Origin of the sequence: Rhodococcus sp. As11 (assembly GCF_048957735.1) — a bacterium.
Lineage (GTDB): Bacteria > Actinomycetota > Actinomycetes > Mycobacteriales > Mycobacteriaceae > Rhodococcus > Rhodococcus gordoniae.
Window position 1 is genome coordinate 1 of sequence record NZ_JARDJE010000002.1, and the last position, 57,671, is coordinate 57,671.

The 57,671-nt window shown below is 68.7% G+C and carries 54 protein-coding genes and 6 tRNA genes (1 of these 60 running past the window's edge); 20 read left to right on the plus strand and 40 right to left on the minus strand.

What is annotated here, in order from left to right:
• Positions 1-136: 136 nt before the first annotated feature.
• The 6 genes from PV766_RS02385 to PV766_RS02410 form a co-directional block, all read right to left on the minus strand.
• Positions 137-493: a YciI family protein gene (locus tag PV766_RS02385; RefSeq protein ID WP_064064939.1), complete on the minus strand. Its 357-nt coding sequence runs from the start codon at positions 491-493 to the stop codon at positions 137-139.
• A 200-nt stretch (positions 494-693) separates the two neighbouring features.
• Complete coding sequence (locus tag PV766_RS02390; RefSeq protein ID WP_421096329.1) at positions 694-1,548, minus strand: shikimate dehydrogenase; 855 nt, start codon at positions 1,546-1,548, stop codon at positions 694-696.
• Positions 1,538-3,367 carry an endolytic transglycosylase MltG gene (locus PV766_RS02395; protein WP_421096330.1) on the minus strand — a complete coding sequence of 610 codons (1,830 nt, stop codon included), beginning with the start codon at positions 3,365-3,367 and terminating at the stop codon, positions 1,538-1,540. The genes PV766_RS02390 and PV766_RS02395 overlap by 11 nt, the downstream gene beginning before the upstream one ends.
• Complete coding sequence (gene ruvX, locus PV766_RS02400; RefSeq protein WP_064064942.1) at positions 3,364-3,882, minus strand: Holliday junction resolvase RuvX; 519 nt, start codon at positions 3,880-3,882, stop codon at positions 3,364-3,366. The genes PV766_RS02395 and ruvX overlap by 4 nt, the downstream gene beginning before the upstream one ends.
• Positions 3,883-3,884: 2 nt before the next feature.
• Positions 3,885-6,551, minus strand: coding sequence for an alanine--tRNA ligase (alaS, locus tag PV766_RS02405; protein WP_064064943.1), 2,667 nt, complete (start codon positions 6,549-6,551; stop codon positions 3,885-3,887).
• A gap of 169 nt (positions 6,552-6,720) precedes the next feature.
• Positions 6,721-8,133, minus strand: a complete 1,413-nt coding sequence (locus PV766_RS02410; protein WP_064064944.1) for a replication-associated recombination protein A — start codon at positions 8,131-8,133, stop codon at positions 6,721-6,723.
• Positions 8,134-8,227: 94 nt separating this feature from the next.
• On the opposite strand from PV766_RS02410, the gene PV766_RS02415 reads away from it, so the two are divergent.
• On the plus strand, positions 8,228-9,865 hold the full coding sequence (locus PV766_RS02415; protein ID WP_421096331.1) for an alkaline phosphatase D family protein: 1,638 nt from the start codon (positions 8,228-8,230) through the stop codon (positions 9,863-9,865).
• Between the two features lie 31 nt (positions 9,866-9,896).
• On the opposite strand, the gene PV766_RS02420 is transcribed toward PV766_RS02415, so the two are convergent.
• The 3 genes from PV766_RS02420 to aspS all read right to left on the minus strand — a co-directional run bounded on the left by PV766_RS02420 (position 9,897) and on the right by aspS (position 13,503).
• Positions 9,897-11,060 (minus strand): kinase, encoded by a 1,164-nt coding sequence (locus tag PV766_RS02420; RefSeq protein ID WP_421096332.1) that lies wholly within the window; start codon positions 11,058-11,060, stop codon positions 9,897-9,899.
• Positions 11,061-11,262: 202 nt separating this feature from the next.
• Positions 11,263-11,532, minus strand: a complete 270-nt coding sequence (locus PV766_RS02425) for a DUF4235 domain-containing protein (protein ID WP_064064946.1) — start codon at positions 11,530-11,532, stop codon at positions 11,263-11,265.
• Between the two features lie 183 nt (positions 11,533-11,715).
• Positions 11,716-13,503, minus strand: a complete 1,788-nt coding sequence (gene aspS / locus PV766_RS02430) for an aspartate--tRNA ligase (RefSeq protein WP_064064947.1) — start codon at positions 13,501-13,503, stop codon at positions 11,716-11,718.
• A 139-nt stretch (positions 13,504-13,642) separates the two neighbouring features.
• Here aspS and PV766_RS02435 point away from each other — a divergent pair, with 139 nt between their 5' ends.
• Positions 13,643-14,560 (plus strand): neutral zinc metallopeptidase, encoded by a 918-nt coding sequence (locus tag PV766_RS02435; RefSeq protein WP_129976682.1) that lies wholly within the window; start codon positions 13,643-13,645, stop codon positions 14,558-14,560.
• Between the two features lie 70 nt (positions 14,561-14,630).
• Here PV766_RS02435 and PV766_RS02440 read toward each other — a convergent pair whose 3' ends face one another.
• Positions 14,631-14,930 carry a protease inhibitor I42 family protein gene (locus PV766_RS02440; RefSeq protein WP_064065002.1) on the minus strand — a complete coding sequence of 100 codons (300 nt, stop codon included), beginning with the start codon at positions 14,928-14,930 and terminating at the stop codon, positions 14,631-14,633.
• Positions 14,931-15,042: 112 nt separating this feature from the next.
• Here PV766_RS02440 and PV766_RS02445 point away from each other — a divergent pair, with 112 nt between their 5' ends.
• Positions 15,043-15,543 (plus strand): hypothetical protein, encoded by a 501-nt coding sequence (locus PV766_RS02445; protein WP_064065003.1) that lies wholly within the window; start codon positions 15,043-15,045, stop codon positions 15,541-15,543.
• Between the two features lie 33 nt (positions 15,544-15,576).
• Positions 15,577-16,185, plus strand: a complete 609-nt coding sequence (locus tag PV766_RS02450; protein ID WP_421096333.1) for a hypothetical protein — start codon at positions 15,577-15,579, stop codon at positions 16,183-16,185.
• A gap of 20 nt (positions 16,186-16,205) precedes the next feature.
• Here PV766_RS02450 and PV766_RS02455 read toward each other — a convergent pair whose 3' ends face one another.
• Complete coding sequence (locus PV766_RS02455; protein ID WP_421096334.1) at positions 16,206-16,997, minus strand: SDR family NAD(P)-dependent oxidoreductase; 792 nt, start codon at positions 16,995-16,997, stop codon at positions 16,206-16,208.
• A gap of 176 nt (positions 16,998-17,173) precedes the next feature.
• Between PV766_RS02455 and PV766_RS02460 the strand changes: the two genes are divergently transcribed.
• Entirely contained in the window at positions 17,174-18,895 is a 1,722-nt protein-coding gene (locus PV766_RS02460; protein WP_421096480.1) for a RecQ family ATP-dependent DNA helicase, read from the plus strand.
• 41 nt (positions 18,896-18,936) lie between these two features.
• Here PV766_RS02460 and PV766_RS02465 read toward each other — a convergent pair whose 3' ends face one another.
• Both PV766_RS02465 and PV766_RS02470 read right to left on the minus strand, forming a co-directional pair.
• A complete protein-coding gene (locus tag PV766_RS02465; protein WP_026003250.1) occupies positions 18,937-19,371 on the minus strand; it encodes a DUF4383 domain-containing protein in 435 nt (144 codons plus the stop codon).
• A 259-nt stretch (positions 19,372-19,630) separates the two neighbouring features.
• Positions 19,631-19,753 carry a hypothetical protein gene (locus PV766_RS02470; protein ID WP_255162744.1) on the minus strand — a complete coding sequence of 41 codons (123 nt, stop codon included), beginning with the start codon at positions 19,751-19,753 and terminating at the stop codon, positions 19,631-19,633.
• 425 nt (positions 19,754-20,178) lie between these two features.
• Between PV766_RS02470 and PV766_RS02475 the strand changes: the two genes are divergently transcribed.
• On the plus strand, positions 20,179-21,546 hold the full coding sequence (locus PV766_RS02475; protein WP_064064951.1) for a hemolysin family protein: 1,368 nt from the start codon (positions 20,179-20,181) through the stop codon (positions 21,544-21,546).
• Positions 21,539-22,552, plus strand: a complete 1,014-nt coding sequence (locus tag PV766_RS02480; protein ID WP_026003251.1) for a hemolysin family protein — start codon at positions 21,539-21,541, stop codon at positions 22,550-22,552. The genes PV766_RS02475 and PV766_RS02480 overlap by 8 nt, the downstream gene beginning before the upstream one ends.
• Positions 22,553-22,626: 74 nt before the next feature.
• Here the strand turns inward: PV766_RS02480 and PV766_RS02485 are convergent, their stop codons facing one another.
• Together PV766_RS02485 and PV766_RS02490 are read right to left on the minus strand one after the other, a co-directional pair.
• Positions 22,627-23,406, minus strand: a complete 780-nt coding sequence (locus PV766_RS02485; protein WP_129976679.1) for a pirin family protein — start codon at positions 23,404-23,406, stop codon at positions 22,627-22,629.
• A complete protein-coding gene (locus tag PV766_RS02490) occupies positions 23,403-24,428 on the minus strand; it encodes a pirin family protein (RefSeq protein WP_421096335.1) in 1,026 nt (341 codons plus the stop codon). The genes PV766_RS02485 and PV766_RS02490 overlap by 4 nt, the downstream gene beginning before the upstream one ends.
• A gap of 93 nt (positions 24,429-24,521) precedes the next feature.
• Here PV766_RS02490 and PV766_RS02495 point away from each other — a divergent pair, with 93 nt between their 5' ends.
• The 3 genes from PV766_RS02495 (at position 24,522) to PV766_RS02505 (ending at position 26,855) form a co-directional block, all read left to right on the plus strand.
• The gene (locus PV766_RS02495; protein WP_064064954.1) at positions 24,522-25,001 is read left to right on the plus strand and encodes a MarR family winged helix-turn-helix transcriptional regulator; all 480 of its coding nucleotides are present in this window, start codon (positions 24,522-24,524) and stop codon (positions 24,999-25,001) included.
• Between the two features lie 289 nt (positions 25,002-25,290).
• A complete protein-coding gene (locus PV766_RS02500) occupies positions 25,291-25,626 on the plus strand; it encodes a type VII secretion target (RefSeq protein WP_026003172.1) in 336 nt (111 codons plus the stop codon).
• Complete coding sequence (locus PV766_RS02505) at positions 25,626-26,855, plus strand: hypothetical protein (protein WP_421096336.1); 1,230 nt, start codon at positions 25,626-25,628, stop codon at positions 26,853-26,855. Before PV766_RS02500 ends, PV766_RS02505 begins: the two co-directional genes overlap by 1 nt.
• Positions 26,856-26,865: 10 nt before the next feature.
• On the opposite strand, the gene PV766_RS02510 is transcribed toward PV766_RS02505, so the two are convergent.
• The 3 genes from PV766_RS02510 to PV766_RS02520 all read right to left on the minus strand — a co-directional run bounded on the left by PV766_RS02510 (position 26,866) and on the right by PV766_RS02520 (position 29,516).
• Positions 26,866-27,510, minus strand: a complete 645-nt coding sequence (locus tag PV766_RS02510) for a hypothetical protein (protein ID WP_421096337.1) — start codon at positions 27,508-27,510, stop codon at positions 26,866-26,868.
• Positions 27,497-28,771, minus strand: coding sequence for a histidine--tRNA ligase (hisS, locus tag PV766_RS02515; protein WP_421096338.1), 1,275 nt, complete (start codon positions 28,769-28,771; stop codon positions 27,497-27,499). The genes PV766_RS02510 and hisS overlap by 14 nt, the downstream gene beginning before the upstream one ends.
• Before the next feature lie 61 nt (positions 28,772-28,832).
• Entirely contained in the window at positions 28,833-29,516 is a 684-nt protein-coding gene (locus tag PV766_RS02520) for an MBL fold metallo-hydrolase (protein WP_255162888.1), read from the minus strand.
• Positions 29,517-29,665: 149 nt separating this feature from the next.
• Between PV766_RS02520 and PV766_RS02525 the strand changes: the two genes are divergently transcribed.
• Both PV766_RS02525 and PV766_RS02530 read left to right on the plus strand, forming a co-directional pair.
• Positions 29,666-30,538, plus strand: coding sequence for a peptidylprolyl isomerase (locus tag PV766_RS02525; protein ID WP_421096339.1), 873 nt, complete (start codon positions 29,666-29,668; stop codon positions 30,536-30,538).
• The gene (locus PV766_RS02530) at positions 30,538-31,320 is read left to right on the plus strand and encodes a peptidylprolyl isomerase (protein ID WP_064064957.1); all 783 of its coding nucleotides are present in this window, start codon (positions 30,538-30,540) and stop codon (positions 31,318-31,320) included. Before PV766_RS02525 ends, PV766_RS02530 begins: the two co-directional genes overlap by 1 nt.
• A gap of 91 nt (positions 31,321-31,411) precedes the next feature.
• Here PV766_RS02530 and PV766_RS02535 read toward each other — a convergent pair whose 3' ends face one another.
• The 12 genes from PV766_RS02535 to tesB form a co-directional block, all read right to left on the minus strand.
• Positions 31,412-33,724: a RelA/SpoT family protein gene (locus PV766_RS02535; protein ID WP_064064958.1), complete on the minus strand. Its 2,313-nt coding sequence runs from the start codon at positions 33,722-33,724 to the stop codon at positions 31,412-31,414.
• Between the two features lie 104 nt (positions 33,725-33,828).
• Entirely contained in the window at positions 33,829-34,386 is a 558-nt protein-coding gene (locus tag PV766_RS02540; RefSeq protein ID WP_064064959.1) for an adenine phosphoribosyltransferase, read from the minus strand.
• On the minus strand, positions 34,383-36,134 hold the full coding sequence (locus PV766_RS02545) for an ABC transporter substrate-binding protein (RefSeq protein WP_421096340.1): 1,752 nt from the start codon (positions 36,132-36,134) through the stop codon (positions 34,383-34,385). The genes PV766_RS02540 and PV766_RS02545 overlap by 4 nt, the downstream gene beginning before the upstream one ends.
• Before the next feature lies 1 nt (position 36,135).
• The gene (secF, locus tag PV766_RS02550; RefSeq protein ID WP_242496707.1) at positions 36,136-37,338 is read right to left on the minus strand and encodes a protein translocase subunit SecF; all 1,203 of its coding nucleotides are present in this window, start codon (positions 37,336-37,338) and stop codon (positions 36,136-36,138) included.
• 2 nt (positions 37,339-37,340) lie between these two features.
• On the minus strand, positions 37,341-39,131 hold the full coding sequence (gene secD / locus PV766_RS02555; protein WP_421096341.1) for a protein translocase subunit SecD: 1,791 nt from the start codon (positions 39,129-39,131) through the stop codon (positions 37,341-37,343).
• Positions 39,132-39,240: 109 nt separating this feature from the next.
• Complete coding sequence (gene yajC, locus PV766_RS02560; RefSeq protein WP_064064963.1) at positions 39,241-39,570, minus strand: preprotein translocase subunit YajC; 330 nt, start codon at positions 39,568-39,570, stop codon at positions 39,241-39,243.
• A 147-nt stretch (positions 39,571-39,717) separates the two neighbouring features.
• Entirely contained in the window at positions 39,718-40,887 is a 1,170-nt protein-coding gene (ruvB, locus tag PV766_RS02565; RefSeq protein WP_064064964.1) for a Holliday junction branch migration DNA helicase RuvB, read from the minus strand.
• Positions 40,884-41,480, minus strand: a complete 597-nt coding sequence (gene ruvA, locus PV766_RS02570; RefSeq protein WP_016933011.1) for a Holliday junction branch migration protein RuvA — start codon at positions 41,478-41,480, stop codon at positions 40,884-40,886. Before ruvA ends, ruvB begins: the two co-directional genes overlap by 4 nt.
• Entirely contained in the window at positions 41,477-42,055 is a 579-nt protein-coding gene (ruvC, locus tag PV766_RS02575; protein ID WP_207213530.1) for a crossover junction endodeoxyribonuclease RuvC, read from the minus strand. Before ruvC ends, ruvA begins: the two co-directional genes overlap by 4 nt.
• A gap of 198 nt (positions 42,056-42,253) precedes the next feature.
• Positions 42,254-43,006, minus strand: a complete 753-nt coding sequence (locus PV766_RS02580; protein ID WP_016933013.1) for a YebC/PmpR family DNA-binding transcriptional regulator — start codon at positions 43,004-43,006, stop codon at positions 42,254-42,256.
• 36 nt (positions 43,007-43,042) lie between these two features.
• Entirely contained in the window at positions 43,043-43,714 is a 672-nt protein-coding gene (gene pdxT / locus PV766_RS02585) for a pyridoxal 5'-phosphate synthase glutaminase subunit PdxT (protein ID WP_129976672.1), read from the minus strand.
• Positions 43,715-43,808: 94 nt separating this feature from the next.
• Positions 43,809-44,633 carry an acyl-CoA thioesterase II gene (gene tesB / locus PV766_RS02590; RefSeq protein WP_064064968.1) on the minus strand — a complete coding sequence of 275 codons (825 nt, stop codon included), beginning with the start codon at positions 44,631-44,633 and terminating at the stop codon, positions 43,809-43,811.
• 142 nt (positions 44,634-44,775) lie between these two features.
• Between tesB and PV766_RS02595 the strand changes: the two genes are divergently transcribed.
• Positions 44,776-45,597 (plus strand): alpha/beta fold hydrolase, encoded by an 822-nt coding sequence (locus tag PV766_RS02595; RefSeq protein WP_064064969.1) that lies wholly within the window; start codon positions 44,776-44,778, stop codon positions 45,595-45,597.
• Complete coding sequence (locus tag PV766_RS02600; RefSeq protein ID WP_421096342.1) at positions 45,594-46,790, plus strand: SpoIIE family protein phosphatase; 1,197 nt, start codon at positions 45,594-45,596, stop codon at positions 46,788-46,790. Before PV766_RS02595 ends, PV766_RS02600 begins: the two co-directional genes overlap by 4 nt.
• Positions 46,791-46,795: 5 nt before the next feature.
• Here PV766_RS02600 and pdxS read toward each other — a convergent pair whose 3' ends face one another.
• The 9 genes from pdxS to PV766_RS02645 form a co-directional block, all read right to left on the minus strand.
• Complete coding sequence (gene pdxS, locus PV766_RS02605; protein WP_016933018.1) at positions 46,796-47,698, minus strand: pyridoxal 5'-phosphate synthase lyase subunit PdxS; 903 nt, start codon at positions 47,696-47,698, stop codon at positions 46,796-46,798.
• Between the two features lie 328 nt (positions 47,699-48,026).
• Positions 48,027-49,079, minus strand: a complete 1,053-nt coding sequence (locus tag PV766_RS02610; protein WP_255162731.1) for an NUDIX hydrolase — start codon at positions 49,077-49,079, stop codon at positions 48,027-48,029.
• Positions 49,076-50,203, minus strand: a complete 1,128-nt coding sequence (locus tag PV766_RS02615) for a glycosyltransferase family 4 protein (RefSeq protein ID WP_129976667.1) — start codon at positions 50,201-50,203, stop codon at positions 49,076-49,078. The genes PV766_RS02610 and PV766_RS02615 overlap by 4 nt, the downstream gene beginning before the upstream one ends.
• Positions 50,204-51,106 (minus strand): phosphatidylinositol mannoside acyltransferase, encoded by a 903-nt coding sequence (locus PV766_RS02620; RefSeq protein WP_064064973.1) that lies wholly within the window; start codon positions 51,104-51,106, stop codon positions 50,204-50,206.
• Positions 51,103-51,774, minus strand: coding sequence for a phosphatidylinositol phosphate synthase (gene pgsA, locus PV766_RS02625; protein ID WP_064064974.1), 672 nt, complete (start codon positions 51,772-51,774; stop codon positions 51,103-51,105). Before pgsA ends, PV766_RS02620 begins: the two co-directional genes overlap by 4 nt.
• 145 nt (positions 51,775-51,919) lie before the next feature.
• Positions 51,920-52,441, minus strand: a complete 522-nt coding sequence (locus PV766_RS02630; protein ID WP_051017579.1) for an HIT family protein — start codon at positions 52,439-52,441, stop codon at positions 51,920-51,922.
• Between the two features lie 59 nt (positions 52,442-52,500).
• Positions 52,501-54,567: a threonine--tRNA ligase gene (thrS, locus tag PV766_RS02635; protein ID WP_421096343.1), complete on the minus strand. Its 2,067-nt coding sequence runs from the start codon at positions 54,565-54,567 to the stop codon at positions 52,501-52,503.
• 142 nt (positions 54,568-54,709) lie between these two features.
• A complete protein-coding gene (locus PV766_RS02640; protein WP_421096344.1) occupies positions 54,710-55,324 on the minus strand; it encodes a DUF742 domain-containing protein in 615 nt (204 codons plus the stop codon).
• Between the two features lie 239 nt (positions 55,325-55,563).
• A tRNA-Val gene (locus tag PV766_RS02645) sits at positions 55,564-55,635 on the minus strand.
• A gap of 355 nt (positions 55,636-55,990) precedes the next feature.
• On the opposite strand from PV766_RS02645, the gene PV766_RS02650 reads away from it, so the two are divergent.
• The 5 genes from PV766_RS02650 (at position 55,991) to PV766_RS02670 (ending at position 56,453) form a co-directional block, all read left to right on the plus strand.
• A tRNA-Gly gene (locus PV766_RS02650) sits at positions 55,991-56,063 on the plus strand.
• 25 nt (positions 56,064-56,088) lie between these two features.
• Positions 56,089-56,159, plus strand: a tRNA-Cys gene (locus PV766_RS02655).
• A gap of 1 nt (position 56,160) precedes the next feature.
• Positions 56,161-56,235 (plus strand) — tRNA-Val (locus PV766_RS02660).
• A 50-nt stretch (positions 56,236-56,285) separates the two neighbouring features.
• Positions 56,286-56,361, plus strand: a tRNA-Gly gene (locus tag PV766_RS02665).
• 20 nt (positions 56,362-56,381) lie between these two features.
• Positions 56,382-56,453 (plus strand) — tRNA-Val (locus PV766_RS02670).
• A 128-nt stretch (positions 56,454-56,581) separates the two neighbouring features.
• On the opposite strand, the gene PV766_RS02675 is transcribed toward PV766_RS02670, so the two are convergent.
• The gene (locus PV766_RS02675; protein ID WP_421096345.1) at positions 56,582-57,079 is read right to left on the minus strand and encodes a 2-isopropylmalate synthase; all 498 of its coding nucleotides are present in this window, start codon (positions 57,077-57,079) and stop codon (positions 56,582-56,584) included.
• Positions 57,080-57,455: 376 nt separating this feature from the next.
• Here PV766_RS02675 and PV766_RS02680 point away from each other — a divergent pair, with 376 nt between their 5' ends.
• Positions 57,456-57,671: the beginning of a GNAT family N-acetyltransferase gene (locus tag PV766_RS02680; RefSeq protein WP_129976664.1), read on the plus strand. The gene runs 336 nt beyond the window's last position; the window shows 216 of its 552 coding nt (coding positions 1-216); its start codon is at positions 57,456-57,458; its stop codon lies beyond the right edge, outside the window.

Below are 57,671 nucleotides of genomic sequence, written 5' to 3' on the forward strand. Positions count from 1 at the left end.
CCCCGCCCCCCGCGGCGGGGCCCCCCCCGCGGGGCCCCCCACCCCGCGGTACAGGACGGCGACCGCCCGACCGTACTCGTCGCGGAAGACGCGTTCGATGTCCGCCGTGGACGGATCGGTCATCGTTGTATGCACGTCATCCGGCGCAGGAACCGAAGGCCAGCGGCCGTACCTCGACGGGCAGCGTGGTGGCCTCCGCGAGACCGCGTGCCCACCTCAGCGCCTCGTCGAGGTCGAACACGTCGAGGATGTCGAAGCCACCGAGGTGCTCCTTGCCCTCGATGTACGGACCGTCGGTCGTCACCACGCGCCCCTCGTCGGTACGCACGACCGTGGCGGTGTCCGGTGGGTGCAACCCACCGGAGAACACCCAGACGCCCGCCTCCCGGATCTCGTTCTGCCAGGCCTCGACCTTCTTCATGATCGGTTCGAGGAACTCCGGAGACGGCGGCTCACCGTCCGGTTGGTAGATGCTCAGCAGGTACTGCGCCATGTCGGGGTCCTTCCCTCCACGGCCGGCGGATCCGGCCTCTCATCCTCCATACGAACGGTAAGGCGCGGATTCGACACCTGGCACGGAAAAGACCGTCGGTCCGGCCCGCCGCCCTCGCACATGGTCGGTATCGGATCCCTCGTCCGCATCCATGGATGAAGACGGTGCGGATCGCCACGACCCCGGGGCCGCGCGGGTCCTCAGGCCGGATGCGGAGAATTCATGTCCAGCCCGACGGCGCGGGCCATCGCCGCGCGCGGGGCGGGTAGTCCGGTGAACTGTTCGACCTGCCCGAAGGCCTGGTTCAGGAGCATGTGCAGACCGCTGACGACGCGGCCCCCACGTGCCTCGGCTGCCTTCGCCAGGGGCGTGGGCCAGGGATCGTAGATCGCGTCGAGGATGCAGGGCGCGTGCGCGAGCGTCTCCGCGTACGGTGCCGCCGCGGGCGCGGGCACGGTGCTCACGAGCGCACCCGCCTCGGCGCAGACCCGGGCGAGTTCCGGCGCATCGAACGAGAGCCATCGGGCCTCGATGTCGTCCCCGAGGCAGTCGAACGTCGCGCGGGCCTTCTCCTCGGAACGCGCGACGACGATCACCGAACGCACACCGAGGTCGGTGAGCCCGACCAGCGCCGGTCGCGCGGTGCCACCCGATCCGACGACGACCGCCGCCGCATCGGACAGATCGCCGACCCCGGCCGACCGCAATGCCCCCGACACACCGTCGACGTCGGTGCAGTCGGCCCGCCACCCGTTCTCGATACGGACGAGGGTGTTCGCCGAACCGATCGTCACAGCCCGCTCGGTGCGTTCGGTGGCGAATTCGAGTGCCGCGAACTTGCCGGGCATCGTGACGGACAGGCCGACCCATTCCTCACCGAGTGAGGACACGAGTCCCGGCAGCTGCTCACCGGTGCATTCGACGCGTTCGTAGGTCCACTCGGCCAGCCCGAGTGCCCGGTACGCCGCGAGATGCAGCAGGGGCGACTTCGAGTGCGCGATGGGTTTCCCGAGGACCGCCGCCCTCCGGACACCCGACCTCGGATCAGCGGCCACTGTCGAGGATCCCGCTCGCGAGTGCCAACTCGGTGTTCTGCAGGTGCTCCTCGTAGGAGTTCGCGAAGAGCGTGGTGCCCTTGTCGTCGATCGTCACGAAGTAGATCCATTCCCCCGGTTCCGGGTTCTCCATCGCCTGCAACGCGCCGATACTCGGCGAGGAGATGGGCGTCGCCGGCAGACCGACCTTCGCGTAGGTGTTCCAGGGGGTCACCCGGCCGCGGTCGGCGTCGGTGGTCGCGAGTTCGGTCTCGTCGAGTTCGTAGTTGACCGTCGAGTCGAACTGGAGCATCTGATCGATCTCGAGCCTGTTGAGGATCACGCGGGCGACCTTCGCGAAATCCTGTGGCAGTGCCTCGCGTTCGACCAGCGACGCGGAGATGAGCATCTCGTAGGGGGTCAGGCCCACCCGCGCGGCCGCGTCGGTGATCCCGGTGGAGTCGTAGCTCGTAGCACTCTCCGAGACCAGGCGGGCAAGGATCTCGACGGGTTCGGCAGTGGGATCGAAATCCCAGCTGCCTGCGGCGATGAGACCCTCGAGCTGTCGTCGCCTGTCGGGCACGTTCGCCACCGCATCGCGCGCCCATTCGGGAACGCCGAGGGCCTGCAGATCCGGGGTGGATCCGGCCGCGTCGAGTTCCTCGTAGGTGATGCAGTTCTCGGCGGCGGCGTCACCGTGGCAGCTCGCCTCGGCGATGAGTGTGTAGATGCCCTTGCGAACGGCGCCCGTGTTGACGTCGCGGATGTCGTGCAGCTGACGTCCCTCGGAGATGACGAGCGCCCCCACCCGGCTGGCCGGGTCGACGAGCGCCGCGACGGCGTCGACGGCGGGAATGTTGGTGGGCACCTGATAGAAGCCGGGATGCAGGGAGTTCATTCCCGAGTTCTGCACGGCCGCTTCGTAGAAAGCGGCGGAACTCGCCACGACGCCCTTGTCGACGAATTCGCTGCCGATCTCTCCGGCGGTGTCGCCCGGGGCGACCTGGACGACGACGGCGGGACCGGCGGGTCCGGTGAAGTCGGGCGGGAGGTCGGGGCCGAGGAGCCGATCGTAGGCGAGATAACCGCCACCTGCTACGACGAGCAGGAGAATCGCGGCGGCGAGCGCCCCCACGACCCGTCCACGTCTCTTGCGCTTGCGCGCCTTCGGATCGCGGCGCGCGGGATGATCCGAACCGCCGACCGCGGCAGGCACCGCGCGCTGTTCGGCGGTGTCGTCGTCCGCATCGTCGTCGACGTAGTCGGCATAGTCGTCGCGCCGATCGGTGTCCCGGTAATCGTCGCGTGCGGCGTAGGAGTAGCCGCCCGGATACTCGTCGTCGAGGTGTCCGCCGTCGTCGTAACCCCGCTCGTCGTAACCCCGCTCGCCGTAACCCTGCTCGCCGTAGTCCTGGTCCGCATGGTCGTCGTCGACGTATCCCTGTTCGGGACGACCGGCCGTGGCATGCGGGTGGTACCCCGGGGCGCCTGACGGTGGACCGTCGACCGTGCCCGGTGGTGGGCCGTCGAACGCCCCCGGACCGAAGTTCAGGACCGTGGTCTCGTGGTCGTCCGGACCAGGACGACCGGCGCTCGGCGCCCCGCCGGAGTGACCTTCACCGTACGGATCACCGGCGTGGGGATCGTGCCCGTACGCATCGCGCGCGTAGGGGTCGGGTGCGTACGGGTCGTCGTACCGGTAACCCCGGTCGGACCGCTGCGGGTCAGCGGGTCCGGTGCGATCGACCGGAGGTTGCGTGTACCCACCGGCGTAGGGATCTGCGAACAGATCCTCCCGCCCGTTCTCCGAATGGTCGTCGTGTCGTCCGTGCCGGCTCACCGGCTGCCCCCCGCGTCACGCCCCGACTCGTTCACTACCGAACTCCGCTCGTCCAACCAACCCTGCAAGATGGCCACGGCGGCAGCCTGGTCGATGACCGGCCGCGCGCCTCGCGCACTCACCCCGCTCTCGCGGAGGGCGCGCGCCGCAGTGACCGTCGTGAAACGTTCGTCGGCCAGGCGCACGGGAACGTCGGGTAGGGCACGGCGAAGCCGACGCGCGAAGTCGCTCGCCAGTTTCGCAGCCTTGCCGGGCTCACCGCGCAGTGTCTGCGGCAGCCCGACGATAACCTCCACTGCCTCGTATTCCCTAACGATCCGGACGATGCGCCGGATATCGGGCGCTTCCGGGCTACGTTCCTTGGTACGCGGCACAGTCTCGACCGGAGTGGCGAGGATGCCGTCGGGGTCGCTCGATGCGACCCCGATCCGAACGCTGCCGACGTCGACAGCGATGCGGCGACCACGGCCGGGATCGTCCGCTCCGGGGCGATCGGGGCGCGGTAGTTCGGCCACGCTCAGCCGGCCGACTCGTTCAGGCGGGCACGGAAGGCGTCGAGTGCGGCGGGGATGCCCGCCGGATCCGACCCTGCGCCCTGGGCCATGTCGGGCTTGCCGCCACCGCGACCACCGATCGCGGGGCCGAAGCTCGAGACGAGTTCGCCGGCCTTGATGCCCTTCTCCTGGGCCGCCTTCGTGGTGGCGACGACGAACGGCACCTTGCCGCCGGCATTGCCGAGCAGCAACACGACGGCGGGCTCGGTGCCGAGGCGGCCGCGGACGTCCGCCGCGAGCGTGCGCAGATCGTTGCCGGCGACACCGTCCGGAGCGGCCTCGGCCACGACGAGTACGTCGCCGACGCGCTGCGCCTTGCCCGCATACGTGCCGGCTGCGGCGGCGACGTTCGCGGCACGGGTCTTCTCGAGTTCCTTCTCCGCGGCCTTGAGCCGGTCGAGCAGGGCCTCGACGCGCCCGGGCACCTCCTCGGAGGGGACCTTGAGGGTGGAGGACAGGCCCGCGAGCAGCGCGCGTTCCTTCGCCAGATGACGGTAGGAATCGAGACCGACGTATGCCTCCACTCGGCGGATACCGGAGCCGACGGACTGCTCGCCGAGGAGGGTCACGGTGCCGACGTGCGAGGAGTGCTGCACGTGTGTGCCACCGCACAGCTCCATCGAGAACGGACCGCCGATCTCGACGACGCGGACCTCGTCGCCGTAGTTCTCGCCGAACAGGGCCATCGCGCCCATCTTCTTGGCCTTGTCCAGGTCGGTGACGAACGTGTTGACCGGGTAGTTCGCCGCGACGGCCTCGTTGGTGACGCCTTCGATGTCCTGCTTCTGCTGCTCGGACAGCGCGCCGGGCCACGAGAAGTCGAACCGCAGGTAGCCGGGCTTGTTGAGCGAGCCGGCCTGCACGGCGTTGGGGCCGAGCACCTCGCGCAGCGCGGCGTGGACCAGGTGGGTGCCGGAGTGGCCCTGGGTGGCACCCTTGCGCCACTCGGGATCGACCTGCACGAGGACGGCGTCGCCTTCGACGACCTGGCCCTCGAGCACGGTGACCTTGTGTGTCCACAGCTGCTTGGCGATCTTCTGGACGTCGTCGACCTTGATCCTCAGACCCGGGCCGGTGATGCTGCCGATGTCGGCGATCTGACCGCCGGACTCCGCGTAGAGGGGGCTGCGGTCGAGGATCAGCTCGACCTGCTGGCCCGCGCTTGCGGCGTGCAGCCGCTCGCCGCCGGTGATGACGGCGAGCACGTGCGCCTCGCTCACCAGTTCGCTGAAGCCGGTGAACTCGGTGGGGCCGCGGTCGAGGAGTTCCTTGTAGACCGTCAGGTCGGCGTGGGCGTGCTTGCGAGCGCGGGCATCGTCCTTGGCGCGCTGCCGCTGCTCGGCCATGAGCGAGCGGAAGCCTTCCTCGTCGACGGTGAGGCCGGCCTCGGACGCCATCTCGAGGGTGAGGTCGATCGGGAAGCCGTAGGTGTCGTGGAGGGTGAACGCCTCGGTGCCGCCGAGCACGTTCTTGCCCTGCGACTTCACGGTCTCGACGGCGCCTTCGAAGAGCTTGCTGCCGGTGCCCAGGGTCTTGAGGAAGGCGGTCTCCTCGCCCACCGCGACGGTCTCGACGCGGGAGAAATCGGTGGCGAGCTCGGGATAGGACGGGGCCATGGTGTCGCGCACGACCGCCATGAACTCGCGCATCGTGGGCTTGTCGGCGCCGAGCAGGCGCGCCGAGCGCACGATGCGGCGGAGCAGGCGGCGCAGCACGTAGCCGCGGCCGTCGTTGCCGGGGTTGACGCCGTCGACGATGAGCATCGCGGCGGTGCGGGCGTGGTCGGCGATGACGCGGAAACGCACGTCGTCGTCGTGTGTCGCACCGTAGACGGCGCCGGTGAGTTCGGTGGCCTTTTCGATCACCGGACGCAGCAGGTCGGTCTCGTAGACGTTCTCGACGCCCTGGAGCAGGAAAGCGACGCGCTCGACCCCCATACCGGTGTCGATGTTCTTCTTCGGCAGCGGGCCGAGGATCGGGTAGTCGTCCTTGGCGCCGCCCTCACCGCGCTCGTTCTGCATGAACACGAGATTCCAGATCTCGATGTAGCGGTCCTCGTCGGCTTCGGGACCACCTTCGACGCCGTAGTCGGGTCCGCGGTCGTAGAAGATCTCGGAGCACGGACCGCACGGGCCGGGGATGCCCATCGACCAGTAGTTGTCCTTCATGCCGCGGCGCTGGATGCGCTCGTCGGGCACACCGACCTTGTCGCGCCAGATGGAGTACGCCTCGTCGTCGTCGAGATAGACCGTCGCCCACAACTTCTCGGGATCGATGCCGTAACCGCCGTGCTCGACGGAACCGGTGAGCAGCGACCACGCGAAGGTGATGGCCTCTTCCTTGAAGTAGTCGCCGAACGAGAAGTTGCCGGCCATCTGGAAGAAGGTGTTGTGGCGGGTGGTCTTGCCGACCTCCTCGATGTCGAGGGTGCGAACACACTTCTGCACGGATGTGGCGCGCGTGTACGGCGGGGTCTGCTGACCGAGGAAGTAGGGCACGAACGGGACCATGCCGGCGTTGACGAACAGCAGGTTGGGATCGGCGAGGATCAGCGACGCGCTCGGCACCTCGGTGTGTCCCGCCTTCACGAAGTGATCGAGAAAGCGCCTGCGGATCTCGTGGGTCTGCACGTCGATGGTCCTTTTGTGGTCTGGCGATGGTGTGAACTGCCCGGGGCGGGCTGCCGATCGTGCCGATCGGCCGCTCTTCAGCTTATCGCGCCGCCGAAAGTGGTTTCTGTACGGCAGCGCCGTGCATGGCTTCCGTACGGTGGCGCCGTCCGGGGTCCTCGGTACACGGTCACCGCTCACCGCGCACGATGCGGCGCAGCTTGGGCAGGCGGGCCGACAGCTCCCGTTCCACGCCGCGGCCGGTCGGCTCGTAGTAGTCGACGCCGACCAGCTCGTCCGGGGCGTACTGCTGCGCAAGCACGCCGTCCGGGTGCGCGTGCGGGAACTTGTAGCCGATCGCGTTGCCGAGCTTCTGCGCGCCCTGATAGTGACCGTCGCGCAGATGCGCCGGTACCGGCCCCGCCTTGCCCGCTTTGACGTCGGCGATGGCGGCACCGAGGGCGGCGGTGACCGAACCCGATTTGGGGGCAGTGGCGATGTGGATCGTCGCCTGGGCGAGCGCGAGCTGGGCTTCGGGCATCCCGACCTGCTGGACGACCTGCGCTGCGGCGACCGCCGTCTGGAGGGCGGTGGGGTCGGCCATGCCCACCTCCTCGCTGGCCTGGATCATCAGACGACGGGCGATGAAGCGCGGGTCCTCCCCCGCGACGATCATCCGTGCCAGATAGTGCAGGGCCGCATCGACGTCGGAGCCGCGCAGCGACTTGATGAAGGCACTCGCGACGTCGAAGTGCTGATCGCCGTCGCGGTCGTAGCGGACGGCGGCCTCGTCGATGCTCGACTCCACCGTCGCGAGGTCGATGACGGCCGCGTCGCCACCGGTGACGGCGAGCGCGGTGTCGGCGGAAGCTTCGAGCGCCGTCAGGGCACGGCGGGCGTCGCCCCCGGCGAGCCGGACGAGGTGGTCGAGGGCGTCGTCGTCGATCTCGACCGCACCCGCGAGTCCACGGGCGTCGGTGCGCGCACGTTCGAGCAGTGCCCGGATGTCGTCGGGCCCGAGCGGCTGCAGTTGCAGTACCAGCGACCGGGACAGCAACGGGGCGACCACCGAGAACGACGGGTTCTCGGTCGTCGCCGCGACCAGCAGCACGATGCGGTTCTCGACGGCGGCCAGCAGTGCGTCCTGCTGGGTCTTCGAGAAGCGGTGGACCTCGTCGATGAACAGCACCGTCTGCTCACCGTGGGTGAGCCGCCGGCGCGCCAGATCGATGACGGCGCGCACGTCCTTGACGCCCGCCGACAGTGCGGACAGCGCTTCGAACCGGCGTCCCGTGGCCCCCGAGATCAGCGACGCCAGGGTCGTCTTCCCGGTGCCGGGCGGACCGTAGAGCACCACCGAGGCGGCGCCCGATCCCTCGACGAGGCGCCGCAGCGGCGCCCCGGGTTCGAGCAGATGCTGTTGCCCGACCACCTCGTCGAGAGTCGCGGGCCGCATGCGCGCGGCGAGCGGTGCGTTCGCGCCACCGGGTGCGATCGAGGTCCGGCGGACCTGCGGTTCGATGTCGGGTTCCGGTTCGCGTGGCGCCTCGAACAGGGCGTCCGGTTCGGCAGACGGGTCGTTCGCCCCGAAAAGATCACTCACGCATCCGACGCTACAAGCTCGCGCCGACGCCCGGTCGACGACGGTCTGTGCCGTTCGCGTGACGGATGTCCGATTGTGTGGTCGGATCGTGGTCGTGGCCACGACACCGTTCGCCGATCATGTGTCCCGCCGCGCCGTGCTCCGGTCGTCGATCCTCGCCGCCGGTGTTGCGGCCTTCGCGACGACCTCGCAGCCGGCGCACGCCTCCCCGGCGGTCTTCGCGCACGGTGTGGCATCGGGAGATCCGCTGCCCGACGCGGTGATCCTGTGGACGCGGGTGACCCCGTCACCGGAGGCGACACCCGGTTCGGGTGCGGGGCCCGACGTCTCCGTGAGCTGGGAACTGGCCCGCAGCAGTACCTTCGATGCGGTCGTCTCGAGCGGCACGGTGACGGCGAGTGCGGTCTCCGACCACACCGTCAAGGTCGACGTCCGCGGACTCGCACCCGGTTCCACCTACTTCTATCGTTTCCGTGCCGCCGGAGCCGTCTCACCGACCGGCAGGACGCTCACGGCACCTGCTCACGACGCCGCGGTCGAACGTCTCCGGTTCGGGGTGGTGTCGTGCTCGGACTGGGAAGGCGGGTTCTTCTCCTCCTACCGCCATCTCGCCGCGCGCGACGATCTCGACGCCGTGGTGCACCTCGGCGACTATCTGTACGAGTACGCGGCCGGGAAATTTCCCGTCGCCGGCGGCCGGGCCGTCCGCGCTCACCTGCCGGCGCACGAGATCGTGAGCCTGGCCGACTACCGGATACGGCACGCGCAGTACAAGACCGATCCGGACCTGCAGGCACTGCACGCGAAGGTGCCGTGGATCGTGGTGTGGGACGACCACGAATCGGCCAACGACGCGTGGGCAGGCGGGGCGGAGAACCACGATCCGCTCGTCGAGGGCGACTGGGCGGCCCGCAGAGCGGCATCCGTGCAGGCCTACGACGAGTGGATGCCGGTCCGCACGAATGCCGGACGTCTCTACCGCCGTCTGCGCTTCGGGCGGCTCGCCGAACTGTCCATGCTGGACCTGCGGAGTTATCGATCCCAACAGGTTCGCGGCATCGGACGGCAGGTCGACGATCCGGCGCGCACGATGACCGGACGGGACCAGATGGAGTGGCTCACCGCGGGTCTGACCACCTCCCCTACTCGGTGGCAGCTGATCGGCAATTCGGTGATGCTCTCGCCGATCCTGCTGCCACCCCTCGATCCACGGACCACCGGGGCGCTGACCGCGCTCATCGGAGCGCCGGCCGGAGGCGTGCCCTTCAACACCGATCAGTGGGACGGTTACACGGCCGACCGCCGGCGGCTGCTCGACACGATCACGGCGGCGGGTCTGCGGAACGTCGTCTTCCTCACGGGCGACATCCACACCTCGTGGGCGATGGACGTCCCCGTCGACGCCGCCGACTATCCGGGGGCAGGCACCGTCGCCACGGAGTTCGTGGTTCCCTCGGTGACCTCGGCGAACATCGACGAGCTGCTCGGTGTGCCGCCGAGGAGCACGTCGCCTGCGCTGGAGGCGACGGCGACCGCGACCAATCGGCACGTGCGCTTCGTCGAACTCGATTCGCACGGCTACGGGGTACTCGACGTGGCCCCCGATGCGACACAGATGGAGTGGTTCTTCGTCGGCGACCGCACGGATCCGAACACCCCTGCACGCCGTGTCGCGGGATACCGGGTGGCCGACGGCGCGACGAGGATCGAACCCGCCGCTCCCCTCGTGTAGCCGGCGAGCGGCGCCTGCCGGATCGACCGCTCTAACCGGCGGCGCGGTCCTCGAGGTGGGCGAGCACGTCGCGGGCGTGTGCGGCGACATCGTCGTGGCCTGTCGCGGTGGCGAACTCGGCGAGCAGCGACCAGCGGGCGCGGAGCGCCGGGATGCGCGGCACCGACAGTCCGTGTTCGCGGACCGATGCGATGCGTGCGTGGTCCTCGGGCAGGAACAGGTGCGTGCTCAGCCAGATGCACGCGAGCAGGGCATCGAGCAACCGCTCCTCGAGCACCTCGTCGTAGGCCAGCTGCGGCCACATGGCGACGACCTCGGCGCGCCATGCGTCGGCCATCGCGCGGATGCGGTCGACGGAGAGCGGCACCGAGCACAGGCACAGTGGGAAGGAGCTGAGTGCGTACGCGATGTCGAGGGTCGCATCGCGGAAGCCGCCCCACTCGTAGTCGAGGAACTGCACGCCGTCGTCACCGACGACGATGTTGTCGGGGCACAGGTCCGACGGGCTGAAAGCCCGGAAACGTCCGCCGGTGAACAGCTTGGAGGCACGCTCGGCGCGCTCGCGCACCGACTCGGGCACGGCCAGCCCGAAATCCGCCTCGAGGAGTTCGGGGACGCCCCGTACCGCGTCGAGGGCCTGCTGGGACACCGCGTCGGCGACCCGCGCGACGTCGGCGCGACGAAGCAGGGCCGCGAAGTCCTCCTCGCGCCCGACGGTCGCGGCGTGCATGCGCCCGAGCGCCTGCGCCAGGGCCATCAAGGTGTTCCCGGCGGCCTCGGAGCTGTTGCGCAGCACCTCGGCGAGAGTGGTCGCGTCACCGAGGTCGCTGAGCACGAGCAGACGGGCGTCGAAATCGTAGGCGAGCAGTTCGGCGCCCGGACGGTGATCCTTCGCCAGGGCCGTCGTGAACTGGTAGGAGACCGCCTCCCGGAGGAAGGCGATCTGCTCGTCGGTCTCGGAACCGCGGAAGTCGACGTGGCCGGCGCCGCGGGAGGGCGGCACCTGCTTGAGGACCAGGGTGCGTGGAAGCGAGAACGGATTGGCGGCCACTCGTACCCGAACGACCACCGAGCGGCCGCTGCCCCCGAGATCCACGGGATCGGTGAGGGTCACCGTGGCGCCGGTACGGCGGGTGAGCAGCGCTTCGGCGGCGTGTACCACCTCGGACACGGGGTCTGCCAATGTTGCGGTCATCACGGCCCAATCTACAGGTTCTCGGTCACGACGAGGTCGTCCACAAGGCTCGGATCGAGCGGGACCTTCTTCACCCGCGACCGTTCCACCACGTCGCTTTCGTCTGCTTGCGAGGAAGAACTCGCTGTTCACCGATGTGTCCCGTTCCGCTCCCGTCCGCCGCGGCTCTCCACGCGTCCATCACGATAGGGACACGTCACCACTATTCCGGTGAAACGTGTGTCACCTTCTGAAATCCACGGGCGGTGCCGCGGTCCACCGCGGCCTTCACGACACCGAAGATCAGACCCTGGAGAGCGGCCGCGACGAGCACGTCCCTGGTGCGCTGCGACAGATCCTGAGGTTCGGGCCGTTCGTCACTGCCGCCGACCTTCTTCCACACCTGATTGAAGACTGCGCCGGCGAGAAGGCCGCCTCCCACACTGGCTGCGAGAGCGAGCGGCTTGTAGAAGATCACACGTGCGTCGGCCATCGATACCTCCTCGTACCGGCGCCCCCGTTGGCGCCGGACCGACGGAGTACCCCGACAGGATCCTCACAAACCCCATCGAACCCACGAACCTCACCACACGACCGCCGTCGGAGGCCTCGGACACGACGGCGCGGTGCCGCCGCCCGGAGGCGGACGGCACCGCGCCGAGGAAGATGCGAGTGATCAGGACCTGTCGGCGTCCTCGGTCTCAGGCTCCGGCACGAAGTCGATGCCCGACTCCTTGCGCTGCTCCGGCGTGATCGGCCCGGGAGCGTCGGTCAGCGGATCGACACCGCCTCCGGACTTGGGGAACGCGATGACCTCACGGATCGAGTCGACCCCGGCGAGCAGCGCGGTGATGCGGTCCCAGCCGAAGGCGATACCGCCGTGCGGCGGCGCACCGTACTTGAATGCCTCGAGCAGGAAGCCGAACTTCTCGTTCGCCTCCTCCTCCGGGATGCCCATGACCTTGAACACCCGCTCCTGGATGTCGGGGCGGTGGATACGGATCGAGCCGCCACCGATCTCGTTGCCGTTGCAGACGATGTCGTAGGCGTAGGCCAGCGCCGACCCCGGATCGGTGTCGAAGGTGTCGAGGTACTCGGGCTTGGGCGAGGTGAACGCGTGGTGCACCGCGGTCCACGCCGAGTGACCGAGGGCCACGTCCCCACTGGCGGTCGCGTCGGCCGCGGGCTCGAACAGCGGGGCGTCGACGACCCACACGAACGCCCACGCGTTCGGATCGATCAGATCGAGCTTGCGGGCGATCTCGCCGCGCGCGGCACCGAGCAGCGCCCGCATCGGCTTGGTGGGGCCGGCGGCGAAGAAGATGCAGTCGCCGGGGTCGGCGCCCACGTGCGCGGCGAGCCCGGCACGTTCGGCGTCGGTGAGGTTCTTGGCGACCGGGCCGCTCAGCGTGCCGTCCTCGCCGACGAGCACGTATGCGAGGCCCTTGGCGCCGCGCTGCTTGGCCCATTCCTGCCAGGCGTCGAGCTGACGACGCGGCTGGCTCGCGCCGCCGGGCATGACGACAGCACCGACGTACTCGGCCTGGAAGACACGGAAGGTGGTGTCCTTGAAGAATTCCTTGCACTCGACGAGTTCGATACCGAAACGCAGATCCGGCTTGTCGGTGCCGAAACGGCGCATGGCTTCGGCGTAGGTCATGCGCGGGATCGGGGTCTCGAGTTCGTAGCCCACCAGACGCCACAGTGCGTGCAGCACCTCCTCGGCGAGGAGGATCACGTCGTCCTGGCTCACGAACGCCATCTCGATGTCGAGCTGGGTGAACTCGGGCTGACGGTCGGCGCGGAAGTCTTCGTCGCGGTAGCAGCGCGCGATCTGGTAGTAGCGCTCGATGCCACCGACCATGAGCAACTGCTTGAACAGCTGCGGGGACTGCGGCAGGGCATAGAAGTTGCCGGGCTGCAGGCGTGCGGGCACCAGGAAGTCGCGGGCGCCTTCCGGTGTCGAGCGGGTGAGGGTCGGGGTTTCGACCTCGACGAACTCGTGGTGGGCGAGCACGGCGCGGGCCGCAGCGTTGACCTTGCTGCGCAACCGGATGGTCTTGCCGGGCTTCTCGCGGCGCAGATCCAGGTAGCGGTACTTCAGGCGGGCTTCCTCACCGGCCTGGTCGTCGAGCTGGAACGGCAGCGGGGCCGACTCGTTGAGGACGACGAGTTCGGAGGCGTCGACCTCGATCGCGCCGGTCGGGATCTCGAAGTTCTGGTTGCCCTCGGGGCGGACCTCCACCTTGCCGGTGATCCGGACGCAGTACTCCGCGCGGAGCCGGTGCGCCTGCTCGAGGACCCCGGCACTACGGAAGACCACCTGCGAGACACCCGACGCGTCGCGCAGGTCGATGAAGATGACCCCGCCGTGATCGCGTCGCCGGGCAACCCATCCGGTGAGGGTGACAGTCTGCTCGGCGTGCTCGGCTCGCAACGAGCCGGCGAGATGGGTGCGCAGCACGGAATTCCTTTCGAAACGATCAGCGACGGGTTCGTCGGCTGTAATCCTACGAAAGACACGATCGGCCTGAGCGCACCCGTACCGAATAGTTCGTGCCAAGCTTGTCCGGGTCCGACGAACACGGGAGAAAGCGGCGGCGATGACGTTCAGAGAAGGTGCACGCATGGATGCGGGCCGTGTCCGTACCGGCGGTGGTGGGCGCGGTGGGAAGCTCGCTCTCGGTGGCGGGGCCGGTGGCCTGATCGTCATCATCCTGGCATTGCTGTTCGGCGGAGATCCGTCCTCGCTGCTGGGATCGGGGGTGCCCGACACGTCCGGCGATCCGCAGGCGGAGAGCGCACTCGAGGAGTGCGAGGTCGGTGGTGCCACCGCCAACGAGAACGTCGACTGCCGGGTGCTCTACACCGTCGGGTCGCTGGACTCGGTGTGGGAGCAGCAGTTCGCGAGCCAGACCGGTGTGGCCTACGTGCAGCCGGAGGTCGAGATCTTCACGTCGGCCACGTCGACGGGCTGCGGTAACGCCACCAGCGACATCGGGCCGTTCTACTGCCCGGCGGATCGGACCGCCTACTTCGACACCAGCTTCTTCGACGAACTCGAGACCCGGTTCGGCGCCAGCGGCGGTCCGCTCGCGCAGGAATACGTCGTCGCGCACGAGTTCGGCCACCATCTGCAGAACCAGCTCGGCGATCTCGGACGTGCGCAGGCCGATCCGCGCGGTCCCGAATCCGGCGCCGTCCGTACCGAGCTGCAGGCCGACTGCTACGCCGGAGTATGGGCCTATCACGCCGACAAGCTGCCCGAGCCGACCACCGGCGAACCTTTCCTCGTGCCCCTGACCGACACCGATATCCGCGACGCACTCTCCGCCGCATCCGCCGTCGGCGACGACCGGATCCAGCGGGCCGCCACCGGTCGGGTGAACCCGGAGGGCTGGACGCACGGCTCGTCCGAGCAGCGCCAGGCCTGGTTCCTGGCGGGATACCGCACCGGCCGGGTCGACGCGTGCGACACCTACTCGGCGCGCGATCTCGACAACCCCCCGGCGCTGCGCTGACTCCGCGGATCGCGTGCGGCACCTCGTGTACCGACGAACCTCTACGTCACGCGTCCGCTGCGATACGCCCTCACGCGACCGTGACGGTCATGTTCGCGCTGTCGGCGATCAGGTCGGCGTGCTTGCGCATGCGCAGGGAGATGGGCCAGGTACCGGCGCGGCGTGCCGTGAAGCTGAAGACCCGTTCACCGGCCCCTCCCGGCAGCGGATTCTTCGACGGCAGGAATCGGATGTCGCGCAGGACGAGTCCTTCTCCGATCCTCGACGTCGACCAGCAGTAGTCCCGGGAGGTGTTCTCGGGAAGGTGCAGTTCGATCGTGTCCCCGACACCGACCGTGACGTCCTTCGGCCCAGTGGCGATGTGCTTCATGACCTCAGAATAGCGCCCGGATGTGATCCGCCTCACCCACTCGGCCGTGGTGACCGCACAGCCCGCGTGATGCCGATGTGTGATGGGACACAAAATGGGGCATTCGGTGCCCATGCACGAGGAACGAGCCGGAATCACACGCAGCGACGCGGTGATGGGAGGACGCCTTCTCGCTCTCGCCCACGAGAACGGTTACAGCGAACTGACCGAAGAGGTCGCGGCACTGGTGTCGAGCGCCGGTTCGGACTCACCGTCCCGGATCACTCCCCCGCTGTACGGCGGCGTACTGAGGTGGACGGTCTCGACGATCGCCGACGTCGTGGTCGACAAGATCGGCCCGCAGGTGCGCGGCGACGAGTCCTTCGAACTGACCATCCGGACCGAGAGCGGCCGTCACGTCCGGCCGGAGGAACTTCCGCAGCCGGAGAGCACCGTGATGAAGGCCGTCGTCGATGCACTCGCCGGCGACTCCGTCGCGGCCCGCAGCGACCTCGACGAGGTGGTCTTCGCGATGGACTGGGCATCGCAGATGGAAGCCTTGGTCGAAGCGGTGCTCTGGCTCGACCGGCTTCTCGACACACCGGTACCGGACGGGAACGACGCACCCTGGTGATCCTCACCCGCAGAAGGACATGAGCGACGACCGATGCCCTCGTTCACTCCCCTGACCCCCGAGGCCCTCACGATCTCCGTCGCCGACCGTGCCGAGTCGCTCACCGGAACCGTGTGCGTCGCCGTGAGTGCGCCCGACGCGGCAGACCCGGTGGAACTCGCGCGCCGAATCGGGACGGAACTGCGAACACGGGGCCGTGCCGCCGACGTCGTGGCACTCCACGACTTCGTCCGGCCCGCGTCCCTCCGGCTCGAGCACGGGCGGACCGATCCGTACAGCTACCGGCACGACTGGTTCGACTACGCAGCACTCGATCGGGAGGTGGTGCGAGCATTGCACGAACAGCACCGATGGCTTCCTCGTCTGTGGGACGAGGACACCGACCGCTCGGCACGCGAACTCCCGCGGCCGGCGGCGCACGACCAGATTCTCGTCGTCGCCGGTCCGATGCTCCTCGGCCGCGGGCTCGACTTCGATGTCACCGTTTCCCTGACGATGTCGCGTGGGGCGCTCGAAAGACGCACGCGCGCCGGGGATCACTGGACGATCACCGCGTTGCTCGAGCACGGCGAGACGGATGCGGACGTGCTGGTGCGCTACGACCATCCCACCCGCCCGGCCGCACGGACGAGATCCGCCTGACCGGTCCTCTCGTCGCGGGCTCATCTCTCCGATCGCGGCTTCGCCAGGACCCGGTGGACGGCCGAGGTCACGGCGTCGGGCGCCACCGTACCGAAGACCGCCATGGATTTGGCGAGGAGGGAACCGGGCACCACGTTCCGCTCGCCGCGCATCAGCGCGGCATAGCCGTCCCGGGCCACACGGGCAGGATCGTCCTTGGGGGACTTCCCCAGCAGGGTGTCGAGCATCCCGGCACGCGCGAAGAAACGGGTGTCGGTGGCCCCGGGCAGCATCGACGTGAGCGTGAGCCCGCTGCCGTCCAGCTCCTTCCGGACACCGTCGGCGAAGGACTGCACGAAGGCCTTGGACGCGTTGTACACGGCCTGGTAGGGGCCGGGCATCGTCGATACGACCGACGATGTGATCAGCATGCGGCCCGATCCCGCCCGCAGCATGTCGTTCAGCAGCAGGTGCGCCAGATGCACCGTCGAGCGCACGTTGACGTCGACGATCGAGAGCACGTCCTCGAGCTCTGCGTCGACGAATGCGCCACCGGCCCCGACACCGGCGTTGAGCGCGGCGGCGGCCGGGATGCGACCCTCGGCTGTCGCGGCCTCGTGGACCGCCCGGACGCCGTCCGGCGTCCGCAGGTCGGCGTGGACCGCAACCACGTCCACCCCGGTCTTCTCCAGGTCGGCGGCGACCGCGTCCAGCGCGTCCGATCTCGCTGCCAGGACGAGGTCGTAGCCGTCGGCCGCGAACAGGGCGGCCAACTCCCGGCCTATCCCTCGCGAGGCTCCGGTCACCAGAGCACGGGGTCGAGCATCGTTCATCTCTCCTCCTCGGCACGTATGGAGCGCGGGTACCCACACCCGGCCGGACCGACACGGCAGGCCCGGGATCCGCGAGCCGTTCGGGTCGGGCGCGTCCCCGGGTATGCGGCAGGCATCCTGCGCCCGCCCCAACCGGGGCGGTCCACACGGAATCTGGAGTTCACTTGCAGCACAAGATGTATCGGTTTTCGCCTGAACGAGCGTCGGACGAGGCACGCGAGGAACTCTGTGCCGCCGCGCAGAATGTCTTCGGCTGGAGCGCTCTGCGCCCCGAGCAACTGGATGCCATGGTGCCGCTGCTCGACGGACGCGACGTCCTCGCCGTCATGGCCACCGGCTCCGGGAAATCCGCGATCTATCAAGTGCCCTCGTTGCTGCTACCGGGGGTGACCGTGGTCGTCTCGCCTCTGATCGCGCTGCAGAACGATCAGATCGCCGGTCTCGACCACTCGGAGGCGCCCGACGCGGTCGCCATCAATTCGCGCCAGCCCGAGTCCGAGAACGAGGCGAACTGGCGTGCCGTGCTCGAACACGATGCCGACTACGTATTCCTCGCTCCGGAACAACTCGTCAAGGACGAGGTTCTGGACCGTCTGCGCGACGTGCAGGTCTCGCTCCTCGTCGTCGACGAGGCGCACTGCGTCTCGATGTGGGGTCACGACTTCAGACCGGAATACCTGCGCCTGGGAGACGTGGTCGAGACGCTCGGTCGCCCACCCCTCGTGGCCCTCACCGCCACGGCCTCGCCGCCGGTCCGCGACGACATCGTCGCGGCGCTGGGTATGCGGGATCCGCTCGTCGTCGCCGGCGGTTTCGACCGGCCGAATCTCGACATCGAGGTGCGCAGGTACACCGACGACGGAGAGAAGCGGCGCGCCGTCGTCGAGGCCGTGGTATCGATGCCCGGCCCGGGGATCGTCTACGCCGCGACCCGCAAGGACACCGAGCGGTACGCCGATGCCCTGCGTGAACGTGGGATCGAGGCGTGTCCCTATCACGCCGGAATGCGCGCCGGGGAGCGCGAGGACGTCCACCTCGGCTTTCTCGACGGTCGCTGCGAGGTCGTGGTGGCGACCTCCGCTTTCGGCATGGGCATCGACAAGCCCGACGTGCGTTTCGTCGTTCACGCCTCGATACCCGACTCGGTCGATTCCTACTACCAGCAGATCGGGCGCGCGGGGCGGGACGGGGAACCGGCCACCGTCCTGATGTTCTACCGGCCCGAGGATCTCTCGCTCGCGACCTTCTTCACCACCCATCATCCCGACGAGGAGTTGATCGCCCGGGTGTTCTCGGCGGTTCGCGCCGGATCCCCGATGCGGCTCGGACAGTTGCGTGCCGAGCTGGACGTGCGGGGGCGCAGGTTGTCGAACGCCGTGAACCTGCTCGAACGGTGCGGAGCTCTCGTGTCCGGCCGGCGAGGACTCTCCGTCGCCGACGTCTCGCGCCGGACGGCGGTCGAGCGCGCACGGGAGACGGCGGCGGCAGGTGAGCGCCTGGATCGCTCCCGCGTCGACATGATGCGTGGCTACGCCGAGACCCGCGGGTGCCGACGCCGATTCCTCCTCGGATACTTCGGCGAGTCACTCCCCGCGCCGTGCGGCCGGTGCGACACCTGCCGGGACGGCGCCGTCGACGAGGCCGGGACGGTCTCGGCGCTTCCGTCCCCCGGCGGATACTCCTCCGTGCTCGCCCCGAACACGCGCGTCGTACACGCCGAGTGGGGACCGGGAGTGGTCATGACGGGCGAGCACGATCGTGTCACCGTCCTGTTCGACGACGAGGGTTACCGGACGTTGTCGCTCGAGGCGGTCGCCGAATCGGGGGTGCTCACGGTCGACGGCGAGGACGCCCCCTCGGAACCCGCGCCTGTCCACACGGAAGAACCCGTGGCGTGAGCCACGGGTTCTTCGGATCCCGTCACCGGGCCGGGCACGGGTCAGGGGCGAACCGTGCCCGGAGTGGTCCGCGTCCGTGTCAGGAGCACACCGAGAGCGATCATGCCCACCCCCAGAACGAAGTGCAGCCAGTCGTCCGCCGAGTTCACGGGCACGAAGTTGGCGCTGCTGTCCTTGTCGATGATCAGGCCGTAGATCCAGAGCACCAGGTAGATCGCGCCACCGATGATCAGGAAACTGCGAGCGGTGGCCGCGGCGCGGGCCGCGGCGAGTCCCAGGACACCGAACAACAGGTGCACGATGTTGTGCAGGATGGACACCTGGAAGATCCCCAGGAGCAGAGCCTCGGAGTGGTGGCCTGCACCCGAGAGTTGGTCGTAGTCCGTCGTGACCCCCGGGATGAACCCGAGGATGCCGACCAGGAGGAACACCGCGCCCACTACGAGCGCGGCCGTCTGCACCGGGGTTGCCGTCATCGAGCCCCGAGTGGGTCGTGGGGATGGGGATGTCATGATTCGCGTCCTCTCACCGAACGTCCGTTTGCGCTGAGTGGTCCGAATTGCTCCCCCCGGGTAGCCCTGCCGGATCGAACCCAAACGTCGGTTTTCGCGCACCGCACCACGGGCGACAACCGGAATCCCGGGCGCCCCGCCTTTCGGCCCCTCCCGCCCTGTCACCACCCCGGCCACGACGAAGGCCCGCGGGCGTACCCGCGGGCCTTCGAATCGGCGAGGCTCAGGCCTGGCTGCTGCCGAACGCATCGCCGGCGGCGTCAGCGGAACCGGTGAAGAAGTTCAGCGCGTCGAACAGGTCGGACAGGTTACCGAAGAGGTCGACAAGGAACTCGAGTGCAGGCACGGGCTTCTCCCATCAATGGAACGACATCGAAGTTGTGACGACTCGCGTCGACACGCGATCCAATTGTTACCTGCATTCGACAGCTGCGCAGCGCGAAGAATTGTAATCCGGAACACAAATCGGCCCTAGCAGGGGAAATATCGAAAACTCGGTGAAAATCCGCCCGATATGTCGTATTCCTCGGGGAGTTTCCGGGCCGGACAATACGGTCTATTCGGGGGAAGATCCACATATTCCAAGATCGCCTTGTGACCATATCTCCACCCGGCGGGGGGGAACTTCCGCCGGTGCCCGTTCGTCCTATCCTGTGAGTACACCTGCCCGCCCGACCCCGAGGGAGTCATGAAACGCCCCAAGCGAAAACCTCGAAGACCCGTCCCGCCCAGACGTGACGATCTCTTCGTCACCCGAGCCCGGTCCCTTCAGTGCTGACCGCCCTCGGAATCGCGGCCGGCATTCTTGTCGTTCTCGCCATCACTGCTCTGACCGGCTACTTCGTCGCGCAGGAATTCGCGTACATGGCCGTCGACCGCTCCCGCCTGAAGGCCCGCGCCGAAGGCGGTGACACGGCTGCGGCCCGCGCACTGACGGTCACCCGCCGCACTTCCTTCATGCTCTCGGGCGCTCAGCTCGGCATCACCGTCACCGGTCTGCTCGTGGGCTATGTCGCGGAACCGTTGATCGGTAGCGGCCTCGGTGAGTTGCTCGGCGGTGTGGGCATCCCCACCGCCGTGGGTGTCGCGGTCGGCACCGTGCTGGCGGTGCTCTTCTCGACGGTGGTCCAGATGGTCTTCGGAGAGTTGGTGCCGAAGAACCTGGCCATCGCCCGCCCCGAGCCGGTCGCCCGCCGACTCGCCCTGTCGACGAGTGCGTATCTCGCCGTCTTCGGTTGGTTGATCAAACTGTTCGACGCGTCGTCGAACCTCCTGCTGCGAGCCCTGCGCATCGAACCGGTGCACGACGTCGAGCACTCCGCCACTCCGCGCGACCTCGAACACATCGTGGCCGCGTCCCGGGAGACCGGCGAGCTGCCTCCGGAATTGTCCACCCTGCTCGACCGGATCCTCGAGTTCCCCACGCGCACAGCCGAGCACGCAATGATCCCGCGTTCGCGGGTCGACGTCGTCGAGCTGGACGAGCCGGTTACCACGATCCTCGACAAGATGAGCGACGGTCACACCCGCTACCCCGTGGTGGGTACCTCGTCCGACGATCTGCGCGGTGTCGTGCACCTCCACGATCTTCTCGGACTCGACACTCCGACGGGCACGGCCGCGACGGTCTGCCGGCCGCCGGTGATCGTGCCGGCGACGCTGGCTCTTCCGGAAGTTCTCACCGAGCTGACCCGGGCCGAGGACGAGATGGCCCTGGTGATCGACGAGTACGGCGGTTTCGCCGGCGTCGTCACCCTGGAGGACATCGCGGAGGAATTGGTCGGCGAGATCGCCGACGAGCACGATCCCGCGGTCGCCGTCGAGGTCATCCGTCCCGAGGGCGACGGCTGGCTCGTCCGAGGCGACGCGCACATCGACGAGGTGGCCCGCACCCTCGACCACGATCTGCCCGAGGGTGACTACGAGACACTCGCGGGTCTGGTCATCACCGAGTTCGGCGGCCTTCCCGAGGTGGGTGACACCGTCCGGATCACGCTCGATCCCGATCCGGCCGAACTCGTGCACGAGGAGGGCCCGACCCACCGGACCCTCGTGGCCGAGGTACGCGACATCGACAAACACGTGCCGTCCTCGGTGCACGTGACCGTTCTGACGGACGAGGTGACCGGCGATGAGTAACCCTGTGGTCGTCGCGGCGGTGACGATCGGCCTGATCGCCGCCAGCGCGTTCTTCGTCGCGGTCGAGTTCGCGCTCATCGCGGCGCGGCGACACCGCCTGGAGGACGCGGCGGCGTCGAGCCGCTCGGCACGGGCCGCTCTGCGCAGTGCCTCCGAGTTGTCGGTGCTGCTCGCAGGATCCCAGCTCGGCATCACGGTATGCACGCTCGCGCTCGGCGCGACGACGAAACCTGCCGTGCACCACTGGCTCACCCCGTTGTTCGAGAACTGGGGCGCACCGCTGTGGCTCGCGGACGTGGCCGGTTTCGTCCTCGCCCTGATCATCGTGACGTTCCTCCACCTCGTCGTCGGTGAGATGGCGCCGAAGTCGTGGGCGATCGCCCATCCGGAGAAGTCCGCCACGATGCTGGCATTGCCGATGCGCGCGTTCATGTGGGTGACCCGGCCGTTGATCGTCCGGTTGAACCACATGGCGAACTGGTGTCTGCGGAAGATCGGCGTGGACCCGGTGGACCAGGTCGCCGAAGGGCAGGATCCCGATGCGCTGCGGCACCTGGTCGAGCACTCGGCCACGGTCGGCACGCTCGACGAGCGCTATCACGGACACCTCAGCAGCGCGCTGGAACTCGAGACGCTGACACTCGGCGACATCGTCACGCCGCAAGCACAGCCGAGCAGCGTGAAGCCCACCTCGACCGGCGCCGAGATCCGCGAGACGGCCCATCGCACAGGGCATCTTCGACTGCTCGTGCGGGCCAACGGCCACGTGGACGGCGTGGTGCACGTGCGCGACAGCCTCCAGGCCGCTCCCGGAACCACCGCGGCCGAACTGATGCGCCCGGCGCTGACGATCGACGCGGTGACGCCTGTCTACGAGGCGCTGACGACGATGCGGGAAACCAGGAACCATCTGGTCACCGTTACCGAGAACGGCCGGATCGTCGGATTGATCACCCTGTCGGACGTGCTGGCCCGGCTGCTGCCGATGAGCGGCGCCACGAGCTGACACACCGATACGTCAGGCCCGTTCCGGATCCACGGAGCGGGCCTGACGTCGCTTCCCGTCCCGACCGGCACCGTTCAGGAGTGCCCGAGTGCGGCGTGCATCTCCCAGACGAGGATCTCCGCGCCGGTCGCGGTGGTGAGCTGCCGGCCACCGCCGCCGGCAATCCGCACGGCGTCTCCTTCCGCGAGATGTCCGGCCCCTTCGAGCGCGGCTTCCCCTCGCGCGACGAACACGTGCAGGAACGGCGCGTCCGGGAGCGTCACGGGCCGGTCCGGACGCATCCGCGCGACATGCATGGCCGCGTACCTGTTGCGGATGCGGATCGCGGAATGGTCGGCGTAGGCATCCATTCCCGATGCGACCGGAACCAGACCACCGGAGAGCAGTTCGTCGTCGATCTCGAGCTGTTCGTATCCGGGCTCGATGCCCGCTTCGTCCGGCAGCACCCACATCTGCACGAAACGCACCGGCTCGTCGTGCTCGGCGGCGTGGGAGCCGGTGGCACCGGCACAGCGCCACGAGTCGTTCTTCTCGGAGTGGAGGATCCCGGAACCCGCACTCATACGCTGCGCGAGACCCGGGTAGATCACCCCGGAGTGCCCCGTCGAATCCTGGTGCACGAGCGATCCGCGGAGCACCCATGTGACGATCTCCATGTCGCGGTGCGGATGGGTGTCGAAACCGGCTCCGGGACGGACGATGTCGTCGTTGTTGACCATGAGTACGCCGAAATGCGTGTTCTCCGGGTCGTAGTGGTGGCCGAACGAGAAGGAATGTCGCGAATCGAGCCAGTCGATCTTCGTGCGGAGGCGGTCGTCCGCGCGGCGGACGTCGAGTATCGGTGTGGTGCTCATGCGGGGTCCTGTGTCGGGCAGTTCGGATCTGCGGTGGACGGATTGCGGCGGGGGCGGATACGCGCCTGGGGCAGGGGTGGCGCCGGGAGACGCTCGATCCGGCCGGTGTAGCCGGAGACGCTGCCGAAGCGATCGGACCCGCGTTCCCAGGCGTCCCGGTAGGCGACGATCTCGTCGTGGTCGCGCCCGACGAAGTTCCACCACATCACGATCTCCTCGTCGAAGGGTGTTCCGCCGAGGAGGACGATACGTGCGGGTTCGTCGGTGGTGTTGGTCAGTTCGAGGGCCGGCACACCGGTTCCGGTGTAGCCGAGCGCGGCACGCGTGAGCACGGTACCGAACAGCGCGACCGTACCGGTGTCGACGAGCACGCCGTGCTCGAACGACGGGTCGACGTCGAGGGTGATGCTCGTCGCAGGATCGAGGACGATCTCGGCCCCGAGCAGCGGCGTGAACGTCGTCACGGGCGACTGCCGGCCCGCGAGCGAACCGAGGAAGACCTTCACTGCGGCGCCGCGTACCCGGACGACCGGCGGCACATGGTGCTGGAAGTCGCGGGGCGCATCGCGATGCGCGTCGGGCAGGGCCAGCCACAACTGCACGCCGTGCAGCGTGGCGGTCGCGGATGTGGAGACCTCGGAGTGGCAGATCCCGTGGCCTCCGGTCATGAGGTTCAACTCCCCCGGCCGGACCATCGCGTGCACGCCGTGACTGTCGCGGTGTTCGATCTCCCCGGTGAACAGCCACGACACCGTCTGCAGTCCGGTGTGGGGGTGCGGTGCGACGTCCATGCCACCGGTGCGGGAGACGTCGTCGGGGCCGTAGTGGTCGACGAAGCACCACGCACCGATGAGCGAGCGCTGCCGTTGCGGAAGGGTACGGCGGACGGGCATCGCCCGCGGACCGCCGAGCGGGACGTCGCGCGAGGTGATGATCTCCACGCGGGGGCGGTGTGCGTCCCGGATCGGAAGATCCTCCGTCCGGCAGTGGATCTCCTCGGGGCGGGTGTCGGTATTGCTCATGCCGCTCGACTCCTCTCGGTGGTCGCGTCGGTCGACCTTTCCAGTGTGTCACATTTGATTGCGTAGTCAACTAACTGGGGTAGACTGGATTTCATGGGAGAAACGATGTGGCTGAACGACGACGAACAGCGACTGTGGCGTGCCTATCTGGATGCGACCCGCCTGCTGTTCCAGAATCTCGACAAGCAGTTGCTGCGGGATTCCGACATCTCCTTCACCGACTTCGAGATCCTCGTCCTGCTCTCCGAGGCACCCGACCGCAGGATGCGCATGCGCGACATCGCGGATGCCAGCACCACGACCCGCAGCGGGATCACCCGGGCGGTCTCCCGCATGGAGAACGCGGGATGGGTGCGGCGCGTGGAGTGCGAATCCGATCGACGCGGGGCCTGGGCGGAACTCACGGAGGCCGGCTACGCGCGACTCGCCGCAGCGGGCCCGGGCCACGTCGACGCGGTCCGCGAGAACATGTTCGACCTGCTCTCCCCCGACGACATCGCCTCCATGACCGAGACCTTCACCCGCATGCGTGATCGCATGATCGACGGTAAGCGGTCGGCCGCCACCTCCTAGCGGGTCCGCCCCTGCCGTCGGGACCACGACGCCTGCACGCTCGCCGATTCGGTGAACGTCGGTACGGCCGCCGAAGGTGGGTCACGACCGATCCCCGAAGCACCGCGCGTCGCGTCCGAGAAGTTCCGGCTCGCCTACGGCACAAGGTGCGATCGAAGGTCGCGCACCCGGTCTGCAACGAATTCATCGCCGATGCCGTGGGTTCATCCACAGGCCGGCCAGGACCCGGTGGCTCCCCCGGTTCTCTCGAGTTAGAGTGCTCGCCACACTGATCTTCGAGGGGGGTTCGATGAGCGGTCTGTTTCCCGGTGCCGGAATCCGGGTGGTGCCCGACGGAGTTCGAGCGTTCGGGACGACGAATCTTCGTGCGGCCGAGCACGTCGCGCAGGCAGGGGCGTTCGATCTGCAGGCCAACATCTCCGCGCTGAGTCCGGCCATGGGACTCATCGGAAGCGAGTTCCTCGCGGTGTTCGCAGCAGCGCAGTCCGAGCACACCCGTGCCGTCACACAACTGTCGTGGGCATACGCGTCCAACGGCATCGCGGCACACGAAGCCGCCGCCGGCTACGAAACCGCCGACACCGGAACGGCTTCGGCCCTCTCCGACGCCGCGGGAGGACTGTGATGCAGGGATCGGTCGCAGACGCCGCAGCAGCACCCGTCACCTCACCGACCGTTCTCGACGCACTTCGCGCGTCACCGATCGGACCGGTCCTCGACGCCCCGATTCCCGTACCACCGCAACCCGTGCTCCCCGAGCCGGGTCTGCCCGTCCTCGACGCGAACACGATCGTCGAACTGCTCGAATCGATTCCGGTGCCGGTGCTGCCCGATCTCGAGGTGATCGTGCGGCCGCTCACCGAACTCGGCTCGATGTTCGGCACCGGCATCCTCGACTCGCTCGATCCCACGGCGATCCTGCATCAGGGTTCGCGCCTGCTCGAGACCGCGACCACTCTCGGGCGCAGTGCGCTGCACGCGCTTCCGGAGTCGTGGGAGGGTGCGACGGCCGACGAGGCCACCGGTCACGGCGTCCGGGCTCAGCAGTCCGCGCTCGAACTGGCCGACCGCGGCGACCGGATCGGCGACGTCACCCGCGCCGCCACGGCGAGCGTCGAACGCGGCAACGTCGAATTGACCGGCATCGCACAGTCGTTCGTGGCCACAGCGGTCGCGGCCGCCCCCGCTCTGGTGACACCGCCGGGTCAGGCCGCTCTGCTGGCGTCGGCCGCACAACATCTTCAGGCGGCACTGGCCGTCGTCGCGCGTACGCGAGGCGAACTGGCGGTCCACACCGCCGCGATGACCCCGTTGACCGCACCTGTTCCGGTGCCCGCGCCCGTCGCGGTGGCGGGGGTGCACGAGATGCGCACGATCGCCACGGCCGCAACCGATGTCGCATCGAGTGCCGCTGCACCGTTCACCGCGGCCGCCGCTCACGCCCCGACCGCTCCCACCGCCTACGCATCGACCGTGCCCACCGCGCACACGGCGGTCCCCACCGTCGGTGCGGCCGTCGCAGGCTCGGCCGGAACGGTGTCGGCGGGAGTCTTCGCCGGTCACGGCAGCGCGGGGACCGCGTTCGGGACTGCGGGTGTGCCCGCCGCCACTCCGCTCCCGACGGGTGCGGGCGCGGGTGCGGGCGGAGGGTCGCCGGCGACGACCGGTACGACGCCGGGGGGCCGCACGCCTTCCACCGGCGGGATGGTCCCCGCGACGTCGGGCCGCGGGTCCGAGGACGAGGAGCACCGCTCCCCTGCCCGTCTCCTGAGTGCCGCCTCCATGAGCACCGAGGTGGTCGGCGAGTTGCCGTTGGTCGTTCCTGCCGTGATCGGTTCGCACGACGACCGGTGAGCCCAGGCCGTCAGTCGACCAGGGAAGCCACCTCGTGGTCGGTCAGCGTCGTCTGCGGCACGCGCCCGGCGCCGCGCGCGAGTTCGATAGCCCGGTAGAGCGGGCGTTCGCCGAGCGCGGCGTCGCGGGCCTCGGCCCGCAACTGTTCGACGAGCACCGACGAGACCGCCGCTGCCGGTGCAATCTCGCTGGTGGCCAGCGCATTCGCCAGCTTCCGCAGAGCGAGCACCTCGAGTTCGCGACCTCCGCCGTTGGCGTACAGCGCCAACGGAACCGACACGAGATTGTGCTCACCGTCGTTGACGCGCAGGACCGCCTGCGAGACGCCGCCCACCCGCACGAGCAGTTCGACGCCGGCGAGCCGCGCCAGATCGACACTGCGCGACCGGAATGCCCCCGAAAGGGTGATGACGGTGCCGCGCAGCAGCAGGTGCCGACGCGTGGCCAGGAACGCCCCGAGAGCCGGTGGCACCGCGAGGACCGCACCGACGAGCAAGGCCACCCAGCCGGGCGCGACGATCCAGACGAGGACGCCGAGGACGACGCCGACGGCGAGCGCGAGCAACGCGATCCTGCGTGCCCGCGGCCGCAGCAGCCGGGCCGGGATCAGATCGAGCGGGACGGCGCCACCGTCCCGGTCGTCATGCGCCGACAACGACCTCACCCACACGGGCGACGACGTCCGTGAGAGCAACGCTGTGCTGTTCGCCGTTGCGCAGATCCTTCACGACGATCTCGCCCGCCTCGAGTTCGCGGTCGCCGAGGACGAGCGCGACGACGGCGCCGGACTTGTCGGCAGCCTTCATCGCGCCCTTCAGGCCACGTCCGCCGTAGGCCAGGTCGACGCGGAGGCCTGCTGCGCGCAGCTTGTGCGCGATGGGCACGAGCGCAGCCTTGGCGGCATCCCCCATGGGCACGCCGTACACCTCGCATCGTGCGGGGCTGCCGGCCGACTTGCCCTCCGCGGCGAGCGCGAGAACCGTGCGGTCGACGCCGATCCCGAAACCGATACCCGAGAGCGGCTGGCCACCCAGCTGCTCCATGAGTCCGTCGTAGCGACCGCCGCCACCGATACCGGACTGGGCTCCGAGTCCGTCGTGGACGAACTCGAAGGTGGTCTTCGTGTAGTAGTCGAGGCCGCGCACCATGCGCGGGTTCACGACGTACGGGACGCCGATCGCGTCGAGGTGCGCGAGCACCTCGTCGAAGTGCGCACGCGCGGTGTCCGAGAGGTGGTCGAGCATCAGCGGTGCGTCGGCCGTCATCTCGCGGACCTCGGGACGCTTGTCGTCGAGGACGCGCAGCGGGTTGATCTCCGCGCGGCGGCGGGTCTCCTCGTCGAGCGGGAGCCCGAACAAGAACTGCTGCAACTTCTCCCGGTACTGCGGGCGGCAGGTGTCGTCGCCGAGCGAGGTGATCTCGAGGCGGAAGCCGTCGAGGCCGAGCGACCGGAACCCGGCGTCGGCGATCGCGATGACCTCGGCGTCGAGCGCAGGATCGTCGATGCCGATCGCCTCGACACCGACCTGCTGCAGCTGACGGTAGCGACCGGCCTGGGGGCGCTCGTAGCGGAAGAACGGTCCGGAATACGACAGCTTCACGGGGAGCTGACCTCGATCGAGGCCGTGCTCGATCACCGCCCGCATCACGCCCGCGGTGCCCTCGGGACGGAGCGTGACCGAGCGCTCACCGCGATCGGCGAAGGTGTACATCTCTTTCGTGACGACGTCGGTGGATTCGCCGACGCCCCGAGCGAACAGGCCGGTGTCCTCGAAGATGGGCAGTTCGATGTGCCCGTACCCCGCCAAGCGTGCGGCACGGGTCAGACCGTCCCGTACCGCCACGAACTCCGCCGACTGCGGGGGAACGTAATCGGGCACACCCTTCGGCGCCGAAAACGTGGAGGCCTTGCTCACTGGTACTGCCTTCTCTCGGAATTCTCTCGGTTGGTCACCGACGGATCGCGGTGTTCGTGTGTCAGCGGGATTCTGCCAGGCCGGTGAGGAAGGGATTCGAGACCCGCTCCTGCCCGATCGTGCTCGACCCGCCGTGACCGGGAAGGATGTTGGTGCCGTCGTCGAGCACGAGCAATTTGCGGGCGATCGAGTCGAGCAGTTGCGCGTGGTCGCCGCCCGGCAGGTCGGTACGGCCGATCGCCCCCTGGAACAGGGTGTCGCCGGTGAGCGCGACGTTCAGGGCAGCCCCGTCCGGGGTGGTGGTGCGCGTGCGCAGGACGACCGAGCCGCGGGTGTGTCCGGGCGTGTGGTCGACGACGAACTCGATTCCGGCGTGTTCGATCTCGTCTCCGTCGCCGAACTCCACGACCTGCTGCGGTTCGACGAACTCGACGCCGTCGAGGAAGGGGGCGAGGCTCGACCCCATGCCCTGCAGCGGATCGGTGAGCATCGCCCGGTCGTCGGGGTGGATGTAGACGGGGATCCCGTACCGGTCGGCGATCGGCTGCGCCGACCACATGTGGTCGAGGTGACCGTGCGTGAGCAGCACCGCCCGGGGCGTGAGATCGGATCCCGTGAGGAACTCCACGAGCGGCTCGGCGGCGTCCTGGCCGGGATCGACGACGACGCACTCCTTCGCGTTGTCCTGCGCGAGGATGTAGCAGTTGGTCTGGAACATCCCGGCAGGGAATCCGGTCACGAGCACGAGCATCGCTCCTACGGGTGGAAGCCTTCGAGGTCTCCTACAGACTATGCGTTGCGCCCTGTCCGCGGGTTCCCGGTCCCGGGTGGCAGACTCGAATCGGCTTCGAAGTCGGTTGGACCACATCGATCGTTCACGGGAGGACTACTGCAGTGCCGAGCAACGCACAACGGCGCCAGGCCGCGAAACGCAAACTCGAACGGCAACTCGAGCGACGAGCCGAACGCGAGCGCAAGCGGCGCCGCGCGACGATCGCGCTGTCCGCGCTCGGGGTGATCATGGTCGTCGGCGCAGGTGTTGCACTGTGGGCGGTGAACCGGGGTGACGACACGGCCACGGAGGCAGCGTCGAACGACACCTCCGGTTCCGAGTACGCGGCACTGCCCGAGGGCCGGTCGGAGCCGTTGCCCAAGACGGTGAACTGCTCGTACCCCGCCGACGGTCGCGAGCCGTCGAAGCCCGCGCAGCCCCCGCGCACCGAGGGCATCCGCACAACCGGCGAGGGCAACACGGACGTCAGTGTCAGCGTCGAGACGAATCAGGGCAACATCGGCCTGATCCTGCACAACGACGACTCGCCGTGCACCGTCAACAGTTTCCTGTCGCTGGCGTCGCAGAACTACTTCGACGACACGACCTGCCACCGTCTGACCACCTCGCCGTCCCTGCAGGTCCTGCAGTGCGGCGACCCGTCCGGGAGCGGTTCCGGCGGACCGGGTTACCAGTTCGCCAACGAGTTCCCCACCGATCAGTTCGCCGCCGACGATCCCGCCGCGCAGGAACCGATGACCTATCCGCGCGGCACCCTCGCGATGGCGAACACCGGACAGCCCGAGACCAACGGCAGCCAGTTCTTCCTGGTGTACGGCGACTCGGTGCTGCCCCCTCAGTACACCGTGTTCGGCACGATCGACGAGACCGGTCTTGCGACCCTCGACACGATCGCCGCAGCCGGTGTAGCGGGTGGGGCTGCCGACGGTACCCCCGCACTGGAGACGACCCTCACGTCGGTCAGGATGGACTGATGATCCGATTGCGCACCACCCTCGCCGCCGGCCTCGGGCTCGCACTCCTCCTCACGGGGTGCTCCGACGATTCGTCCACCGATACCGCCGCGAGCTCGTCGGCACCGGCGTCCGCCGCCGACCGGCAGTCCCCCGCCTACACGGGCGAACTACCGGAGCGACCCAGCGGCACCGACTCCGTCTCGTGCACCTACGACGCCTCGGGTGACGCCGCACGCGACGTGACCGCCCCCGCCGCGGACGACGTCTCCGCCACCGGCGCTGCTGCCGCGCAGATCACCACCAGCGTCGGCGTCATCGGCGTCGAACTCGACCGGGCCGCGGCCCCCTGCACGGTCAACAGCTTCGTGTCCCTCGCGGAGCAGGGCTATTTCGACGACACGCCCTGCCACCGGCTGGTGACCTCCCCCGGGCTGCAGGTGCTGCAGTGCGGCGACCCGACGGGCACCGGAACGGGCGGGCCGGGTTACGGGTTCGACACCGAGTACCCGGAGAACGTGTACGCGCCCGGCGACACCCAGCTGCGGCAACCGGTGATCTACCCGCGCGGCACGGTCGCGATGGCGAACACCGGTCGTCCCGGCAGCAACGGCAGCCAGTTCTTCCTGGTGTACGAGGATTCGCAGCTTCCCCCCACCTACACGGTGTTCGGGACGGTCGACGAGGCCGGACTCGCCGTGATCGAGGAGGTCGCGGCGGAGGGTGACGACGGCTCGATGGCGGCCGGCGGCGGTGCGCCCAACCGCGCGGTGCAGATCGAGTCGGTGACCGTCGGGTCCTGACACCCCCGTTCACACGGAACGCACGGACGTCCCGTCCCGGAGATTCCGGGGCGGGACGTCGTCGTCCGGCGCCAGACCGAGACGGATTCGGTCAGGCTGCCGAGGTCACCCGGTACACGTCGTAGACGCCTTCGACATTGCGGACGACGTTCAGCACGTGCCCGAGATGTTTCGGGTCGCCCATCTCGAAGGTGAACCGGCTCACCGCGACCCGGTCGCCCGTGGTCGTCACGGAGGCCGACAGGATGTTGACCTTCTCGTCGGCGAGTGCCTTCGTCACGTCGGACAACAGACGGTGCCGGTCGAGAGCTTCGATCTGGATCGCGACGAGGAACACCGACGACGGCGAGGGCGCCCACTGCACCTCGATGATCCGCTCCGACTGCTCCCGCAGCGACCCGGCGTTCGTGCAGTCGGTGCGGTGCACGCTCACCGCACCGGTCCGGGTCACGAAGCCCATGATCTCGTCGCCGGGAACGGGCGTGCAGCACTTCGCGAGCTTCGAGACCGTGCCCGGTGCGCCCGGCACGAGGACACCGGAATCACCGCTGTTCCGCGAGCGGGTCGGGATGGTCGACGGTGTGGACCGCTCGGCCAGTTCCTCCTCGACGCCACCGACGCCACCGAGCAGCGCGACCAGCCGTTGCACGACGTGGTGCGCCGAGACGTGGTGCTCTCCGACCGCGGTGTACAGCGCCGAGACGTCGGCGTAGCGCAGTTCCTTCGCGACCGCGACCATCAGATCGGCGTTCATCAGGCGCTGTAGCGGCAGACCGACGCGGCGCACTTCCTTCGCGATGGCGTCCTTGCCGGATTCGAGGGCTTCCTCGCGGCGTTCCTTGGCGAACCACTGCCGGATCTTCGCCTTGGCGCGGGGCGAGACGACGAACGACTGCCAGTCGCGGCTCGGGCCGGCATTGGGATCCTTGGAGGTGAACACCTCCACGACCTCACCGTTCTCGAGCTTGCGTTCGAGTGCCACGAGCCGGCCGTTGACCCGAGCGCCGATGCAGCGGTGTCCGACCTCGGTGTGCACGGCGTACGCGAAGTCCACGGGCGTCGAGCCCGACGGAAGGGTGATCACATCGCCCTTGGGAGTGAAGACGAAGATCTCCTTGACGGCCAGGTCGTAGCGGAGGGACTCGAGGAATTCGCCGGGGTCCGCCGCCTCACGCTGCCAGTCGAGGAGCTGCCGCATCCAGGCCATGTCGTCGAGCTCGGCGACATCGCCGGAGTGGCGTCCCTTCGTCTCCTTGTACCGCCAGTGCGCGGCGATACCGAATTCGGCGGTGCGGTGCATCTCGTGCGTGCGGATCTGCACCTCGAGCGGCTTGCCCTCGGGACCGATGACGGTGGTGTGCAACGACTGGTAGACGCCGTAGCGGGGCTGTGCGATGTAGTCCTTGAACCGCCCCGCCATGGGCTGCCACAGCGAGTGCACGACACCGACGGCCGCATAGCAGTCGCGGATCTCGTTGCACAGGATCCGCACGCCGACCAGGTCGTGGATGTCGTCGAAGTCGCGGCCCTTGACGATCATCTTCTGATAGATCGACCAATAGTGCTTGGGCCGGCCCTCGACGACCGCGTCGATCCGGGATGCCGAGAGCGTCCGGCCGATCTCCTCGCGGACGGTGGCCAGGTAGGTGTCGCGCGACGGCGCGCGGGTCGCGACGAGGCGGACGATCTCCTCGTACTTCTTCGGGTGGAGGATCGCGAACGCCAGATCCTCGAGTTCCCACTTGACCGTCGCCATCCCGAGACGATGGGCCAGCGGGGCGATCACCTCGAGGGTTTCGCGTGCCTTGCGGGCCTGCTTCTCGGGAGGCAGGAAGCGCATGGTCCGCATGTTGTGCAGACGGTCCGCGACCTTGATGACGAGCACCCGGGGGTCGCGCGCCATCGCGATGATCATCTTGCGGATGGTCTCACCCTCGGCGGCCGAACCGAGCACGACCTTGTCGAGTTTGGTGACGCCGTCGACGAGATGCGCCACCTCCTCGCCGAACTCGGCGGTGAGCTGCTCGAGCGTGTAGCCGGTGTCCTCGACGGTGTCGTGGAGCAGCGCCGCGACGAGGGTCGTGGTGTCCATACCGAGTTCGGCCAGGATCGTCGCGACCGCCAGCGGATGGGTGATGTAGGGATCACCGGACTTGCGCTTCTGGGTGGCGTGCCGTTCCTCGGCCACATCGTAGGCCCGCTGCAGCTGCGAGAGGTCGGCCTTCGGGTACAGCTCCCGATGGATGGTGACCAGCGGCTCGAGGACGGGCTTGAGGCTGGTGCCGCGCTGCCCGGTGATGCGCCGGGCCAGGCGGGCGCGCACCCGCCTCGAGGCAGAGGTGGACGCCGCGGTGGGCGTCGGATTCTGACCGGAATTCTGGGACCGATCGAGATTCTGGGTCATCCCTCCACCTCCCGTCGCGGCTGCGAACCTGGTTCGTCACCGATGCGCATGTCCGGACCGTACGGGCCCGGCGGGTTCACCGGCACCTGTGGCAACTCTAACTCTCAGATCCGCACGAGCGACGTCAGTGGGTACTTCTGCAGTCGTGCCCGGCCACCGAGAGCTTCGATCTCGGTGACGACGGCGATACCGACGACCTCCGCGCCGACACGCTCGAGCAGTTCGACGGTCGCGGACAGGGTTCCACCGGTCGCGAGGACATCGTCCACCACGAGCACCTTCCGGCCCCGCAGAGCGAGCCAGTCGCCCGGGATCTCGATCGCTGCCGTGCCGTATTCGAGACGGTATTCGCAGGTCTGCACGGGCGGCGGGAGCTTGCCGGCCTTCCGGACGGCGAGAACCCCCACACCGAGGGTCCGGGCGATGCCACCCCCGAGGAGGAAACCACGCGCATCGATCCCGGCGACCAGTTCGGCGTCGGGTGCCACGGACGACAGGGCCTCGATGATCGCCGAGAAGGACGGGCCGTCGGCGAAGACCGGCGTCAGGTCGGCGAACCGGACACCCGTGGACGGAAAGTCGTCGACCCATCGGGTGTGTCCGGCGACGGCTGCGGCAGCTTCCTCGACGAGCTGCGGTTCGCCGATCCGTTGAGCGTTCATCCTCTGAGTATCCACCGATCCATGTTCCAGCCCGCACCCGCGGTCGTCGGGTTCGGTACCCCGGCGTGTATTCCCGCGGCGAACCCGATCGTGCGGGGCTGCGCGAACAGCGGCAGGGTGGGAACATCGCCCCACAGGATGCGTTCGGCCTCGGTCGCGAGCCCGGCGACGGCGGCGTTGTCGCGGGCGACGAGCAGCCCGTCGAGCAGTTCGTCGACGCGCCCGATCGAGTAACCACCCACGTTGCTGCCGGCACCGGAGTGCAGCGCATCGCGCGCGTCCTCCATGTCCGCGGTGCCACCGGCCCCCGCCGCGGTGGCGGTACCCACGAGGATCGCGTCGACCTCCCCGGCCGTCAGCTGCGACGGCGCGAACGTGTCGGAGCCGGCGTCGACGATGTCGATGCCCGCCTCGCGGCAGGACTCGCCGATCAACTCGAGAGTGCGCGCGCGCCGGTCGTCCGGCCCGAGATATCCGATACGGACCTGCATCCGGTCCTGACCGGAGGCCTCGCGTTCCGAACGGGCGGCGTCGATGTCCACCTCGGCGTAACGTTCGGCCGACGGCGCGGTCTGCGGGTACAACGGCGAATCGGGCGCCAGGAGCCTCGACGTGATCGGGCCCGTGACGCCGTCCGACTCGTCGGAGGCGCCCAGCTCGTCGAACAACTGCGTCCGCGGCACGCACAGGGCGACGGCGCGACGCGCCGCCGGGTCCTGGAACACCCCGCTCGTGGCGAACACCAGCTGCTCGAGATTGCGCGAGACGACCGTGGAGACCTCGGCGCCGTCGCCGAGATTGCTGTGGCCGATAGATCCCTCGGCGGCATCGACGACGTGGATGCGGCCGTCCTCCGCCGCCGCGGACACGTCGGTCCCGCGCGGCCATACGACGATGCGATCGGTGCCCGGGGCGTTCCCCCACCACCGTTCGTTCGCGACGAGCGTCAGACCGTCCTCGGCCGTGTACGACTCGATACGGTACGGACCCGCCGACGGGAAGAGGGCCGGGTCGATCTCACCCGGGGTGAGAGACCAGCCGGTGTTCCAGAACTCCGCGATGCGCCGGACGGCGTCGGTGTCGTTCGTCGTGATCGCCCCGACCAGATCGGCCACGCCCGACCGGCCCGCCGCCACGTGCGCCGGCATCAGCTCGGTGGCCGAGAACAGCGACCTCCAGTTCGTGTCCTCTCGGCCGGGCCGGAAGACGACGGTGGCCTCCTTCGAACCGGGCCGACAGTCGACCCGGTCGATGTCGGCGTAGCCCCCGCGATGAGCGGCGTCGAAGAGCGGGACCTGTTTCCCGGCTTCGTCCGGTGCGGTGAACCGGCCGCTCGACGCCGCCCAGGCGAGGACGAGGTCGTCGCAGGACATGGGCACGCCGTCGGAGTAGACCGCGTCCGGAGACAACCGGTACTGCACGATCAGACCTTCGCCCGGCACGACCGAGGCCGTTCCGATGTCGGTGTCCGCGATCACCCGGCCGGACGGGCCGACGTAACCGAATCCGGGCAGCACCCGGGCGAACGCCTGGCGCGCGCCGGAGGCGGCACCGTCGACGGTGTTCGCGTTGTAGGTCGTCACCGTGTTGTCGATCGCGTACCCGATCGAGTGCAGCGGTTCCTCCTCCGTGGCGCACGCAACGGTGGAGAACGCGAGCGTCGAGGCCACCGCTGCACACGCGAGGAGCGTGCCGCGGCGCCTCGGCGACCGCCTCGTCGTCGGGTCGTTCCGCTCGGTCACCGCCATGTCACGACCTTCTCTTGGCGCGCTTTCCGGTAGGTCGCGCTCCGGGGGCGGGGCCGCGACGGATCGTCGCCCGGTCGGGCAGGGCATCGGAGGCAGGGGCCGGCGGAACGATCCGGGGATCGCGCGTGCCTGCGGCCTGCGCACCGGCCGTCGTTCCGGCCTTCGCCGCGCGGGCGGCGGCCTCCTCCCGCTTGGCGAGCACCTTGCGGGTGTGCTTCGCGACCGGACCACGCCATTCCTCGAGGGTAACCAGCAACGGGGTGGCGAAGAAGATCGAGGAGAAGGTGCCGACGACGATGCCGACCAGCTGGACGAGCGCGAGGTCCTTGAGCGTGCCCACACCGAGGAGCCACACCGCGACCACCATGAGCGCGAGCACCGGAAGCACCGAGATGACGGTGGTGTTGATCGAGCGCATGAGCGTCTGGTTGACGGCGAGGTTGGCCTGCTCCGCGTAGGTGCGGCGGTGCAGGTGCAGGATGCCTCGGGTGTTCTCCTCGACCTTGTCGAAGACGACGACCGTGTCGTACAGCGAGAAGCCGAGGATCGTGAGCAGACCGATGACGGTCGCCGGGGTGACCTCGAAGCCGACGAGCGAATACACCCCCGCCGTGACGACGATGTCGAAGAACAGCGCCGCGATCGCCGCCATCGCCATGTTCCGCTGGTATCGGACGGTGATGTAGATGCTCACGATGACGAGGAAGACCACCAGCGCGAGAAGCGCCTTGTTCGTGATCTGGCTTCCCCACGTCTCGCTGACGTCCGCGACGCTGATCGAGTTGCGGGACGGCTCTCCGTCCGGACCGGCCGGCTGGAACTCCTCGAACAACGCGGTCTGCAGTTGCGCGACCTGCTCCACGTCGAGGGTCTCCGACCGGATCTGCACCGTCGCGCCGTCGCCGGCGCCGACGGTCTGCACCGCTTCGGGTTCGAAGCCGATGGTGTCGCTGAAGACGGTTTCGACGTCGTCGACGGAGACGCCCGCCACGACCGGCATCTGGATGCGGGTGCCACCCTCGAAGTCGATTCCCCAGCTGAATCCGCGCAGCAGCATGCTGAGCAGGGCGATGAGCACGATCACCGCGGTGACGATGTACCACCGCTTGCGGCGGCCGACGATCTCGAAGGCACCCGTGCCGGTGTACAGACGGGACAGCAGGCTGTGCTGCGGTGCGGCCGTCGTCGTGGTCGTGTCGGTCATCGTCACGCCTCCTTCGCAGCGGTCGCGGCAACGAGGCGACGCTCGTCGGCCACCTGCTGGATTGCGCCCAGACCGTTCACGCTCGGCTTGGACCAGAACTTCGACTTCGAGGCCAGGAACACCAGCGGCCAGGTCACGAGGAACACCACGACGACGTCGAGGATCGTGGTGAGACCGAGAGTGAACGCGAAGCCGCGGACCTGGCCGACGGCCAGGACGTAGAGCACGGCGGCAGCGATGAAGCTGACCGCGTTACCGGAGAGGATCGTGCGGCGGGCTCGCGCCCAGCCTCGTGGCACCGCGGAACGGAAGCTCCGCCCCTCCCGGATCTCGTCCTTGATCCGTTCGAAGAACACGACGAACGAGTCGGCGGTCATGCCGATACCGATGATCAGACCGGCGACGCCGGCGAGGTCGAGTGTGAACCCGATGTATCTGCCGAGCAGCACCATGACCGCGTAGACCGCCAGACCCGCGAGAACGAGCGACAGCGCGGTGAGCAGTCCGAGCATCCGGTAGTACGCGAGGCAGAACAGGAGCACCAGGGCCAGACCCACCGCACCGGCGATCAGACCGGCCTCGAGCGATGCCAGACCCAGTGTGGCGGAGACGGTCTCGGCTTCGGATGCCACGAACGACAACGGCAACGAGCCGTACTTGAGGGTGTTCGCGAGCTCTGCGGCCTGCGTATTCGTGAACTGGCCGGTGATCGAGGTGGCGCTACCGGCAGGGGTGGCGCCCTGGATCACGGGGGCGCTGACGACCTTGGAGTCGAGCACGAAGGCGGCCTGCTGACCGATGTTCGCGGCGGTGAACTGCGCCCACGTGTTGCTGCCCTCGCTGTCGAAGGTCAGGCTGACCTCGTAGCGCGACTGCTGCTGATTGAAACCGGAGGTCGCGTCCTCGATCTGCTGGCCGTCGATGATGCTCGGGCCGAGCAGGTAGATCGCGGTGCCGTCGGTCGAGCAGGCGACGAGCGGGAGCGCCGGGTCGTCGTTGCCGGCGAGCGGGTCGGCCGCGGAGCAGTCGAGGGCGAGGGCCGCCGCCTGCTGGACCGCGGGGTCCTCGCTCTGACGGGCGGCCTTGGCCGCGGCGATGTCGGCGGCTGCCTGTTCCTGCGGAGTGAGCGAGTCGTCGTTCGGCTGAGCAGGAGCGGGCGTCCCGCCCTCCGGTGCAGGAGCGGGCGTCCCGGGTGCATCGGTGGGCTCGGCCGGAGCGTCGCCCGGTGCCGGGGTATCGGTCGGCGCGGTGGGATCCTGCGCCGGGAACGGGCGTCCCTGCGGTTCGGGCGCCTCGGCCGGCGGCGCCTGGTCGGCGGGAGCCGGCTCTGCCGGTGCGGGTTCGGCAGGCAGGCCGCCGCCGGGTGCACCGGCACCGGGCTGCTGGGCGAGATCCTCGGCCGTCATGTTCGCGTCGATCGGTCCCCCGATCACCGGCCTGATGTACAGACGGGCGGTCTGTCCCAGAGTCCTGGCCTGGGCACTGTCCTCACCCGGAACGGTGATCACGAGGTTGTCGCCCTCGACGATCACTTCCGAACCCGAGACACCGAGGCCGTTGACGCGGGTCTCGATGATCTGCTGGGCCTGGCGGAGGCTGTCCGGACTCGGGCTGCTCCCGTCGGGGGTTCGCGCGGTAAGGGTGACGCGGGTGCCCCCCTGCAGGTCGATGCCCAGCTTCGGGGTGGGCGACTTGTCCCCGGTGAAGAAGACCAGTGCATACAACGCGGCGAGAATCACCCCGAACAGGGCGAGAGCGCGCACGGGATGCACCGATCCATTGGAAGGTGCCACGGTCTGTCGGTCTCCTCGATGAGAGTGAGTGGTGGTCGGATGCAGTCGCGCGGCGCTCGGCCTCGACACCGGGAGTCCGGTGCCGACACCGTGGGGCGCGGAGCTGCCGTCAGTACTCGGTGGGACGTCCCTCCGGCGGATTCGTATCGTCGTCCTTGCGGAACAGGTCCGGATCCTGCGCGGTCGCAGTCTCGACGCGCTCCCGGACGACCAGGCGCGACCAGGTTGTCACGACGCCCGGCGCGATCTCGAGATCGACGGTGTCGTCGGCGAGCGCTGCCACCGTGGCGTGCAGCCCCGCGGTGGTCATGACGCGGTCGCCGATGCGCAGGGAATCCTGCAACGCCGACACCTTCTGCATCTCCTTCTTCTGACGCCGCACGCCCAGGAAGGTCGGGACGAGCAGTGCCAGGATCAGGAGAGGGAAGAGCAGTTCCATCGTTGAAGTCAGTCCTCGGTCGTTGTCGGCGGGTGGTGACGCAGGCGACACCAGCGTGTCGTGGTGGCGCGGGCGGCTCCACGACGTCGGGATCGGCCTCCACAGACCGACGCAGTAGACCAGTGTGCCATTCCCCGGCCGAGCGTCCTACCGCCGTACGTCCGGATCGTCCGGGTCGGACGTATCGGCGCCACCTTCGAGGACGGTGCCGGAGCCGTCCTCGAACAGGTCGAGCCGGGGTTCGCGCGCGCGCACCTCGATGCCACCGGTGGCGGCTTCCGGCGGCGGGGTGAGCCCGAGTTGCAGCCAGGCGGCCTGCGTGGCCACGCGTCCGCGCGGGGTGCGGGCCACCATCCCGGCACGGACCAGGAACGGTTCGCACACCTCCTCGACCGTGGCGGGTTCCTCCCCCACGGCCACGGCGAGCGTGGACACCCCGACCGGGCCGCCACCGAAACTGCGTACGAGAGCACCGAGCACGGCACGGTCGAGACGGTCGAGACCGATCGGGTCGACGTCGTACACCTCGAGTGCGGCCTGAGCGACGGCCCGGGTCACGACACCGTCGGCCCGCACGTCGGCGTAGTCGCGAACGCGCCGCAGCAACCGGTTCGCGATGCGCGGAGTGCCCCGCGAGCGGCCGGCGATCTCCGAGGCAGCGTCGTCGCGCAGATCGATCCCGAGGATCGAGGCGGACCGGTGCAGGATCCGCTGCAGCTCGGGGGGCTCGTAGAAGTCCATGTGCGCGGTGAAACCGAACCGATCGCGCAGGGGGCCGGTGAGGGCACCGGAACGGGTGGTCGCGCCGACGAGGGTGAAGGGAGCGACCTCGAGGGGGATGGACGTCGCGCCCGGCCCCTTCCCCACCACGACATCGACGCGGAAGTCCTCCATCGCGAGATACAGCATCTCCTCGGCGGGACGCGCGATGCGATGGATCTCGTCGATGAACAGCACGTCGCCCTCGGCGAGATTCGACAACATCGCGGCGAGATCGCCGGCGCGTTCGAGCGCGGGACCGGAGGTGAGTCGTAGCGACGTGCCGAGTTCGGTGGCGATGATCATCGCCATCGACGTCTTGCCGAGACCGGGTGGTCCCGACAGGAGGATGTGATCCGGAGTGCCGCCGCGGAGCTTGGCGCCGCGCAGTACGAGTTGAAGCTGCTCGCGGACCCTCGGCTGCCCGATGAAGTCGTCGAGACTGGTCGGGCGCAGACTCGTCTCGATGTCGCTGTCGGAGGGCAGATGCTCGGCCGTCACCGGCGACCGCTCGCGGTCGGAGGCGGCCGCGTCGAACTCGCGGTACTCGTCGGTCACCGCGACCTACCCAGCAGCTTCAGTGCCGACCGCAGTGCCGTGGAGACGTCGGCGCCCGGATCCTCGGTGAGCACCTTGTCGGCGGCCGGCTCCGCTTGTCGCGGAGTGAAACCGAGCCCGACCAGGGCCTCGACGATCTGGTCGCGCAGCGGCGAGGCACCGGCCGCGACCGACGCCGATCCGGCCGCACCGAAGGCCGCGACCTTGTCGCGCAGTTCGACGATCATGCGCTCGGCACCGCGCTTGCCGATCCCCGGTACCCGCGTCAGCGCCGCGGTGTTGCCGTCGGCCAGGGCCGCACGCAGGGCGTCGGGTTCGAGCACGGCCAGGGTGGCCATGGCGAGCCGGGGGCCGACCCCGCTGACCGTCTGCAACAGGCCGAACAACTCGCGCGCCTCCGAGTCGACGAAGCCGTACAGCGTCATCGAGTCCTCGCGGACGATCATCGCGGTGGCGAGTCTGGCCTGCTCTCCGCGCCGGAGCCCGGCGAGGGTCGCGGGTGTGGTGTTGATCCGATAGCCGATCCCTCCCGCCTCGATCACCACATGATCGAGGGCTATGTCGAGTACCTCGCCGTGCACCGAGGCGATCACCGGCTACCTGCCTTCCGTGCGGCCGACTGTTCGCGCAGCCGCTCCTCGTAGCGTTTCTTCTGCTGGGCGGCCGCAGCTTCGGCGGCCGCGAGCCTGGCGAGCAGCGGAGCTCGCCAACAGTGTGCGACGGCCAACGCGAGCGCATCGGCGGCATCGGCGGGTTTCGGCGCGGAATCGAGCTTGAGGATGCGGGTGATCATCGTGGTCACCTGCTTCTTGTCGGCCGTGCCGCTGCCGGTGACCGCGGCTTTCACCTCGCTCGGCGTGTGGAACATGACCGGGATCGCACGCCGCGCCGCGGCCAGGGCGACGACGCCACCGGCCTGCGCGGTGCCCATCGCGCTACGCACGTTGTGCTGGGAGAACACGCGCTCGATCGCGACGACGTCGGGTTTGTAGCGGTCCATCCATTCCTCGACCGAGTCGAACACCTCGAGCAGCCGGTGCTGCAGGTCGAGGTCGGGCGAGGTGCGGATGACACCCACGGCGACGGGGATGACGTCGCGTCCGCGTCCGGTGTCGACCATTCCGAGCCCGCAGCGGGTCAGACCGGGGTCGACACCCATCACGCGCACCCGACTCACCTCTCGACACCCGACTACGGCCGGTTCCGACACCTCTCGACGGATCCCGACCCGCTCCGCACGATTGCGAACGCCTGTTCGAGAGCATAGCGGCCGGGGTCGGGTGCCGGGAGACCGACACGCGACCCCGGCCGCTGTGACAAGGACGACGCGAGCGTCGCTCGGGGACGACTACGACGCGAGCGTCGCTCAGGCGTCGAGTTCTGCGAGCACGTCGTCGGAGATGTCGACGTTGGTGTAGACGTTCTGCACGTCGTCGCAGTCCTCGAGCGCGTCGACCAGTTTCATGACCTTGCGCGCGCCCTCGGCGTCGACGGGCACCTCGACCGAGGCCCGGAAATCCGGATCGGCGGAGTCGTAGTCGATGCCGGCGTCGACGAGAGCCGTACGCACGGCGATCAGGTCGCTCGCCTCGGAGACGATCTCGAACGAGTCGCCGAGATCGTTGATCTCCTCGGCGCCGGCTTCGAGGACGACCTCGAGGATCTCGTCCTCGCTCCGGTCGTTCTTCTCGAGCACCACCACGCCCTTGCGGGTGAACAGGTAGGCGACCGAGCCCGGATCGGCCATGTTGCCGCCGTTGCGGGTCATCGCCGTCCGGACCTCGCCGGCGGCGCGGTTGCGGTTGTCGGTCAGGCACTCGATGAGCAGCGCGACACCGTTGGGACCGTAACCCTCGTAGGTGATGGTCTGCCAGTCGGCGCCGCCGGCTTCCTCACCGCCACCGCGCTTGCGTGCACGCTCGATGTTGTCGTTCGGGACCGAGCTCTTCTTCGCCTTCTGGATGGCGTCGAACAGGGTCGGGTTACCCGCCGGGTCGCCACCGCCGGTCCGGGCCGCCACCTCGATGTTCTTGATGAGCTTCGCGAACATCTTGCCGCGCTTGGCGTCGATGACCGCCTTCTTGTGCTTGGTGGTGGCCCATTTGGAGTGGCCGCTCATTCGCTTCGAGCCCCTTCCGGCGAAGTGTGGTCGGCGTCAACCGACAGGTCGGAGAGTCGATTCTACGCGCTCCCGTTGTGGGATACCGCCCGGCCGCCGGGTCGCCGAGCGCACGGTCTCCACGAACAGCCGGTGCACACGATGGTCACCGGTGATCTCGGGGTGGAAGGACGTCGCGATCACAGCGCCCTGCCGCACTGCGACCACCCGTCCCGCCGCCGGCCCGTCCGGCACCGTGGCGAGGACCTCGACGCCGGAACCGACCTCTTCCACCCAGGGTGCGCGGATGAACACCGCGCGCACCGGACCGTCGTCGAGGCCCGTCACGGGCAGGTCGGTCTCGAACGAATCCACCTGGCGGCCGAACGCGTTGCGGCGCACCACGATGTCGAGTGCGTCCAGATGCTCGGCATCGTCGGTGGTGTCGAGCACCCGGGACGCGAGCAGGATCATGCCGGCACACGAGCCGTAGGCGGGCAGCCCGGCCTCCAGCCGGGTCCGCAGCGGTTCGAGCAGGTCGAACACACGCAGCAGACGGCTGACGGTGGTGGATTCGCCTCCCGGAAGGACGATGCCGTCGACCTCGTCGAGTTCGCGTTCGCGACGCACCGCGATCGTCCGCGCGCCTGCCGCCTCGAGAGCGCTGCGATGTTCGCGGACGTCGCCCTGCAATGCCAGGACGCCGATCGTGGGGGAAGTAGTGGTCACTGTTGCCTGCCTGTCCGTTCGGGGTCGCCGGTGTGCAGCGTCGGAGCGCCGGGCCCGCGACGGGCCCGAAAGGCGCCCGGTCGGGACTTCCCGTTCAGGAATCGCGCAGGTACCGCGTGAGTCCTTCCTGCACCACCGCCGCGACCATGTTGCCGTTGCGATCGAAGATCCGCCCCTGGGTCAGCGCCCGGCCCAGTCCGGCGGAGGGTGACGTCTGGTCGTAGAGCAGCCAGTCGTCGGCGCGGAACGGCCGCAGGAACCACATCGCGTGGTCCAGGGACGCGCCCTGCGTCCGTTCGTCGTCGTGGCCGACACTCGCCGAGCCGAGCAACGTCATGTCGCTCATGTACGCGAGGGTGCACACGTGGAAGACCGGGTCGTCGGGAAGGATCTCGCGGGACTTGAACCACAACTGCTGCTGCGCGGCCATCCTGCTCGACGAATCCATCCGGTCGCGGGGAACGAACCGGAAGTCCCACTCGGCCCATTCCTTCTTGGCCCACAGCAGGGTGGCGTCGTCGATCACGGTCTCCGGATCGGGCAGTTCCTCGGGATCCGGCACCCGAGGCATCGTGTCCTGGTGCTCGATCCCCTCGTCGCGCACGTGGAACGACGCCGACATGGTGAAGATCGCCTTGCCGTCCTGGACGGCCGTCACGCGCCGGGTGCAGAAGGAGCGGCCGTCGCGGATCCGGTCGACGAGGTAGACGATCTGCATCGTGGGATTGCCGGGGCGCAGGAAGTAACCGTGCAGCGAGTGCACCAGATGGTCGGGTTCGACGGTGCGCACCGCCGACACCAGCGCCTGCGCGGCGACCTGACCACCGAACGTCCGCGGCAGCAGCGTCTCCGTCGCGATCCCCCGGAAGATGTCGTTCTCGATCTGTTCGAGCGCCAGGATCTGCTCGATCTTCGCCATGCGATCTCCTTCTGTGCACCGTTCGCAAGAAGGCTAGCTGCACGGACGTGCGCCGAACGCCGGGTCCCCGGGAAGTCGTGCGGCAACCGGGATCGCCTTCGAGTACCGAATGTGACACCCTCGGGAGAACAGAGGGGGTGCAATGCAACACGTCACCGATGTGGTGCGCCGCAACAGCGCGACGATCACCGGGAACCGGTCGGGTCCGGTCGTCGTCCTCGCGCACGGTTTCGGCTGCGACCAGCATCTGTGGCGCCTGGTGACCCCGCGTCTCGAATCCGACTTCACCGTGGTGCGGTTCGACCACGTCGGTTCCGGGCGTTCCGATGCGACGGCCTGGGACCCCCGGCGCTATTCGCGGATGGAGACCTACGCGGAGGACGTCGTCGACCTGTGCCGGGGCCTGGACCTCGGTCCGGTGGTCTTCGTCGGTCACTCGGTGAGCGCCTCGATCGGCGTCCTCGCCGCCGCTGCAGCCCCGGACGTCTTCGCCGGACTCGTGCTCCTCGCACCGTCCCCGTGTTTCATCGACGATCCGGTCACCGGTTACCGCGGCGGGTTCAGCGCGGCCGACATCGACGAACTGCTCGAATCCCTCGAGGCGAACTATCTCGGCTGGACCGACACGATGGCCCCGGTCATCATGGGCAATCCCGGCCGGCCGGAGCTCGGTGACGAGCTCGCCGAGATCTTCTGCCGCACCGACCCTGCGGTGGCGCGGGTCTTCGCCCGGGTGACCTTCCTGTCCGACAACCGCGCCGACCTGGCGGCGGTGTCGGTGCCCACTCTCGTCGCACAGTGCGCCCACGATACGATCGCGCCGCGTGAGGTCGGCGTGTTCGTTCACGAGCAGATCCCAGGGAGCGAACTCGTGACCCTGGACGCGACCGGCCACTGCCCACAGCTCAGCGCACCGGAAGAGACCGCCGCCGCGATCGCGGCGTTCGCACGCAGATCGGGGTGACGGCGACGCCTGATCGGATCTTCGATCCCGGCCTGCGCCACGGCGACATGCTCTACGAGAACGCGCCGTGCGGATTCCTCACGACCCTCCCCGACGGCCGCATCACCGACGTCAACCGCACGCTGACGGACTGGCTCGGATACCCGAGCGACGACCTGGTCGGCAAGCGGTACTTCTCCGACCTGCTCAGCGTGGGCGGTCGCATCTACCACGAGACCCACTACGCTCCGCTCCTGCTCGTGCAGGGGCATATCAACGGGATCGCTCTCGAGCTCGTCCGGGCCGACCGGACCCGGCTGCCCGTCCTGGCCGCGTCCGTCGTGGAGTCCGACGCCGAGGGCAGGCCGGCACTGATCCGCACCATGCTCTTCGACGCCCGCGAACGCCGGGCCTACGAGTCGGAACTGCTGCGGGCGCGCCGGGAGGCCGAACTCGAACGCGAACGGCTCCGCACGGTCAACACCACTCTCCAGGCCACTCTCCTCCCCCCGAGCCTGCCCGAGGTACCGGGTCTCGAGGTCGACGCGTACTACCACATCGCGTCTCCCGACGAGGTCGGCGGCGACTTCTACGACCTGTTCCCCGCGCGCGCCGGAACGTGGGGACTGTTCCTCGGCGACGTGTGCGGAAAGGGTGCCCGCGCGGCAGCGGTGACGTCGATCGTCCGGTACACCTTGCGTGCCGCGGCGGTCTACGAGACGGACCCCTCGGCGGCGCTCAGGACGCTCAACACGACTCTGCTCGACGAACGCGACAGCAGCGCGCGAGCACCCTTCTGCACACTCGCCTTCGGCACGGTCGCGCCCGACCCGGCGTCGGGAAGGATCGACATCCGCCTCGCCTCGGGTGGGCATCCGCCGCCGATCCTCGTGCGCGCGGACGGCAGCGTCGGTTACCTGCCGACGGTCGGCGGACAGCTGATCGGGATGCTGCCCGCCCCGCGACTCGTCGAGCACGCCTTCGCGTTGCGCCCCGGCGACACGCTGCTGTTGTACACCGATGGCGTGAGCGAGGCACTCGTCTCCGGTGAGACCCGTGAGCGTTTCGGGGAGGAACGGCTGCTCGATCACGTTCGCGCGTCGAAGCCGGCGACCGCCGCAGAGGCCGTCGGGGCTGTGTGCGAGGTGCTCGGGACGCTCGGGGAGGGCGTGCAGGACGACGTCGCCCTGCTCGCCCTGCACGCACCCCGATGAGGCGATCACCAGCCGCGTTCGGCGAGCCGGTGGGGTTGCGGGATCTCGTCGACGTTGATGCCCACCATCGCCTCACCGAGACCACGTGAGATCTTCGCGAGCACGTCCGGATCGTCGTGGAAGGTGGTGGCCTTGACGATCGCGGCCGCACGCTGGGCGGGGTTGCCCGACTTGAAGATTCCGGATCCGACGAACACGCCCTCGGCGCCGAGCTGCATCATCATCGCCGCGTCGGCGGGGGTGGCGATTCCACCGGCCGTGAAGAGGGTGACGGGCAGTTTGCCCGCCCGCGCGACCTCCACGACGAGATCGTAGGGCGCCTGGAGTTCCTTGGCGGCGACGTAGAGCTCGTCCTCGGGAAGCGAGGTCAGACGACGGATCTCCTGGCGGATCCGGCGCATGTGGGTCGTGGCGTTCGACACGTCGCCGGTACCGGCCTCGCCCTTGGAACGGATCATCGCCGCGCCCTCGTTGATACGGCGCAGTGCTTCACCGAGATTCGTGGCACCACACACGAACGGCACCGTGAACGCGAACTTGTCGATGTGGTTCTCGTAGTCGGCGGGGGTGAGCACCTCCGACTCGTCGATGTAGTCGACACCGAGGGCCTGCAGGATCTGGGCCTCGACGAAGTGGCCGATGCGGGCCTTGGCCATGACGGGGATCGAGACGGCCTCGATGATGCCGTCGATCATGTCGGGGTCGCTCATGCGCGACACGCCGCCCTGCGCGCGGATGTCGGCGGGCACGCGTTCGAGCGCCATGACCGCCACCGCGCCGGCGTCCTCGGCGATCTTCGCCTGCTCGGGGGTGACCACGTCCATGATCACCCCACCCTTGAGCATCTCGGCCATGCCTCGCTTGACGCGGGCGGTGCCGGTGACGGGGGCGGTATCGGGGCTGGTCACGATGGGAATTCCTCCTCGGTGGACGGATCGACGAATACTGCCGGCGCACAAGCGACCGGGCAGCGGTCCCCAGCTTAGGGCTGTATCGGAGCCGACCCCATAGCCAGTTGCAAACAACTGGACTGCATTATGTCGGTCCATTTCTTCACCGAGCGTCGGGAGGTTCGACTACGCCGCCCGAACTGTCGTCCGGATCAGCGCCGATTCTCGTAGCGAGGGGCGCGCGGCCCGGGCGTTGAGACCCGCACGTTCTCGCCGGAACCGTCCAGTTCCGCACACTGGCCCGCACAAGTACACCCTCGGCATGACCGAGATGCTCCTGGCGACGTCAGTGGATCGCGCGGATCTCCGGTTGGCGTCGCCGCGCCGCGATCTGCCGCGCCTCGTCGAGCAGCTCGGGCAGATCCTGCGGGTAGACCGCGTTTCCGGACCGCACGAGCGCCTGCAGGTCCTCGTCGTCGAACCAGCGATGCTCGAGGCGCATGCGCCGCTCGAGATCGGTGAAACCGTCGTCGGCGGGTTCGAACGACGGCACCCGCACCGCGAAGAACAACTCCTCCGAATGCAGGACCTCCCCGTTGAACGGGAACACCGCCACACGCCGCCACATCGGCCCGCACAGGTGGTCGCGATCGACGTGGAGGCCGGTCTCCTCGGCGATCTCCCGGAGCGCGGCCGTCGCCAGGTCCTCGCCACCCTCGACCGCGCCGCCGACCGTGAACCAGAAGTGCCGCTCGGGCGCCGCCGGGTCGTGTCCGCGCAGGAGCAGGACCCGGCCGTCCTCGTCGAGCAGCACGACCCTGGCCGATGTGCGTGCCCGATCCGGAATCGGAGTGGTGCGGTCGGCAGGTACGGGCGCGGTGGCGGGTGCGGTCGCGACCGCACCCGCGCGCTCGGCGATCTCGAAGTAGGTGGGTAGCGGCGCGGTACCGCCGAGATGCAGCCAGCGGACCGGCCGACGGCGACGCAGCGCCAAGGTGTCGCGCACCGCGTCGTTGTGGAAGCGACGGGCGATGAGGACCCGCGCCTCCGCGTCCGCGAGTTCGGCTACGAGCTGGGGCCGCAACCGGCCGGTCTCGAGCCGTGCCAGGGCCGCCGACAACGCGTTCTCGGCTTCCTCGCGCCGAGTACGGTCGGCCCGCTCGGCGGTGTCGGCGAGCAGTGCGAGGGCGCGTCCCTCCGGCACCGGGATCGACGCCGCGATGCTCCGCACGACCACCGCGCGCCGGGCCAGGGCCGCGTCCAGAGCCTGCCAGGACAGGTCCGAGCGCACGTGGAGGCGGTCGAGGCGGTTGGCGGTGGAATAAGCCCATACACCGATCGCTACGACGACAGCGGCCACCAGCGACAGGATCAGGATCGTCACCGCGCTGAAGGTCACGACCGGACCTCCCGGACCGGACCGGCCCCGACGGTGACGGTCTCGTAGACCCGCAGGATCTGGTCCGCGACCACCGGCCAGTCGTAGGCCTCGACCACTGTGGATCCGAAGTCGACCAGTGCCTGCCGGCGGTCGTCGTCGTCGAGGACCTCGAGGATGCCGCGTGCGAGCGCGTCGGCGTCGCCGACCGGGACGAGGACACCCGCCTGCCCGTCGCGCAGCACCCGGCGGAAGGCGTCGAGCTGGGAGGCGACGACGGCCGTCCCCGCGGCCATGGCCTCGACGAGCACGATACCGAAACTCTCACCACCGAGGTTCGGCGCGCAGTACACGTCGGCGCTGCGCATCGCGGACGCCTTGTCGTCGTCGTCGACCTGCCCGAGGAGGCGCAGGTGCCGGAAGTAGCGTCCGGCTTCCTTCCGCAAGCGGTCCTCGTCGCCCCGGCCGACCACGAGAATCTCGATATCGGGGTGACGCGCGACGAGAGCGGGCAGCGCGCCGAGCAGAACCTCCATGCCCTTGCGGGATTCGTCGTACCGGCCGAGGAACAGCACGGTGCGGCCCGCTCGCGGGTAGCCGGGCAGCAGCGGGGCGTGCCGGAAGAACGGCACGTCGACGCCGTTGGGGATCTCGACCGCGTCGGCACCGAGGGAAGTGACCTGCCACCGCCTGGCCAGCTCGGAAACCGCGATCCGGCCGCTGATCTTCTCGAGATAGGGCTGCAGAACACCCTGGAAGGTGCTGAGCACCAGCGATTTCGTCGTGGATGTGTGGAAGGTGGCCACGATCGGTCCCTCGGCCACCTTGAGCGCGAGCATCGACAGGCTCGGCGCGTTCGGTTCGTGGATGTGGAGGACGTCGAAGTCGTTGTCGTTGATCCAGCGGCGGACCCGCGCGTAGGAGACCGGCCCGAAGCTCAGTCGCGCGACCGACCCGTTGTAGGGAATGGCGACGGCGCGGCCCGCGGAGACGACGAAGTCGGGCAGGGCCGTCGTCTCCGACGCGGGTGCCAGCACGCTCACCTCGTGCCCGCGGCCGATGAGGACCTCGGCGAGATCCACGACATGTGCCTGTACTCCGCCCGGAACGTCGAAGGAGTACGGGCAGACCATCCCGATCCTCACCTACGCCTCCATTCGGGCGCGGCGGGCCTCCGACAGATCGTCGAGCCACAACGGTTGCAGCATGTGCCAGTCCTCGGGATGTGCGGCGATGTTCGTGGCGAACCGGTCGGCGAGGATCTGCGTGGCCGCGTCGAGCCCGACGCTCACGTCGATCTCCGGATCCACGCGGAACCCCCAGCCGTCCTCGGTGAACCAGCAGTGCACCGGTAACAGAGCTGCACCGGTGTCGATGGCAAGTTTCGCCGGTCCGGCGGGCATCCGGGTCGGTTCGCCGAAGAAGGTGACCGGGACTCCCTTGCGGGCGAGGTCACGTTCTCCGAGCAGGCACACGATCCGGTTGTCACGCAGCCGCGCAGCCAACTCCCCGAAGGGCGGTGTCTCGCCGCCGCTCGACGGGAAGATCTCGAACCCGAGCCCCTCGCGGTACTCGAGGAAGCGCCGGTAGAGGGATTCCGGCTGCAAGCGTTCCGCGACCGTCGTCAATCCCCCGAAGTAGCGGACGCACCACACCCCGGCGAGGTCCCAGTTCCCGCTGTGCGGCAGGGCGAGGATCACACCGCGACCGGCGCCCAGCGCCGCCTCGATGTGCTCGCGGCCCTCGATGGACGCATCGATCGACGCCGCCGTCGCGTCGAGATCCATCGACGGCAAGCGGAACGCCTCACGCCAGTAGCGAGCGTAGGACCGCACCGAACTGCGGATCAGCTCGTCGGGCACCTCGTGCGGTTGCACCCCGAGCACCCGCCCGAGATTGCGTCGTAATTGCTGCGGTCCGCCGCCGCGGCGTGCCGCGACGTCGGCGCCGGCGTCGAACAACCGTCGCGCGACGCCGTCGGGCAGTGCCCGGACCAGGCGCCAGCCGCCCGCGTACGCCAGATCGGATGCGTTCTCGGCGAAGCTCACTGCGTTCCCCCGTCGTCCCGGGGAGCGGTGTCACTGCTCCCGGCCGGCGTGAGGGGGAGCAGTTCGCGCGCCCCTTCGGAGTTGCGGACGGCGAGCACCCGCTGGAAGACCGTGATCACCGATCCGACGACGAGCAGCCACATCGCGATGTGGATCGCCCAGTCGAGGCCGAGTCCGGTGAGGCCCGCTCCCACGAGCACGATCACGAGCCGGTCGGGACGCTCGATCAGGCCGCCGTCGGCGGACAGTCCGCTCGCCTCCGCGCGTGCCTTCGCATACGAGATGACCTGCGAGGTCACCAGACAGAGCAGAGTGGCGACGAACAGCGGACGGCTCTGCTCGTGGTAGACCGCCCACCACGCGAGACCGGCGAAGATCGCGCCGTCGGCGATCCGGTCGCAGGTCGCGTCGAGGACCGCGCCGAACCGGGTTCCACCACCGCGGGCCCGCGCCATCGCGCCGTCGAGCATGTCGAACATCACGAACAGCCAGATGACCATCGCGCCCCAGAAGAGGTACCCCATGGGGAACAGGGTCACGGCGGCGGCGACCGTGGCGACGGTGCCGACCAGGGTGACCGCATCCGGAGTCAGGCCGGTGCGGATCAAGGCCTTACCGAGCGGCGCGGTGACCTTCGACACCGACGCACGCCCGAAGAAGCTCAGCATCCCGCGACCCCTGTCTTCCCGTCCGACCGTTGTGTCCGGAATCCGATCCTGCCACGAGTCGAGCCGAAGATGCGCGGGTGGCTCGCTGCAGATCTGCAGGCGACACCGGGGGTGCGCGGCGATCTCGCCGGCTCGGGACGCGCCCTCACTCGTCCCATGCCGAGGCGAGCAGCGCACGGGTGTCGCGCAGCAGCTGCACCATCACCTTCGACCCGCCGAGGACCGTGATGAAGTTGGCGTCGCCACCCCAGCGCGGCACGACGTGCAGGTGCAGATGTTCGGCCAGCGAACCTCCTGCCGCGGCACCGAGGTTCAGGCCCACGTTGAAGCCGTGCGGACGCGACACCCGCTTGATGACCCGAAGCGCACGCTGGGCGAACTGCATGAGCTCGGCGCTCTCGTCGGGCGTCAGATCCTCGAGATTGGCGACCCGGCGGTACGGCACGACCATCAGGTGCCCCGGGTTGTACGGGTACAGGTTGAGCACCGCGTACACCGTTTCGCCGCGAGCGACGACGAGACCTTCCTCGTCGGACATCTTCGGGATGTCGGTGAAGGGTTCGTACGGCTCGTCGCGACCTCGCGGGGACTCGGTGATGTACGACATCCGGTGCGGCGACCACAGGCGCTGCAGGTGGTCGGACTCCCCCACACCGCGATCGACCATCGACGCGGGACTGTCGTCGGTCGCGGGGATGTCGGCCGGCCCCGGAGTGCGATCGCCCGTCACGACGTACTGCCTTCCCCACCGGAACCGACGAGCTCGGCGGTGGGCGAGGCGTTCTCGCGGCGGCGGACCCATTCGGTCACGATCCGCACGGCCTCGTCGACCGGCACGCCGTTGACCTGCGTGCCGTCGCGGAAACGGAAGCTGACCGCGCCCGCCGCGACGTCGCGCTCACCGGCGAGCAGCATGAACGGCACCTTCTGCGTGGTGTGGGTGCGGATCTTCTTCTGCATACGGTCGTCGGAGACGTCGACCTCGGCCCGGATCCCCTGAGCCTTCAGCTTGCCCACGACGTCGAACAAGTGGTCCTCGAAGTCCGCGGCCACAGGAATGCCCACGACCTGGATGGGCGAGAGCCACGCCGGGAAGGCACCGGCGTAGTGCTCGGTGAGCACGCCGAAGAACCTCTCGATCGACCCGAAGAGCGCCCGGTGGATCATGACGGGCCGGTGTTTCGCCCCGTCGGTGCCGGTGTACTCGAGCTCGAATCGCTCCGGCAGATTGAAGTCGAGCTGGATCGTCGACATCTGCCAGCTGCGACCCAAGGCGTCCTTGACCTGCACCGAGATCTTCGGACCGTAGAAGGCCGCACCGCCCGGATCCGGGACGAGGTGCAGACCCGAGGCCTCGGCGACCTCACGCAGGGTGTCGGTCGCGACGTCCCACAGCTCGTCGCTGCCGACGAACTTCTTGGGATTCTTCGTCGACAGTTCGAGGTAGTAGTCGTCGAGCCCGTAGTCCTTCAGCAGGTCGAGGATGAACTTCAGGACGCTGGTGAGCTCGTCGCGCATCTGCTCCGGGGTGCAGAAGATGTGCGCGTCGTCCTGCGTCATGCCGCGCACACGGGTGAGTCCGTGGATCACACCGGACTTCTCGTAGCGGTAGACGGATCCGAACTCGAACATGCGAAGCGGCAGCTCGCGGTACGAGCGGCCTCGCGACCGGAAGATCAGGTCGTGCATCGGGCAGTTCATCGGCTTGAGGTAGTAGTCCTGACCCGGCTTGCGAACCGTGCCGTCCTCGTTGAGCTCCTCGTCGATGTGCATCGCCGGGAACATGCCGTCGCGGTACCAGTCGAGGTGACCGGAGACCTCGTAGAGGTGGCCCTTGGTGATGTGCGGCGAGTACACGAACTCGTAGCCGGCCTCGACGTGGCGCTGACGCGAGTAGTTCTCCATCTCCTGGCGGATGATGCCGCCCTTCGGATGGAAGACCGGCAGTCCCGAGCCGAGCTCGTCGGGAAACGAGAACAGGTCGAGTTCGGTGCCGAGCTTGCGGTGGTCGCGGCGCTCGGCCTCGGCGAGGAGTTCGAGGTGCTCGTCGAGCGCCTCGGTGGACTCCCAGGCCGTGCCGTAGATGCGCTGCAGGCCGGCGTTGTCCTGGTCGCCGCGCCAGTACGCCGCGGAACTGCGCGTGAGCTTGAACGCCGGGATGAACTTGGTGGTGGGCACGTGTGGGCCGCGGCACAGGTCCTTCCAGACGAGCTCACCCGTGCGGGGGTTGAGGTTGTCGTAGATGGTCAGTTCCTTGCCGCCGACCTCCATCACCTCGGGGTCGTCGATGCCCGACTTGTCGTCGATGAGTTCGAGTTTGAAGGGTTCGTCCTTCAATTCCTCGCGGGCGTCCTCGAGGCTGTCGACGACGCGACGCGAGAAGCGCTGGGCATCCTTGACGATCTTCTTCATCCGCTTCTCGAGCTTCGCGAGGTCTTCCGGCGTGAAGGGACGCTCGACCTGGAAGTCGTAGTAGAAGCCGTCGCGGATGGGCGGGCCGATGCCGAGCTTCGCCTCCGGGAACTCCTGCTGCACGGCCTGTGCGAGCACGTGGGCGGCGGAGTGGCGGATGACGCTGCGGCCGTCCTCCGTGTCGGCGCCGACGGCCTCGACCTCGACGTCCGATTCCGGCGTCCACGAAAGATCGTGCAGCGTGCCTTCGGAGTCGCGGACGACCACGATCGTCTCGGGTCCCTTGGTGGGCAGACCCGCGTCACGGACCGCCGCGCCCGCAGTGGTCCCCGCGGGCACCCGGACGATCGTGGCTGGTTTCGCGGATGCGGGCGTGGTCACTGTGACGGACTCCTCGGCTCGATGCCTGATACGTGGTCGTCGCCGGGCGCGTGCTGCGGTCGACGATCGCGAGCACACGGCAACTTCATCATGCTATCGACATCCGCCCGGGCAGCGAACACAGGGAGCCGAGCGGAGAAACTCAGAGGTGGTTGAGACCCGTCAGCACCCGTTCGAGCAGTTCGACGTTCGGTCCCACCTTGTCGGCCGTGCGGTGCACGGTGATCTCGCCGGTCGCGGCGAGATCGCCGACCAGCACCCGGGCGACACCGAGCGGAATCCGGGCCAGTGCCGCGATCTCCATGATCGATCGGGGTTGGGCGCACAACGTCAGGACGAGGCGATGCTCGTCCATCGCCGGACCGGACTCACTGCCCATCGCGGAGGGGACGGCCGACACGAGCGCTTCGAGAGGCAATTCGACCTCGGCTCGGGTGCGTCCCCCGCTCCGCACGAACGGGCGCACGAACGACGACGTCTCTGGCTGGTTCATGTCCTCGATTCCCACACTGGTCCCGGTGCCCGCAATCCGGTCGGCCGACCGCGCTGCGTGGATCTGCTGCGCCCCCTCGACCGATCGCGTTGCGGGCCGGTTCACCTCGGTCGCCGCGACCTCGTCGACGACGAGGTCCGGCTCGTGGTGATTCCGTACCGGCACGGCGTGATCCGCCGGCCGCCGACGTCGACGGGACCGACCGGATCCGAATCTCGCACCGGTCGCCCCCACGACCGGCCATTCGCTGTCCGCAACGCTCATTCGGACGTGTCCTCCTCGACGACCACGATCCTGCCATCACTACGCACACTTCGGCCACAAGCACCACAGCTGTGCCCCCACGCCACCTGTGGACGAGGCCCACGCGGACCGTTGGGTTCGAAGGAATATGCGCGCGCGGGCAGCCGGCCGACCGGGCGCCACGCACGCGCTCCACGATGTCATCCGGGTACGAAAAAAGGCACCCTGGTAAGGGTGCCTTTCGTCACTGTCGATCTCTGTGGTCCCGGCTGGGATCGAACCAGCGACCTCCCCGGTGTGAACGGGACGCTCTTCCACTGAGCCACGGGACCGGGCCGCTTCGCAGCGGCTCGAACGAGATGGAACACTAACACGCTCCCGTCATGAAGACGAATCGCCTGGTCGCGGCATTTCCGACCGCAGCCTCACGCGCGTGCACGCGAGCGGGATGTCGGCCCTCGGACACCGGAGGGGGTCGGACGGACCGTCCCCGGTCCGAGACACCGAGAGGGCGCGACAGCCGGCCCCCCGGAGCCCCAGCGACGCCCGCCGAAGGGGTCATCGGCCGGTCACCTTCGCGAAATCTGCCGGTTTTCTGCCGTTGACCTGCGGATTTGTGCGTTTCGTAGATGCTCGGCTACTGTTTTGAACCGCACCACGGAGAGCACGACGCCGAGCGGTGCGAATGCGGATGTAGCGCAGCTGGTAGCGCATCACCTTGCCAAGGTGAGGGTCGCGGGTTCGAATCCCGTCATCCGCTCGAGAGGTTGGACTCGACCTTTTACGGTGGAGTGGCCGAGTGGTGAGGCAACGGCCTGCAAAGCCGTGCACACGGGTTCGATTCCCGTCTCCACCTCGCGCGATTAGCTCAGCGGGAGAGCGCTTCCCTGACACGGAAGAGGTCACTGGTTCAATCCCAGTATCGCGCACCAGGTTCGACCAGCACGTGGGTCGATCCGGTTCACCGAAAGAACGTGCACATGCGGATGTAGCGCAGCTGGTAGCGCATCACCTTGCCAAGGTGAGGGTCGCGGGTTCGAATCCCGTCATCCGCTCCACTCCGGCGATCACGATGCCGGCGCGATTAGCTCAGCGGGAGAGCGCTTCCCTGACACGGAAGAGGTCACTGGTTCAATCCCAGTATCGCGCACAGAAGATGAAGGCCCCCTTCGAATTTCGAAGGGGGCCTTCATCCGTTCGGGTCGGGATCCGGACCGGCGGCGGGCCGGAGCGCGGGTGATCCGGTGCGGAGGCACTCCCCGCACCGGACGGGGCACGTCATGCGCCGAGCTTGTTGATCCCCGCGACCATCGCTCGCAGCGACGACTCGTTGCCGCTCTCACCCGTGCCCATCACCCATGTCGTGTACTCGCCGGAACGGCACAGCAGGAAGGTCGCGGACATCTCGCCGAGGTCGTACCGATGGAACGACAGGATCTCGATGTTCAGCCCGAGGTCGTACAGCATCGCAGTCATCGCGGCGATCGGTCCGCAGGTCGTGGCGGATGCGGTGTGGATCGTATCGCCGATCGCGATGGTCGCCTCGAATGCGCTGCGACCCGCCCCCAGGGCGGTTGCCGACCAGCCACCGAGCCTGACGGGGCCGGGCCGGCCGCCGTAAGCGGATTCGAACTCCGCCCAGGTCATGCCGGTGGTTTCCTCGCGCAATCCCCGAGGAAGTGCACGCCCGTATCGGGCGAGGAACGGATCGGTGGCGCCCGTGGCGCCGAAAGGGAACATCGGAGCAGATCCGGAGGAAGAGGTGAAGGCGTTCATCGTTCGTAGTGGTCTTCCACGAGAAGGAAGGACCGACGCGTAGCTCAACGACCCGCAGCGAGGGGTCGGTCCGAATCAGACCCCGCTACGGCGGTGAACTACGAGTACGCGCTTCATAGCCGCGACGGTACAACGCACCGACATTTCGTGCAAGTCGCACGCACGAACTCGTGTGACGCAACCGTGACCGCCCTGGCTGGAACCTGAGGGATCCCTCATGTAGCGTGGATGGTGCCATCCCCCCGATGGTGTCGAACCCCAGCCATGACCCCCCATCCAAGGCTGGGGTTCAGCCATATCCGGGCCCTTCTCCGCATCGCATCGGTCCTGCGGGGCGTGTGCCGAATCGGGTCGTCCGGGTGCTTCACTGGTGTGCATGTCCATGCCACCACTCGAAGAAGCGGTCTCCGTCGACGAGGCGGGAATCTGGGATGCCGAAGCGATCGCCCAGGTTGCAGCGGCCACCTTCCCGCTCGCCTGCCCTCCGGATGCCGCCGAGGACGACATCGCCGAGTTCATCGAGCGAACCCTCAGTGCGGAAAAGTTCGCCGAGTACCTGTCGTCTCCCGAACGCATCGTCCTCGAGGCGCGC

Coding starts and splice junctions, on each gene's coding strand:
- pgsA (WP_064064974.1), bottom strand. CDS start 51,774: ATGCTGAGCTTCTTCGGGCGTGCGTCGGTGTCGAAGGTCACCGCGCCG.
- PV766_RS02440 (WP_064065002.1), bottom strand. CDS start 14,930: ATGAAGCACATCGCCACTGGGCCGAAGGACGTCACGGTCGGTGTCGGG.
- PV766_RS02495 (WP_064064954.1), top strand. CDS start 24,522: ATGGGAGAAACGATGTGGCTGAACGACGACGAACAGCGACTGTGGCGT.
- PV766_RS02385 (WP_064064939.1), bottom strand. CDS start 493: ATGGCGCAGTACCTGCTGAGCATCTACCAACCGGACGGTGAGCCGCCG.
- PV766_RS02435 (WP_129976682.1), top strand. CDS start 13,643: ATGACGTTCAGAGAAGGTGCACGCATGGATGCGGGCCGTGTCCGTACC.
- PV766_RS02535 (WP_064064958.1), bottom strand. CDS start 33,724: ATGACCCAGAATCTCGATCGGTCCCAGAATTCCGGTCAGAATCCGACG.
- PV766_RS02505 (WP_421096336.1), top strand. CDS start 25,626: ATGCAGGGATCGGTCGCAGACGCCGCAGCAGCACCCGTCACCTCACCG.
- PV766_RS02675 (WP_421096345.1), bottom strand. CDS start 57,079: ATGAACGCCTTCACCTCTTCCTCCGGATCTGCTCCGATGTTCCCTTTC.
- PV766_RS02540 (WP_064064959.1), bottom strand. CDS start 34,386: ATGAACGCTCAACGGATCGGCGAACCGCAGCTCGTCGAGGAAGCTGCC.
- tesB (WP_064064968.1), bottom strand. CDS start 44,633: ATGGCGAAGATCGAGCAGATCCTGGCGCTCGAACAGATCGAGAACGAC.
- PV766_RS02425 (WP_064064946.1), bottom strand. CDS start 11,532: ATGGCCGACGCACGTGTGATCTTCTACAAGCCGCTCGCTCTCGCAGCC.
- PV766_RS02450 (WP_421096333.1), top strand. CDS start 15,577: ATGCCCTCGTTCACTCCCCTGACCCCCGAGGCCCTCACGATCTCCGTC.
- PV766_RS02500 (WP_026003172.1), top strand. CDS start 25,291: ATGAGCGGTCTGTTTCCCGGTGCCGGAATCCGGGTGGTGCCCGACGGA.
- PV766_RS02460 (WP_421096480.1), top strand. CDS start 17,174: ATGTATCGGTTTTCGCCTGAACGAGCGTCGGACGAGGCACGCGAGGAA.
- PV766_RS02465 (WP_026003250.1), bottom strand. CDS start 19,371: ATGACGGCAACCCCGGTGCAGACGGCCGCGCTCGTAGTGGGCGCGGTG.
- PV766_RS02445 (WP_064065003.1), top strand. CDS start 15,043: ATGCACGAGGAACGAGCCGGAATCACACGCAGCGACGCGGTGATGGGA.
- PV766_RS02530 (WP_064064957.1), top strand. CDS start 30,538: ATGATCCGATTGCGCACCACCCTCGCCGCCGGCCTCGGGCTCGCACTC.
- PV766_RS02480 (WP_026003251.1), top strand. CDS start 21,539: ATGAGTAACCCTGTGGTCGTCGCGGCGGTGACGATCGGCCTGATCGCC.
- PV766_RS02640 (WP_421096344.1), bottom strand. CDS start 55,324: ATGAGCGTTGCGGACAGCGAATGGCCGGTCGTGGGGGCGACCGGTGCG.
- yajC (WP_064064963.1), bottom strand. CDS start 39,570: ATGGAACTGCTCTTCCCTCTCCTGATCCTGGCACTGCTCGTCCCGACC.
- PV766_RS02490 (WP_421096335.1), bottom strand. CDS start 24,428: ATGAGCAATACCGACACCCGCCCCGAGGAGATCCACTGCCGGACGGAG.
- PV766_RS02580 (WP_016933013.1), bottom strand. CDS start 43,006: ATGAGCGGCCACTCCAAATGGGCCACCACCAAGCACAAGAAGGCGGTC.
- PV766_RS02630 (WP_051017579.1), bottom strand. CDS start 52,441: ATGGTCGATCGCGGTGTGGGGGAGTCCGACCACCTGCAGCGCCTGTGG.
- PV766_RS02485 (WP_129976679.1), bottom strand. CDS start 23,406: ATGAGCACCACACCGATACTCGACGTCCGCCGCGCGGACGACCGCCTC.
- PV766_RS02545 (WP_421096340.1), bottom strand. CDS start 36,134: ATGGCGGTGACCGAGCGGAACGACCCGACGACGAGGCGGTCGCCGAGG.
- PV766_RS02455 (WP_421096334.1), bottom strand. CDS start 16,997: ATGAACGATGCTCGACCCCGTGCTCTGGTGACCGGAGCCTCGCGAGGG.
- PV766_RS02420 (WP_421096332.1), bottom strand. CDS start 11,060: ATGACCGCAACATTGGCAGACCCCGTGTCCGAGGTGGTACACGCCGCC.
- secF (WP_242496707.1), bottom strand. CDS start 37,338: ATGACCGACACGACCACGACGACGGCCGCACCGCAGCACAGCCTGCTG.
- PV766_RS02595 (WP_064064969.1), top strand. CDS start 44,776: ATGCAACACGTCACCGATGTGGTGCGCCGCAACAGCGCGACGATCACC.